65 protein-coding genes and 5 pseudogenes are annotated in these 55,775 nt (G+C 45.7%); 22 read left to right on the top strand and 48 right to left on the bottom strand.

The annotated features are described in order from the left end of the window. Nucleotides 1–279: 279 nt before the first annotated feature. The 11 genes and pseudogenes from CDZ78_RS21610 to CDZ78_RS01530 all read left to right on the top strand — a co-directional run bounded on the left by CDZ78_RS21610 (nucleotide 280) and on the right by CDZ78_RS01530 (nucleotide 14,547). Nucleotides 280–441, top strand: coding sequence for a hypothetical protein (locus CDZ78_RS21610; protein WP_167374139.1), 162 nt, complete (start codon nucleotides 280–282; stop codon nucleotides 439–441). 54 nt (nucleotides 442–495) lie between these two features. Beyond that, a complete protein-coding gene (locus CDZ78_RS01575) occupies nucleotides 496–711 on the top strand; it encodes a helix-turn-helix transcriptional regulator (RefSeq protein ID WP_087868384.1) in 216 nt (71 codons plus the stop codon). Nucleotides 712–872: 161 nt separating this feature from the next. Then, nucleotides 873–1,064 (top strand): type II toxin-antitoxin system antitoxin, encoded by a 192-nt coding sequence (locus CDZ78_RS01570; protein WP_087868383.1) that lies wholly within the window; start codon nucleotides 873–875, stop codon nucleotides 1,062–1,064. Further along, a complete protein-coding gene (locus CDZ78_RS01565; RefSeq protein WP_087868382.1) occupies nucleotides 1,061–4,186 on the top strand; it encodes an anti-phage-associated DUF499 domain-containing protein in 3,126 nt (1,041 codons plus the stop codon). Before CDZ78_RS01570 ends, CDZ78_RS01565 begins: the two co-directional genes overlap by 4 nt. 3 nt (nucleotides 4,187–4,189) lie before the next feature. Continuing rightward, complete coding sequence (locus CDZ78_RS01560; protein ID WP_087868381.1) at nucleotides 4,190–4,804, top strand: anti-phage-associated DUF3780 domain-containing protein; 615 nt, start codon at nucleotides 4,190–4,192, stop codon at nucleotides 4,802–4,804. A gap of 67 nt (nucleotides 4,805–4,871) precedes the next feature. After that, nucleotides 4,872–5,630 (top strand): IS1 family transposase, encoded by a 759-nt coding sequence (locus tag CDZ78_RS01555; RefSeq protein ID WP_087868380.1) that lies wholly within the window; start codon nucleotides 4,872–4,874, stop codon nucleotides 5,628–5,630. A gap of 39 nt (nucleotides 5,631–5,669) precedes the next feature. After that, nucleotides 5,670–8,696, top strand: coding sequence for an anti-phage-associated DUF1156 domain-containing protein (locus tag CDZ78_RS01550; RefSeq protein WP_087868379.1), 3,027 nt, complete (start codon nucleotides 5,670–5,672; stop codon nucleotides 8,694–8,696). A gap of 6 nt (nucleotides 8,697–8,702) precedes the next feature. After that, a complete protein-coding gene (locus tag CDZ78_RS01545) occupies nucleotides 8,703–11,432 on the top strand; it encodes a phospholipase D-like domain-containing anti-phage protein (RefSeq protein WP_087868378.1) in 2,730 nt (909 codons plus the stop codon). A gap of 20 nt (nucleotides 11,433–11,452) precedes the next feature. Then, nucleotides 11,453–12,307, top strand: a complete 855-nt coding sequence (locus CDZ78_RS01540) for a restriction endonuclease (protein WP_087868377.1) — start codon at nucleotides 11,453–11,455, stop codon at nucleotides 12,305–12,307. Nucleotides 12,308–12,312: 5 nt separating this feature from the next. Then, nucleotides 12,313–13,220 (top strand): annotated as a pseudogene (locus CDZ78_RS01535) (CBASS cGAMP-activated phospholipase). Further along, nucleotides 13,210–14,547, top strand: a complete 1,338-nt coding sequence (locus CDZ78_RS01530) for an SMODS domain-containing nucleotidyltransferase (RefSeq protein ID WP_087868376.1) — start codon at nucleotides 13,210–13,212, stop codon at nucleotides 14,545–14,547. Before CDZ78_RS01535 ends, CDZ78_RS01530 begins: the two are co-directional and overlap by 11 nt. Here the strand turns inward: CDZ78_RS01530 and CDZ78_RS01525 are convergent. The 7 genes from CDZ78_RS01525 to CDZ78_RS01500 are packed head-to-tail and all read right to left on the bottom strand — an operon-like array spanning nucleotide 14,529 to nucleotide 17,343. Continuing rightward, the gene (locus CDZ78_RS01525; RefSeq protein ID WP_087868375.1) at nucleotides 14,529–14,981 is read right to left on the bottom strand and encodes a lysozyme; all 453 of its coding nucleotides are present in this window, start codon (nucleotides 14,979–14,981) and stop codon (nucleotides 14,529–14,531) included. The genes CDZ78_RS01530 and CDZ78_RS01525 overlap by 19 nt on opposite strands. A 1-nt stretch (nucleotide 14,982) precedes the next feature. After that, complete coding sequence (locus CDZ78_RS01520; RefSeq protein ID WP_230990551.1) at nucleotides 14,983–15,441, bottom strand: hypothetical protein; 459 nt, start codon at nucleotides 15,439–15,441, stop codon at nucleotides 14,983–14,985. Nucleotides 15,442–15,443: 2 nt separating this feature from the next. Then, on the bottom strand, nucleotides 15,444–15,731 hold the full coding sequence (locus CDZ78_RS01515) for a DUF6127 family protein (protein ID WP_087868374.1): 288 nt from the start codon (nucleotides 15,729–15,731) through the stop codon (nucleotides 15,444–15,446). Nucleotides 15,732–15,789: 58 nt separating this feature from the next. Continuing rightward, nucleotides 15,790–16,758, bottom strand: a complete 969-nt coding sequence (locus tag CDZ78_RS01510; RefSeq protein WP_087868373.1) for a phage late control D family protein — start codon at nucleotides 16,756–16,758, stop codon at nucleotides 15,790–15,792. A 3-nt stretch (nucleotides 16,759–16,761) separates the two neighbouring features. After that, nucleotides 16,762–16,971, bottom strand: a complete 210-nt coding sequence (locus CDZ78_RS01505; protein ID WP_087868372.1) for a tail protein X — start codon at nucleotides 16,969–16,971, stop codon at nucleotides 16,762–16,764. After that, a complete protein-coding gene (locus CDZ78_RS23530) occupies nucleotides 16,971–17,105 on the bottom strand; it encodes a phage tail protein (RefSeq protein WP_230990558.1) in 135 nt (44 codons plus the stop codon). The genes CDZ78_RS01505 and CDZ78_RS23530 overlap by 1 nt, the downstream gene beginning before the upstream one ends. Next, entirely contained in the window at nucleotides 17,056–17,343 is a 288-nt protein-coding gene (locus tag CDZ78_RS01500; protein WP_230990552.1) for a phage tail protein, read from the bottom strand. The genes CDZ78_RS23530 and CDZ78_RS01500 overlap by 50 nt, the downstream gene beginning before the upstream one ends. Nucleotides 17,344–17,431: 88 nt before the next feature. Between CDZ78_RS01500 and CDZ78_RS01495 the strand changes: the two genes are divergently transcribed. Further along, nucleotides 17,432–17,677, top strand: a complete 246-nt coding sequence (locus tag CDZ78_RS01495; protein WP_087868371.1) for a hypothetical protein — start codon at nucleotides 17,432–17,434, stop codon at nucleotides 17,675–17,677. A gap of 44 nt (nucleotides 17,678–17,721) precedes the next feature. Here the strand turns inward: CDZ78_RS01495 and CDZ78_RS01490 are convergent, their stop codons facing one another. From CDZ78_RS01490 to CDZ78_RS01365, 26 genes and pseudogenes are all read right to left on the bottom strand, one after another. Next, a complete protein-coding gene (locus CDZ78_RS01490) occupies nucleotides 17,722–20,007 on the bottom strand; it encodes a phage tail tape measure protein (protein WP_087868370.1) in 2,286 nt (761 codons plus the stop codon). Between the two features lie 134 nt (nucleotides 20,008–20,141). After that, a complete protein-coding gene (locus CDZ78_RS01485; protein WP_087868369.1) occupies nucleotides 20,142–20,390 on the bottom strand; it encodes a phage tail assembly protein in 249 nt (82 codons plus the stop codon). After that, on the bottom strand, nucleotides 20,387–20,635 hold the full coding sequence (locus tag CDZ78_RS01480) for a hypothetical protein (protein ID WP_087868368.1): 249 nt from the start codon (nucleotides 20,633–20,635) through the stop codon (nucleotides 20,387–20,389). Before CDZ78_RS01480 ends, CDZ78_RS01485 begins: the two co-directional genes overlap by 4 nt. Before the next feature lie 18 nt (nucleotides 20,636–20,653). Next, on the bottom strand, nucleotides 20,654–21,157 hold the full coding sequence (locus CDZ78_RS01475) for a phage major tail tube protein (protein ID WP_087868367.1): 504 nt from the start codon (nucleotides 21,155–21,157) through the stop codon (nucleotides 20,654–20,656). Between the two features lie 10 nt (nucleotides 21,158–21,167). Further along, nucleotides 21,168–22,342, bottom strand: a pseudogene (locus tag CDZ78_RS01470) (phage tail sheath subtilisin-like domain-containing protein). Beyond that, on the bottom strand, nucleotides 22,335–22,838 hold the full coding sequence (locus tag CDZ78_RS01465; protein WP_087868366.1) for a hypothetical protein: 504 nt from the start codon (nucleotides 22,836–22,838) through the stop codon (nucleotides 22,335–22,337). The pseudogene CDZ78_RS01470 and the gene CDZ78_RS01465 overlap by 8 nt, the downstream one beginning before the upstream one ends. A gap of 7 nt (nucleotides 22,839–22,845) precedes the next feature. Further along, nucleotides 22,846–23,214 carry a hypothetical protein gene (locus CDZ78_RS01460; RefSeq protein ID WP_140413840.1) on the bottom strand — a complete coding sequence of 123 codons (369 nt, stop codon included), beginning with the start codon at nucleotides 23,212–23,214 and terminating at the stop codon, nucleotides 22,846–22,848. Nucleotides 23,215–23,327: 113 nt separating this feature from the next. Continuing rightward, entirely contained in the window at nucleotides 23,328–23,528 is a 201-nt protein-coding gene (locus CDZ78_RS01455; protein ID WP_140413839.1) for a hypothetical protein, read from the bottom strand. A gap of 82 nt (nucleotides 23,529–23,610) precedes the next feature. Beyond that, a complete protein-coding gene (locus tag CDZ78_RS01450; RefSeq protein ID WP_087868363.1) occupies nucleotides 23,611–24,030 on the bottom strand; it encodes a hypothetical protein in 420 nt (139 codons plus the stop codon). A gap of 3 nt (nucleotides 24,031–24,033) precedes the next feature. Next, nucleotides 24,034–24,978 carry a phage tail-collar fiber domain-containing protein gene (locus CDZ78_RS01445; protein WP_087868362.1) on the bottom strand — a complete coding sequence of 315 codons (945 nt, stop codon included), beginning with the start codon at nucleotides 24,976–24,978 and terminating at the stop codon, nucleotides 24,034–24,036. Then, a complete protein-coding gene (locus CDZ78_RS01440) occupies nucleotides 24,978–25,700 on the bottom strand; it encodes a phage tail protein I (protein WP_167374138.1) in 723 nt (240 codons plus the stop codon). Before CDZ78_RS01440 ends, CDZ78_RS01445 begins: the two co-directional genes overlap by 1 nt. After that, entirely contained in the window at nucleotides 25,693–26,589 is an 897-nt protein-coding gene (locus tag CDZ78_RS01435; RefSeq protein WP_087868360.1) for a baseplate assembly protein, read from the bottom strand. Before CDZ78_RS01435 ends, CDZ78_RS01440 begins: the two co-directional genes overlap by 8 nt. Continuing rightward, a complete protein-coding gene (locus CDZ78_RS01430; RefSeq protein ID WP_087868359.1) occupies nucleotides 26,586–26,921 on the bottom strand; it encodes a GPW/gp25 family protein in 336 nt (111 codons plus the stop codon). Before CDZ78_RS01430 ends, CDZ78_RS01435 begins: the two co-directional genes overlap by 4 nt. 2 nt (nucleotides 26,922–26,923) lie before the next feature. After that, nucleotides 26,924–27,361: a phage baseplate assembly protein V gene (locus CDZ78_RS01425; protein ID WP_230990553.1), complete on the bottom strand. Its 438-nt coding sequence runs from the start codon at nucleotides 27,359–27,361 to the stop codon at nucleotides 26,924–26,926. A 151-nt stretch (nucleotides 27,362–27,512) separates the two neighbouring features. Then, entirely contained in the window at nucleotides 27,513–27,992 is a 480-nt protein-coding gene (locus CDZ78_RS01420; RefSeq protein ID WP_087868358.1) for a hypothetical protein, read from the bottom strand. Next, entirely contained in the window at nucleotides 27,989–28,504 is a 516-nt protein-coding gene (locus CDZ78_RS01415; RefSeq protein ID WP_167374137.1) for a phage tail protein, read from the bottom strand. Before CDZ78_RS01415 ends, CDZ78_RS01420 begins: the two co-directional genes overlap by 4 nt. 22 nt (nucleotides 28,505–28,526) lie before the next feature. Beyond that, entirely contained in the window at nucleotides 28,527–28,850 is a 324-nt protein-coding gene (locus CDZ78_RS01410) for a head-tail joining protein (protein ID WP_087868356.1), read from the bottom strand. Further along, nucleotides 28,837–29,157: a hypothetical protein gene (locus CDZ78_RS01405; protein ID WP_140413838.1), complete on the bottom strand. Its 321-nt coding sequence runs from the start codon at nucleotides 29,155–29,157 to the stop codon at nucleotides 28,837–28,839. Before CDZ78_RS01405 ends, CDZ78_RS01410 begins: the two co-directional genes overlap by 14 nt. A 25-nt stretch (nucleotides 29,158–29,182) precedes the next feature. Further along, complete coding sequence (locus tag CDZ78_RS01400) at nucleotides 29,183–30,193, bottom strand: major capsid protein (RefSeq protein ID WP_244559140.1); 1,011 nt, start codon at nucleotides 30,191–30,193, stop codon at nucleotides 29,183–29,185. A 34-nt stretch (nucleotides 30,194–30,227) separates the two neighbouring features. Further along, entirely contained in the window at nucleotides 30,228–30,614 is a 387-nt protein-coding gene (locus CDZ78_RS01395) for a head decoration protein (RefSeq protein ID WP_087868354.1), read from the bottom strand. Between the two features lie 15 nt (nucleotides 30,615–30,629). After that, on the bottom strand, nucleotides 30,630–31,724 hold the full coding sequence (locus CDZ78_RS01390) for a S49 family peptidase (protein WP_140413837.1): 1,095 nt from the start codon (nucleotides 31,722–31,724) through the stop codon (nucleotides 30,630–30,632). 335 nt (nucleotides 31,725–32,059) lie between these two features. Beyond that, the gene (locus tag CDZ78_RS22815; protein WP_087868352.1) at nucleotides 32,060–32,431 is read right to left on the bottom strand and encodes a hypothetical protein; all 372 of its coding nucleotides are present in this window, start codon (nucleotides 32,429–32,431) and stop codon (nucleotides 32,060–32,062) included. Between the two features lie 206 nt (nucleotides 32,432–32,637). Continuing rightward, complete coding sequence (locus CDZ78_RS01380; RefSeq protein ID WP_087868351.1) at nucleotides 32,638–34,020, bottom strand: phage portal protein; 1,383 nt, start codon at nucleotides 34,018–34,020, stop codon at nucleotides 32,638–32,640. Between the two features lie 5 nt (nucleotides 34,021–34,025). Beyond that, nucleotides 34,026–34,253, bottom strand: coding sequence for a gpW family head-tail joining protein (gpW, locus tag CDZ78_RS01375; protein WP_087868350.1), 228 nt, complete (start codon nucleotides 34,251–34,253; stop codon nucleotides 34,026–34,028). Between the two features lie 9 nt (nucleotides 34,254–34,262). Then, nucleotides 34,263–36,251: a phage terminase large subunit family protein gene (locus tag CDZ78_RS01370; RefSeq protein ID WP_244559139.1), complete on the bottom strand. Its 1,989-nt coding sequence runs from the start codon at nucleotides 36,249–36,251 to the stop codon at nucleotides 34,263–34,265. Beyond that, nucleotides 36,241–36,783, bottom strand: coding sequence for an elements of external origin (locus CDZ78_RS01365; RefSeq protein WP_087868348.1), 543 nt, complete (start codon nucleotides 36,781–36,783; stop codon nucleotides 36,241–36,243). The genes CDZ78_RS01370 and CDZ78_RS01365 overlap by 11 nt, the downstream gene beginning before the upstream one ends. Nucleotides 36,784–36,900: 117 nt before the next feature. On the opposite strand from CDZ78_RS01365, the gene CDZ78_RS01360 reads away from it, so the two are divergent. After that, nucleotides 36,901–37,113 (top strand): hypothetical protein, encoded by a 213-nt coding sequence (locus CDZ78_RS01360; RefSeq protein WP_087868347.1) that lies wholly within the window; start codon nucleotides 36,901–36,903, stop codon nucleotides 37,111–37,113. 23 nt (nucleotides 37,114–37,136) lie between these two features. Then, on the top strand, nucleotides 37,137–37,562 hold the full coding sequence (locus CDZ78_RS01355) for a DUF3489 domain-containing protein (RefSeq protein ID WP_087868346.1): 426 nt from the start codon (nucleotides 37,137–37,139) through the stop codon (nucleotides 37,560–37,562). 14 nt (nucleotides 37,563–37,576) lie between these two features. Here the strand turns inward: CDZ78_RS01355 and CDZ78_RS24620 are convergent, their stop codons facing one another. The 12 genes and pseudogenes from CDZ78_RS24620 to CDZ78_RS01295 all read right to left on the bottom strand — a co-directional run bounded on the left by CDZ78_RS24620 (nucleotide 37,577) and on the right by CDZ78_RS01295 (nucleotide 48,022). After that, a complete protein-coding gene (locus CDZ78_RS24620; protein WP_087868345.1) occupies nucleotides 37,577–38,869 on the bottom strand; it encodes a site-specific DNA-methyltransferase in 1,293 nt (430 codons plus the stop codon). A gap of 289 nt (nucleotides 38,870–39,158) precedes the next feature. Then, nucleotides 39,159–39,542, bottom strand: coding sequence for a DUF6362 family protein (locus CDZ78_RS01345; protein ID WP_087868344.1), 384 nt, complete (start codon nucleotides 39,540–39,542; stop codon nucleotides 39,159–39,161). After that, nucleotides 39,539–40,023 (bottom strand): annotated as a pseudogene (locus tag CDZ78_RS01340) (crossover junction endodeoxyribonuclease RuvC). Before CDZ78_RS01340 ends, CDZ78_RS01345 begins: the two are co-directional and overlap by 4 nt. 281 nt (nucleotides 40,024–40,304) lie before the next feature. Beyond that, nucleotides 40,305–42,476, bottom strand: coding sequence for an AAA family ATPase (locus tag CDZ78_RS01335; RefSeq protein WP_307190445.1), 2,172 nt, complete (start codon nucleotides 42,474–42,476; stop codon nucleotides 40,305–40,307). A gap of 240 nt (nucleotides 42,477–42,716) precedes the next feature. Beyond that, nucleotides 42,717–43,046, bottom strand: a complete 330-nt coding sequence (locus CDZ78_RS01330) for a hypothetical protein (protein ID WP_087868342.1) — start codon at nucleotides 43,044–43,046, stop codon at nucleotides 42,717–42,719. Further along, on the bottom strand, nucleotides 43,043–43,801 hold the full coding sequence (locus CDZ78_RS01325; RefSeq protein ID WP_087868341.1) for a hypothetical protein: 759 nt from the start codon (nucleotides 43,799–43,801) through the stop codon (nucleotides 43,043–43,045). Before CDZ78_RS01325 ends, CDZ78_RS01330 begins: the two co-directional genes overlap by 4 nt. A 10-nt stretch (nucleotides 43,802–43,811) precedes the next feature. Then, nucleotides 43,812–44,009 (bottom strand): DUF6511 domain-containing protein, encoded by a 198-nt coding sequence (locus tag CDZ78_RS20970; protein ID WP_140413836.1) that lies wholly within the window; start codon nucleotides 44,007–44,009, stop codon nucleotides 43,812–43,814. A gap of 155 nt (nucleotides 44,010–44,164) precedes the next feature. Next, a complete protein-coding gene (locus tag CDZ78_RS01315) occupies nucleotides 44,165–45,838 on the bottom strand; it encodes a DEAD/DEAH box helicase (protein ID WP_087868339.1) in 1,674 nt (557 codons plus the stop codon). 12 nt (nucleotides 45,839–45,850) lie between these two features. Continuing rightward, entirely contained in the window at nucleotides 45,851–46,444 is a 594-nt protein-coding gene (locus tag CDZ78_RS01310) for a hypothetical protein (protein WP_087868338.1), read from the bottom strand. 2 nt (nucleotides 46,445–46,446) lie between these two features. Beyond that, entirely contained in the window at nucleotides 46,447–47,331 is an 885-nt protein-coding gene (locus tag CDZ78_RS01305) for an ATP-binding protein (RefSeq protein ID WP_087868337.1), read from the bottom strand. Continuing rightward, the gene (locus tag CDZ78_RS01300; protein WP_087868336.1) at nucleotides 47,328–47,804 is read right to left on the bottom strand and encodes a hypothetical protein; all 477 of its coding nucleotides are present in this window, start codon (nucleotides 47,802–47,804) and stop codon (nucleotides 47,328–47,330) included. The genes CDZ78_RS01305 and CDZ78_RS01300 overlap by 4 nt, the downstream gene beginning before the upstream one ends. Next, nucleotides 47,801–48,022 carry a helix-turn-helix transcriptional regulator gene (locus tag CDZ78_RS01295; protein WP_087868335.1) on the bottom strand — a complete coding sequence of 74 codons (222 nt, stop codon included), beginning with the start codon at nucleotides 48,020–48,022 and terminating at the stop codon, nucleotides 47,801–47,803. Before CDZ78_RS01295 ends, CDZ78_RS01300 begins: the two co-directional genes overlap by 4 nt. Nucleotides 48,023–48,214: 192 nt before the next feature. Here CDZ78_RS01295 and CDZ78_RS01290 point away from each other — a divergent pair. Further along, a pseudogene (locus tag CDZ78_RS01290) lies at nucleotides 48,215–48,823 on the top strand (DUF6088 family protein). Between the two features lie 7 nt (nucleotides 48,824–48,830). On the opposite strand, the gene CDZ78_RS01285 reads toward CDZ78_RS01290, so the two are convergent. The 3 genes from CDZ78_RS01285 to CDZ78_RS22805 are packed head-to-tail and all read right to left on the bottom strand — an operon-like array spanning nucleotide 48,831 to nucleotide 50,994. After that, nucleotides 48,831–49,829, bottom strand: coding sequence for a hypothetical protein (locus tag CDZ78_RS01285; RefSeq protein ID WP_140413835.1), 999 nt, complete (start codon nucleotides 49,827–49,829; stop codon nucleotides 48,831–48,833). After that, nucleotides 49,826–50,326: a hypothetical protein gene (locus CDZ78_RS22810; RefSeq protein ID WP_244559138.1), complete on the bottom strand. Its 501-nt coding sequence runs from the start codon at nucleotides 50,324–50,326 to the stop codon at nucleotides 49,826–49,828. The genes CDZ78_RS01285 and CDZ78_RS22810 overlap by 4 nt, the downstream gene beginning before the upstream one ends. After that, entirely contained in the window at nucleotides 50,323–50,994 is a 672-nt protein-coding gene (locus CDZ78_RS22805) for a hypothetical protein (protein ID WP_221899694.1), read from the bottom strand. The genes CDZ78_RS22810 and CDZ78_RS22805 overlap by 4 nt, the downstream gene beginning before the upstream one ends. A 136-nt stretch (nucleotides 50,995–51,130) precedes the next feature. Between CDZ78_RS22805 and CDZ78_RS01275 the strand changes: the two genes are divergently transcribed. From CDZ78_RS01275 to CDZ78_RS01245, 7 genes and pseudogenes are all read left to right on the top strand, one after another. Then, on the top strand, nucleotides 51,131–51,451 hold the full coding sequence (locus CDZ78_RS01275) for a helix-turn-helix domain-containing protein (protein WP_087868333.1): 321 nt from the start codon (nucleotides 51,131–51,133) through the stop codon (nucleotides 51,449–51,451). 59 nt (nucleotides 51,452–51,510) lie between these two features. Then, complete coding sequence (locus CDZ78_RS01270; RefSeq protein WP_244559137.1) at nucleotides 51,511–52,335, top strand: ImmA/IrrE family metallo-endopeptidase; 825 nt, start codon at nucleotides 51,511–51,513, stop codon at nucleotides 52,333–52,335. A 111-nt stretch (nucleotides 52,336–52,446) separates the two neighbouring features. Continuing rightward, on the top strand, nucleotides 52,447–52,629 hold the full coding sequence (locus CDZ78_RS01265) for a hypothetical protein (RefSeq protein WP_087868331.1): 183 nt from the start codon (nucleotides 52,447–52,449) through the stop codon (nucleotides 52,627–52,629). Next, nucleotides 52,626–53,057 carry a DUF2924 domain-containing protein gene (locus tag CDZ78_RS01260; RefSeq protein WP_087868330.1) on the top strand — a complete coding sequence of 144 codons (432 nt, stop codon included), beginning with the start codon at nucleotides 52,626–52,628 and terminating at the stop codon, nucleotides 53,055–53,057. Before CDZ78_RS01265 ends, CDZ78_RS01260 begins: the two co-directional genes overlap by 4 nt. Beyond that, a pseudogene (locus tag CDZ78_RS01255) lies at nucleotides 53,054–53,530 on the top strand (recombinase family protein); the annotation flags it as partial. The gene CDZ78_RS01260 and the pseudogene CDZ78_RS01255, both read left to right, overlap by 4 nt. Before the next feature lie 551 nt (nucleotides 53,531–54,081). Continuing rightward, complete coding sequence (locus CDZ78_RS01250) at nucleotides 54,082–54,999, top strand: recombinase family protein (RefSeq protein WP_140413834.1); 918 nt, start codon at nucleotides 54,082–54,084, stop codon at nucleotides 54,997–54,999. Next, nucleotides 54,996–55,406: a hypothetical protein gene (locus tag CDZ78_RS01245; RefSeq protein WP_087868327.1), complete on the top strand. Its 411-nt coding sequence runs from the start codon at nucleotides 54,996–54,998 to the stop codon at nucleotides 55,404–55,406. The genes CDZ78_RS01250 and CDZ78_RS01245 overlap by 4 nt, the downstream gene beginning before the upstream one ends. Nucleotides 55,407–55,775: the final 369 nt, after the last annotated feature.

The following is a 55,775-nucleotide window of genomic DNA, read 5'->3' as shown; positions in this document are numbered from 1 at the left end:
TGAATTAATAAAGGATGTGTTTCAACTGATGCCATCAGGAAAACATATGATTGGCAGAGATTTAGGGCGCTTAGAGCCAACAGCATCATTAAAGTATTGTTCTGCTGGGTGAAGGTAAGAGTTTGATGGCAATGGGATGGAAAAACTTGAACATCGAGTAAAAGTCAACGTCATTAAATTGCCGTTAACATAATCGAGTCACTGGCAAAAAGTGGCTTTGAGACGCTAGGCTATTTCGGGTATATCATCAGCGATAAGTGCGCGTCTCTAAATAAGACAATGCAACCAAAGTCCGCACGGCGTGGGCTTTGTGAATCTTTTCGCAAGTCACTGGGCATTGAGAATAAAACAATGGCGGTGGAAAGACACCGCAAACCAAATAATGCTGACTATACACTACTGACCGGTATCAATCAGCCGCCAACAGCACTATTAACTTGATAACTGCGCAACAGGAAGCGTTCATGGCTAAACCAACGCAACGGAGCGAGCGCCATGACACAATCGAAATTATCCACTAACCGCATCAATCAGAAACAACTTGCCAACTACTGGGGAATCTCAGAACGTACATTAGAACGATGGCGAGGAATTGGGTATGGCCCCGTGTTCATCAAAATTGGAGGCCGAGTGATATATCGGCAAGAAGACATCCGAGAGTACGAAAACACACATTTAAACACCTCGACTCAATCACAAGTCTATATATAAGGTAGATAAACACTACCAACATCATGAATATTCTTCCCCACTCCGCCAGCGAGAATTATCTTGCAGATTCAATAAAATGAACGTTTTCCCATGTTTCGATTGTACTGCAAACAGTAGTACAGTATATTGCAGTACATTTGCAGGCATTCTTGGAGAATCTAATGGCTACTACCAAAACTACGACGCTGACTTTCCGAGTCGATCCGACTTTGAAAGAAGCGTTGCGTGCTGCAGCTCAAGCGGAACATCGATCCATCTCAAATATGATCGAAGTGCTAATACGCGAGCATTGCGAAAAGAATGGTATAGCCATAGAACAATCAAAAGAATCAAATGGGGAGCATTCACAATGATCAAAACGGTAAATCAGGCGTGCCGATTTAATCCTGTTATTCAGGATTATCGAATGAGCCAAGGAATAGAGAACTTAGCTGATCTCATTGAGGATGCTGGGGACGGCCAAGACTTCTTCACTCGAAACTTTGTTACTCACGGCATGGAACAATTATTCCGTGAAGGCATGTTGCGATTATCTGGGAAATCGGATCAGGCCGTCTTTGAACTGACTCAAGCCATGGGCGGCGGTAAAACCCACATGATGATCGCGCTTGGTCTCCTTGCTCGTCATGCTGAACTCAGGCCAGGTGTCTTGCCGGAAGATTTAAATAGCCGTCTTGATTTTGAAGGAGCTCGAATTGCAGCCTTCAATGGTAGAAATAATCCTGACAATCACATATGGGGAGAGATCGCGACTCAACTGGGTGCGGAAGAAGAGATTAAACCTTATTGGATTAATGGACCAAAAGCAGTCGACCAACAAAAATGGAAAGACATCATTGGCGACACCCCAACGCTAATAATGCTAGATGAACTCCCTCCCTATTTAGACAATGCAAGCACACAGGTACTTGGCCAAGGTACCTTGGCAAATATGGTGGTATATAGCCTAGCCGCACTAATGAGTGCAGCTCTTGAATTACCTAACTGCTGTATTGTTATAGCTAACCTGTCTGGAAGTTATAACGCACAGACCAAAGCATTAACTGAAGCGATTTCCAATCTTCAGCAAGAAACACGTCGTCAAGCGATGACAATAACCCCTGTTTCGTTAGCTGGTAATGAGATTTATGAAATTCTCAAAAAGCGTCTAATAGATGAACTACCCGATGAGCATGTCATCAATGAGATTGCTGAAGAATATGCACAGCAAATTAAAAAGGCAGAAGATGGCGGTTACATTATCGCCTCAAGCATTGAACAAATAGCAGAACAAATTCGGGAAACATATCCATTCCATCCATCCTTTAAGCATCTTGTTGCACTCTTCAAAGAAAATGAAGGTTTCCGGCAAACACGGGGATTGATGCAGTTTACAGCTCGTCTGCTGAAAAGTGTGGCCCAACGAGAAGTGGATGACGTATTTCTAATCGGCACACAGCATCTTGATCTAAACGATGAACAGGTCAAAGATGAAATTGAACGTATCGCACCTAAGTTAGTGCCTGCGGTTACTCGCGACATTGCAGATAAAGGTAGTGCCATTGCCGAAACACTTGATGATGAAATTGATAGTGATGCATCCAGACAGGTCATGACACTACTACTTGCCTCTTCATTATCACGCGCTGTTGGTGGACGAATCGGTCTTTCTGAAAGCGAAGTCATTGAGTTCTTGGCAGCACCAAACCGAAAAGCGGATGAATTCCTTGATGCGATACAGAAATTACGGGAGCAAGCCTGGTACTTGCACCGAGAAGAACAACGCCTCTTTATAAAAGAGACCGAAAATTTATCACGGCAAATTGAACGCAATGCTAAAGAAGTGCCACAGCCAAAAATTGATCAGGCGCTAATTAATCGTCTGACAGGTATTTTACAACCAGTACGTCGGAACACATATCAAGAGGTGCAAATTCTACCTCGAATGGATGAACTAAGGTTGACTGGACCACGAGTTCTCATCGTTATCAAACCAGATGGCAAAGTTCCACCGAGTGAATTAACTAACTTCTTCGAGTTCCAGCAAGAGAAAAATAATTTACTGGTGCTGACTGGCCAAGATAGCCTTATGGCTGATGCGGTTGAAGACCGTCTGCGTGATCTCTATGCCATTGAGCAAATTGACAAACGCTTAAAACCTGGCGATACACTTTTTGAAGAAGCCAGAGATAGGCTTGAAGAATCTGAGGAACGTTTCACCAAAGCTTTATCTGCTGCATATAACAGCATCTATTTTCCCGGTTTGGATGACATTGATAACACTCAGAAACTGGTTCGTGTAACTATCGACAATGGCCTCAAAGTTGGTGAAGGTGATCAATCAGCTGAAGTACAAATCGAAAACTTGCTTGCTAGTCCACGCGCTAATTACAAACTGGCTTCAGACTTGAAAGATAAATTCATCCAATATTTTGCAATGGCTGAAGCAGAGCTTTGGCCTTCAGGTAAAGACAATCGTCGTACTCCATGGAAAGATGTTGTAAGTAGAGCTAAGTGCAACTCAATTTGGCCATGGATGCCCGGTAATGGCGGTATGGATACATTGAAAACCGAAGCATTAAAACAAGGTCGTTGGCGTTTAGGCGAAGATGGCTATATAGAAAAAGGACCATTCCCTCAGGAAAAAACCAGTGTCAATATATCACTACTGAGTTCACATTCTGATACCGGCGAATCCATTGTCAGCTTAACACCAAGAAATTCTGGCGAAAGCCCTGTTATCTATTACTCGACTACGCCTGAAGTTTTAGAAACTGATTCACAAGTGGAAGACCTTGAAAACTTTAGCACTTCAGAAGGTACACTTTATTTTATGGTGAAGGATCCAAGTGGAAAATATGAGAGTGGATCACCCACCCGCTGGATTGCAGAATTAAAAATTCGTCATCAAGTCGAACCTGCCGCAGATAAACGTAAAGTGACTTTGCAATGTACGCCTCAGGCAGAAATGCTATACACATTGGATGGTTCAAATCCAAAAGACGGAACAACCTATGAACAACCATTTGAAATAGGTTCGGATGCAACTAGGCTGCTGGTCTACGCAAAAGCGGGTGAGGCAACAAAAACGGCTGATTTCCAAATCCCACACAGTGGCGATAAAACGATTCAAATTGATGAAGCCAAACCCGCTCGCCTTAACAGTGGGAAACGTGTTGCTCTGGATACCACCGATAGAGTTTACGGTGTGATAAATCATTTCCGTGAACAAGTAGCAACAAAATTTAAAGGTGTTCGAATTGAGATTGGAGAAGGTGAGAAAACCGTAACAGTGCGTTTTCAAGAACGTCAAATTACTGCGGCCATGATTGAAGGAACGGTCAATAGCCTTCGTGAGGTATTACAAGAAGATGATGCACAAGTCGCCATTATGATTGCTGATGGTATTGATTTTGAAAATGGTTTTGAGGCAAAGGAATTTGCCAAATTAGTCGGTATGGAATTACAACCCGGCGATATTGCACAAGAGGAATAAATAATGGCTGAGGTTACACCAACCAAACAAAGAAAAGCGTCTACACAACCAACGTTGGGCTTTGGTGTACCTGCAACGAGTGATCCGCATCATTTTAAGGTCACTATTCCAAAGGGTAATGGCGGCAAAGTTCAAATCAGTGAGTATTTAGGCTTACAAGCCCAAAGTGATGAATTTGCTGTTATTGATCGCGTGCTCCTAGCACGCCCACGCTGGACAAAAATTCGTAGCGAAGTACAACGCACTTTTAACGCTCGCTTGAAGGCACACAGCGTTAAGCCCTCTTCCTGGAAAGTTGGAGACAACATGGTAGATCGGCTTTTAGGCAAAGAACTATGTGTATTGGCATGGGCTGTTGAAGATATGGATATGGATAAAACACCAGTCGCTGTGCGTAATTGGCTAGCACTACGCCCCGAAGAACGCTGGTGGCTATTTGGCATGACTGCTATGAATACCGGTGGAATGAAAGATGGTGAGAAAGGTTGGCGTTTAGCACTCAGGCATGCCTTGGGCGATGTTGCTCAAAGCGACTTATTAAAACCACGCAGCCGAAAAATTGTAGCTAATAAATATCAAGATCCCCGCTTACCTATGCTGGACTTATTTGGTGGGTAGTGGGTTAAATCTGTTATTTCACTTAAATAATTAGGAGAAGTAAAAGGTTTACATCATAATTCCTCGAATGAAATGTTATCAAGAAGTAAGTTGCCCAAATTGTCGCTGTAGCACTATCATGAAATCAGGAAAGAATGCTCAAAATATACAGCGGTATCGCTGCAAAAATAGTGCCTGCCAAACTCAAACATTTATGCTGTACTATCGCTATAATGCATGTGTGCCTGGAGTCCAAGAAAAAGTCGTCGAAATGGCTATTAATAGCAGTGGTATTAGAGACACCGCACGGGTTCTGAAAATCAATAAAAATACAGTCATCAGCATCCTGAAAAGCAAAGAAGATAGCCTTGTACAGGTAAATCCTATTTTTCTATCTCAAAAATCAGAAACACCTTTAGACGTTCGGCTGGAGCTTGTTTGCGAAGAAGTTGAGATTGATGAACAATGGTCATTTGTAGGTAAAAAGTCGAATCAGCGATGGTTATGGCATGCTGTTGATCATGCGACTAATACAGTCATTGCTTATGTATTTGGCAAGCGTAAAGATGATGTTTTCAAAGAGCTAAAAGCCTTACTGACTCCTTTTGAAATAAGCAGATATTATACAGATGACTGGGGGGCTTATGAGCGAAACTTAGATGTAAATGAACATGAAATAGGCAAACAAAACACTCAAAAAATTGAACGAAAAAACCTAAATTTTAGAACATGGATTAAACGCTTAACGCGTCGAACAATCTGTTTTTCCAAAATAGAACAAATGCATGATATTGTCATTGGACTATTAATTAATAAAGTCGAATTTGGACGAGATATTCATGCCTAATAACAGATTTAACCCACCACCATTTGGTGATGAGACCTTATGACAGAATTAAAACCACTAGCCCTGCAGAATGCCCCTGCGCTGATTGAGGCTGTATTTCCAGCAAAGAAAGTTTCTTGCGAGGCGCAAAGAGAAAGAAAAGCAGGGCCTGCGCAAACATTGCCTTCGGTAGGTTCCTACTGGAAAGGACGTAAACCACTTATTCTTGTTAGAGCTATTGTGCTTGGTACTCTGTTACCACAAACAGAAGATACTGAAAAAGATTTAGAGATATTTGAAAAGTTAATGGCATTCGATAGTGAAAGTTTATCTAAACGTGCGCTGATCCAAAACTCCATAAAGCCTAAAGATATCGCATGTAAAATTGAACTACATAATCCATGGGATTATTTCACGCACAATATTAAGATTGATGATCCTGTTTTCGTTGAGGTTTCATCACTGACATTCCCTCTCGACAGTGATGCTCAAGGGATTAATATTCGGTGGCGTAGAGATATATCTCAGACAGACAAACTGAAGTTATTTGAAGCAACACTTCAAACAGTTGAAAGCTATGAAGAGCGCTCATTACTTTGCAAACGTCCTGAAGAAGTCGATCAAGACTGGCTATATGAACATATTTGGATTGACGTTAATTCGCACCTATCTGATTTTGGCGTTAAGGCCGAATCCATTAGTGAATTAACCCAACAGCTAGGTGTTTTAAGATACGGGCACACTCCAGTTGTTGGTGATACTTTTAGTGGTGGTGGCTCAATACCATTTGAAGCAGCAAGAATTGGTTGTGATGTAAATGCCTCTGATCTTAACCCTATTGCATGCATGCTTACTTGGGGAGCAGTCAATATTGTTGGTGCTAGTAAAGAGCACCGCACTCAGATAGCAGAAGAGCAACGGAGTATTCTTCAAAAACTTGATGATGAAATAACTCAATTAAAAATTGAGCACGATGAATATGGCAACCGAGCAAAAGCATATCTTTACTGTATAGAAACTAAATGTCCAGAAACAGGTTGGCTAGTGCCTCTATCTTCTAATTGGGCAATATCAAAGATGAGAAATATTATCGCGAAGCTTATACCCAATCATAATGAAAAGCGATTTGATATTGAGGTTGTCATCGGTGTATCTAAGGAAGAAATGAAACTAGCTGAACAGGGAACTGTTCAAGATGGTCATCTTGTTTATGAGCTTGGCAATAAAACGTACCGTACTCCGATTAAAACACTAAGAGGTGACTATACAGATTCAGAGGGAAACAATGCTAATAGACTACGAAAATGGAATAAAACAGATTTTAAACCTCAATTAGATGATATTTTTCAAGAAAGGTTATATGCCGTCCAGTGGATCACAAAAGAAAGTATAGGAAAATCCCGAGAGGAAACTTTTTTTTCAACTGTTACAGAAAAAGATTTAGAGCGGGAAGCCATAGTCAACAATCTAGTGTTTAAAAACATTGACCAATGGCAGAAAGATGGCTTAGTACCAGATATGGCTATTGAATCAGGGTATAACACTGACCAACCGACTAGAGAACGTGGATGGACGTACTGGCATCACCTTTTTAATGCTCGTCAAATATATTTCTTTGCAGCTTTAGGCAGCTTAAGTAATAGTGCGGAAACATTATTAGGAATCGCAAATTGCTTGGATTTCAACTCTAAACTGTGTGGTTGGGGTACTAGTATAAAATGGGACGGCGGTCCAGTCCATGTCTTCACAAATCAAGCTTTAAATACTAATTTAAACTATGGGCAATACTCGAACTATATATTAACTGAAAACATTTTCTTTAAAACCTTTCCTGAAAAAGAAAGAAGTTTTCAATCAAAAGTTAATGTCCTAATTGAGACTTCTAGCGCAGAATCAATAACACGCATTTCTGATATTTGGGTAACTGATCCGCCTTATGCTGATGCAGTCCATTACCATGAGATAACAGAGTTTTTTATTGCCTGGCTTAGAAAAAAACCTGCAAAAGAGTTTGCAGATTGGACTTGGGATTCAAGAAGAGCCCTTGCCGTTAAAGGATCTGGTGATGATTTCCGCAAAGGCATGGTTAATGCCTACTCTGCCATGGCAGAGCACATGCCAGACAATGGTATGCAGAGTGTCATGTTCACCCATCAAGACACTGGTGTTTGGTCGGACATGATCGGCATATTCTGGGCTGCAGGCCTACAAGTCGTGGCTGCCTGGTATATCGCCACTGAGACAACATCTGAACTTAAAAAAGGTGGTTATGTTCAAGGTACCGTTATTCTCATGCTACGCAAACGCCCTGCTGGTGAAAACGCAGGATTCAAACAGCGTTTACTACCAGCGGTTCGTGCAGAGGTTAAACACCAAATTGAAACCATGATGCACCTTAATGACGAGGTTAAAGATAAAATGGGCGAGCCTGTATTTAATGACTCCGATTTGCAAATGGCAGGTTATGCTGCGGCGTTAAAAGTGTTGACTGCCTACACACAAATTGGTGGTGAAGATGTGACGGCTTTCGCGCTAAAGCCTCGCGCTAGCGGTGAAGTTACCGTTGTTGATGAGATCGTGCAGCAAGCAGCAGAGGCGGCAAACAGTCTATTGGTCCCCGAAGGACTGAAAGCCGATACCTGGCAAAAATTAAATGGTATTCAACGCTTTTATTTACGCATGATGGATATGGAAACCACTGGAGCTACAAAACTGGATAACTACCAAAACTTTGCCAAGGCGTTTCGTGTTGAAGACTATGGTCGAGTGATGGGAAGCATGGCGGCCAATAAGGCACACCTGAAACAGATTACAAAATTTGAATCTCGTGACCTGACTGAAAGTACCGAGTTGGGGGCAAGCTGGTTAGGTCACATCATTATTGGTTTGCAGCAACTTATCGCTGAAACAGACCCTCAGGTGATTATTAGCCAACTACAGGCCGAGTTACCCGACTTTATGGAAACCCGCCATCTACTTATCGACATGCTTAGCTTTATTGAAAGAAAAGCAATGGATGAAACGGTACGAGAAGTTGCCGAGGTGCTGAGCGCACGTCTACGCAATATGCGAGCTTTAGGGGAATAATCAGTAATGACGATAAGGAGGTTCTCATCACGCACACACCGTTTGGATAACAGTTTTTTGCTCGAACATCTTAAAGGTGCTCGTAGTTACAAACGCATTGCTGGCTATTTCACCAGCTCGTTATTTGAAGTGGCCAATGAGTTACTAGAGTCTATCCCTGATGTAAAAATTGTCTGCAACGTAGATATACATCCTGCTGACCTCAAAATTGCCCAACTACGTGAATCCAAAATGATAGGCCGTTGGAATGAGCATGATCTGGAAACAGAGGCGCTCCTCAATAGAGACCGATATCGTCGTCTTGATAGTTTTTTGGCAAAACATGGTCAGGTAATTCGTGTTGCGCCAGATAGTATCTGTGGCTTCCTTCATGGCAAGGCCGGTGTGATAGAACTTGAGGATGGTCGTAAGCTTGGATTCATCGGTTCAATGAATGAAACCAGTAGCGGTTGGCAACGTCACTATGAAATTTTGTGGGAAGATGAATCAGCTGAAGGTGTCGCATGGATTGAAGAGGAATTTGAATTCTTATGGAATGCCGCTCGCTCGTTACCCGATGCCGTTATTCGCGAGGTAAAACGTCGTGGTTACCGGCGTGAAATTATCTTTGATGAAATTGATGAAGACGATGATCTAGCACCTGCCGCATTGATCGAGTCACCGTTGTATCGCCAAGGTTTTGCATTGAGACCCTGGCAGCAAGGCTTTGTCAGTGAATGTGTTCGTCACTACCATAATCACGGCATTGTCCGTTTGCTACTCGCTGATGAGGTAGGTTTAGGAAAAACTTTATCCATGGGTACTGCCGCTCTAACGCTTTGTTTATTAAGTGACAAAGAAAAGAAAAAACGCAAACCGGTTATTATCTTTGCCCCAGCAACATTGTGTGAACAATGGCAGACAGAAATGATAGACAAACTGGGTATCCCTTGTGCACGTTGGCATACCCAGAAGAAGGCTTGGCTAGACCCAGATAACCGAATTATCTCCCCCACCGGACATGAACACATTGCTAAATGCCCATTGCGTATTGGCATTGTTTCTACCGGTTTAATGATGCGTGACTCACTCGAAAAACAGCACCTCCTTGGTTTGCGCTATGGCCTCACCATTTTGGATGAAGCCCATAAAGCTCGAAGTCGTCAGGGTTTTGGAAAAGATGCAGGCACACACAATGAACTACTATCATTTATGCGAGAAGTCGCCGCTCGTTCTGATCATGTCATATTAGGGACGGCTACGCCCATCCAAACCAAGCCAGAAGACCTTTGGGATTTAGTCGGCATTTTGCATCAAGGCGTTGGTAACTTTGTACTGGGAAACGATTTAGCCAAATGGCATCGTCCCCAAGAAGTTCTCCCCATACTCTCAGGTGAACAGGAAGTGAATGAACCATCATTTGCCTGGGAATTATTAAGGTCACCATTGCCTATGGTTGATTCGACGCAAGAGCCTTTTGCTCGACGCTTGTTCAGTGCTATTCGTCAAGACTTAGAGGCCAATGCCGAATGGGAAATAACACGCCCACTAACCGATTTAACTGATGATTCACGCGAATACCTTGAGGATGAATTAGATCGTGAAATTTCAGGTGCCAGTTTCTTCCAGCGTGAAAACCCATTCGTCAGGCACATTGTTTTACGCAAGCGAGCTTCATTAGAAGACGCCGATTTATTGCCTCGCATTGGTGTTGATCTCCACCCTGACCGACAGCTTGCTAAAGAGGTACATAAATTTAATAGCCTATTTGAAGGGAATGCACTCAGAACCAGCGAAGATTTTCGTCAAGCCTACGCTGAAGCTCGTAACTTCGGTAAAGCACTTGCCAAAAGCGGTAAAGGTAGTGGCTTTATGAAAAATCTAATGGAACAGAGAATTTGCTCCAGTATTGCAGCAGGATTAAGTACCGCAAGAAAGTTACTTGAGGGCCGTACACTTCAAGAAGAAAACGATGAACAAGAAGTTGTATTAGCAGTTGATAATCAGGAAGAAAAAGCTGTTCTTGAACGTATGATTTCTCGACTGGAAAAAATTACTGAAGACCCAAAATTACAGGCAGTTGTTCACTACCTCGAACAAGAGAAATGGCTTAGTTATGGCATCATAATATTCAGTCAATATTACGATACGGCTAAATGGTTGGCAGACTCGCTTGCTGAACGCTACCCAGATCAAGCAGTTGGTTTATATGCTGGTGCTGGTCGAAGCCGTTTATATCAAAAAGGTGATAGCGTTAACATTGAACGTGAAACACTTAAAAACATGGTGGCAGAACATGAACTCACTATCATGGTTGCCACCGACGCAGCCTGTGAAGGCTTAAACTTACAAACACTCGGCACGTTAATAAACATTGATCTACCGTGGAATCCAACAAAGCTGGAACAGCGTATTGGTCGAATTAAACGCTTTGGTCAGGTGCGTGAAAAAGTGGACATGCTTAATCTTGTCAATGAGCAAACGGTTGATGAAAAAGTCTATGAGCGATTATCGGAACGAATGCGTGACCGCTACAGTTTATTTGGCTCACTCCCCGACACAATCAAAGATGAATGGATTGAAGATATTGAAACCTTAGGTGAAAAAATGGATGACTACATCGACGCTCAGAAAGAAGCCAATGGCTTTGACCTACGTTACAACACCAGCATGAGTCCATCTGAAAAAGACTGGAGAGATTGTTCAGATGTTCTTTCTCGTCGAGATTTTACGGAGTTGATGACTAATGGATGGTGATATTGAAACAGGTAATAAATATGATAACTTTTGACCAACTTATGCTTCCGTTAATGAAAGCACTGGTGAACCTCGGTGGTTCAGGCAGTATCGATGAAATATATGAAGAAGTTGTCAAACTCGAAAAGTTTGATGAAGAAATACTTGCTACCCTGCATAACCCTGAGAAAAGTAGCCAGACTGAAATTGGCTATCGACTGGCATGGGCTCGCACTTATTTAAAAAAGGCTGGGTATCTTGAAAACTCGTCGCGTGGTGTTTGGGCACTAACTGACAAAGCCAAACAGGTTGAAGATATTGATAGTAGAGAGATAGTGTCGAATGTCCGCTCAATGGACAGAGCTTCAACTCAGGGTAATCAAGATCTATCCGATCCCGCCACCGCTATTGAAGAATCGCCGGAAGAAATGCTGGCGTGGCGTGAACGTCTTCACCATATCCTAATCGAAGAGATGAGCCCTGATGCCTTTGAACGTCTTACTCAGCGTTTATTGCGTGAATCTGGCTTCGTTCATGTTGAGGTCACCGGAAGAACTGGTGATGGTGGAATTGATGGAAAAGGTATTGCTAGACTAAATGGCTTAATGAGTTTCCATATCGCTTTTCAATGCAAAAAATATAAAGGCTCAGTCGGCTCACCTGAAATCCGCGATTTCCGTGGTGCAACTGTTGGTCGTGCTGATCGAGGTATGTTTATTACCACAGGTAGTTTTACGAAAGCAGCCATCGAAGAAGCAAATCGCGATGGTGCATCACCTATAGATCTTGTAGATGGTGATCAACTGGCAGATAAGTTAAAGGAATTGTCACTCGGAATAAAAACTGAACTCGTTGAAAAAGTTACCGTTCAACCTGATTGGTTCTTGAGCCTATAGTTTTCATGAAGATACTTGCCATTGATGGGGGTGGGATAAGAGGATATTACGCTGCCCATATCATCAAAAGAATTCAAGAATCCTTCGGCATTAACTTCTCTGAAGAATTTGATCTAATCACTGGAACAAGCACGGGCTCCATATTGCTGCAGCTCTTGCGTTAGACATACCCATTGCAAGAATATGTACCCTATACGAGAAGCATAGTCGTAAAATATTTAAGCCCACGTCATTTTCATTTGGTGGATTACTTCGCGCACATTATAGCCAGAAATCACTCCATTCTTTATTGCATAAAGAATTTGGTGACAATACATTATCAGACACGAAAACACGTTTGCTAATCCCTTCAACAGATATAGGGAACGGCCAGGTTCATGTGTTCAAATCGTCCTATTCAGATGAATTCACCCGTGACAGCAATATCAGAATTGCTGATGCTGTACTAGCATCATGCGCAGCACCAAAGTATTTTGACCCTGCATTTGTAGACCCCTATTTACTGGCTGACGGCGGACTCTGGGCAAATAACCCAAGTCTTGTTGCTGTCACTGAAGCAATGACACGCCTTTCCAGTTCCCTTGATTCAATTCAACTCCTATCCATCGGAACAGGCATTGGAAATAACTATTATCCGGTAAATAAAAGAAATAACATGTGGGGATTTTTAACTGGCTGGGGCATTAAGTCCTTTATTGAAATGCTGCTCAATCTGCAATCTGCAAATGCACATAATACTGTAGGGCTGCTATTGAATGAAGATCAATTAATCCGCATAAACTTTGAGTCTGACCGAGCTTTACCACTTGACGATCCGAGCATGCTAGCCGATCTAAAATCACGAGCTGATTGTGATTTCACAAAAGCGTCAGACAGAATCAAACAACTGCTAAGGAACAGCGATGAAGCTTGACCACTATTTAACAAACTTTCTAAAAGATACTGTCAATCTCAATCAAAGTAGAATCGACACATTAAAACAACGTGTCGATACGATCTCCGAATTTGTTAAACAGCTAGATGAATTTGAAGATTTATTCATTGAAACTACTCCTCAAGGATCATGGGCTCATAAAACAATAATTAGACCCGTAGGAAACGATGACTTTGATGCCGATCTAGTGTTCTTCCTCAATGAAAATGAAGATTGGCAACCCAAAGATTATATTGATACCTTGTACCACTGCTTTATGGCCAGTAATACATATAAGGATATGGTTAGTCGGAATACAAGATGTGTCACTCTGGATTATGCTGGAGATTTTCACCTTGATGTTATTCCTTGCATTAGGCGAGATAGTGTTTGGGATGGAGAAACAGAATGGATATTAAATCGCCAGGATAACTCTGAAGAGCAAACTAACCCTGATGGCTATTCTGAATGGTTTGCTGATAAAACCAGGGAAACTGATGGATACTTGATAAAGGTTGTCAGACTATTTAAATATTTAAGAGACCATAAAAAGACATTTTCAGCCAAATCTGTACTGCTCACTACTCTTCTAGGTAATCGTATTCATCTATTTGACAACCTATCAAATAATTTCAGTGATACATCAACGTCATTACAAACCATATTTAATCGGTTAAATGACTATCTTCAAGAAAATCCAATTATGCCTACCGTTCAGAATCCCAGCATGCCGTCTGAAAACTTTAATCGACACTGGGATCAGAATAAATATGACAACTTTAGAAATTGTATTCAGCGATATAGGGAATGGATTGAGGATGCGATAGCAGAACAGGATAGAGAAGAATGTATATTGAAATGGCGTAAAGTCTTTGGTGGTGATTTTGCTAAAAGTGTAATAATCGAATCTAGGTCATCTGGATCAACTATTATTGCCTCTGAAGATACGAGTCATGTGATAGTGCCACCATGGCCAATTCAAAGAGTTGGCAGCTTAAATATTAATGCTTCTCTACATTCTTCAAAAGAAGGTGGTTTTTTAGGGAATTACACATCTGATGGGCCAAGATTGAAACCTGATACATGGATACATTTTTCTGCAAATCATACGTTTTCTCAACATATTAGAATTAAATGGCAAGTAGTGAATACTGGTTTGGTTGCCCGCCTTGCTCGTTCTTTACGTGGTGATATTAATCAGGTTGGATCTGATATTTGGGAACATACCGAATACAAAGGCACGCATTGGGTAGAGTGTTTTGCTGTGGATATAAAAAAAGGTGTATGTCTTGGAAAAAGTGGCCGGTTTTATGTGAATGTTTCCTGACTATATATATTAGCTTCAGCATTACGCCTCATCTTAAGTCCCTTTAACTTCCGTCCACCAGCCCAAACCCATCGTTTCAATTGAACAGGCACATCACCATGTTCTTCTCGATTTACTTTACGACGCAAGGTGGATCGCTGCAACGCGCCAGACCCCAGGTTAAAGGTAAAAGATACCAATGAATCAAACTGGCCCTCTGTCAGTGGCACATCAATCAACTTGAGAACACCGCGCTCGGCCCAATGAACATCTTGCCGGAGTAATTCTTCGCATTCTTCCTTATTAATACCTTCAGCAAACAGATGATTTTCATCATCACGAACTACATGTCCATAACCAATCGTAGGGTATCCTGCCGGGCAGATATAAACAGATGACGAGAATCCTTCAAATCGTTTGATCAGATTGATGCCTTCCTCTGTAACGTGGCGCATGTTATTTTCCTCGCATTTTGTTTAGCGCACGCTGACCAAACCAGAAGCTCATTACAGCTGCAAACAATGCTTGGGTTTCTGGGTCCCAAATTTGTGGCATAGCCTGTACGACGGATAGTCCCTCTTCGCTCACCAGCACATACAAAGCACTGACTTTTACCACAGTGAAAAGCGTAAAAAATGCATAGGTGATCACCGGGCGAACGGATGCACGCAAACCATCGACCCATGTCACGCCAGATGGCTGGCTGTCGTGTTTGTACAGCGCCTGACTTTCAGAGATATCTGCCTCTACAGAGATTTCTTCTAAGCGTTGGTTGTGGCCCAGTTTCATCTGTTCCATTTGTCGATCCAGAATTGCCAGCTCGTGCTTTCGATCTTGACCATCTCGCCATAGACCGAGTAAATCCGGAAATGCACTGGATACAAATCCCAGTAGGCTACCTAATAATGTCAGCATGATTAATGCCCTCCAAAAAGTTTTAGTTTGATGACCAACCCAGCCATTAGGGCTAACAGTACGCCGGTTGTTGTAATACGAATAACGGTCTGCCATGCCGTATGTCTGGCGACATGAACCGCTTTTAGAAGTGAACGAAGATCACGTATATCTTCTGCTGCGTCTGCGCCATCTAGGCCAACATCATGTAGTGCTCTTAATGCACCACGCTCGGCCGCACAGTTGAGCATTTCTTCAAACTCCTCCCGTCGGAGGTTAACCATAGGTTTATTATTTTGTGTGTCGTTCATTGGTCCTCCAATAAATTGTCCGCCAGGTGACGGAAAGGTTTTCTAAAATCAATGTTCTTTACTTGGGTATTTCCGCTTCTATGCTAGTCACTAATCCCTGACTATCTAATTGGTGTTCCACGCGCTGGATTAACCATTCGCCGTCGACCTGATTGCGTATGCCGTTTAATGCCAGTTTTCCTTCTGCCATCAACTCACTGTTTCCAAGCAGTGTCAGGCTTAAGGTGCCAGTACCTCGCTCTAGCGCCTCCAGCTTTGCCTGTGCGGCACGTGTTGCCTGTTCGGCATCTGAATAGTTGTGGCGCAAGGTGTATACGGGTTTTCCTTTACCAACCCGGACAGGCACACGCTCTGCCTTCATTGGGTCATGCCAGTGGGTTATTACTGCGACGTATTTACCACGGTCGGCTTGGGTGATACGGTGGCGAATCACCTGTGATGCAACAACCTCAATGGTAGGTAGGGTTTTTCCAGAGATGCTTTTGGATTCACCGCGAGTGGCAAAGATCAGGTTGCCTGAAACAGGCTTGGTTACGGCACTATTTTCTCTGGCTAACCGAGTAAGCAGATGCAAATCTGACTCTTCAGTTTGATCCAAATGCGTATAACTGATTGAGGCTAGCGAATTACTTATCTTTGGAATCAGGCCATGTTCATTAGCGATACTGGAAACTAAATCATCCAATGTGACATTGTCCCAGACCCGCGTTTGTGGAGCCTTGAAGCTCTGACGCATGTCTGATGCTTTTGCTCTGATCGTTAACGTATCAGGTGGGCCACTGTGTTCAACTTCATCAACGATATAGAGCCCAAGTCTAACCAGCTCTGTCTCTCGGTAGCCCAACGATATTTCTAATTCAGCACCATGGATTGGCCAGATGATTAAACCATCCCGGTCATCCAATGTGAGCTCAACTGTATCTGATTTGATACCCGCTTCGTCGGTAACACGCAGAGATAATAATCGATCTCGAATACGTTCGGTAATATCCTGACTGTCTGCGTGAATTCGAAAATCCGGTGTCATAGTTTAGTCCCACAATCTGATTGCTCCCGGCTTAACGGATAAATCTGAAAAGTCAGGTAGTTCAATGATCACACCCGATGGTAATACAGCGCCTAGTTCTGCAAGATCAGGATTATTTTCAAATACTGCCTCGGTGTATCGTGATGATTCGCCATACCATGCCTTGCAAATAGCATCGAGCATGTCGCCATCACGAGTACGATATTGCGCCATTAGCGATCTTCTCCATATCGGGTTAGCCGAAGCTGAAATTCCAGTTTTCTAGGTTGTCCATTCGTAAGCATGACCGACTGTGTTTCATCGACCTGTAAAACAACCCATCGACCCCCAAATAAACCCAAGACCATCAACCAGTAATAACGGTTCACCTTTGCCTGCTCGCGCACGCATTATGTCGAGTTGTTTAATGCCGCCCTGATAATGGGGATAGATAGTTCCTTTGATATCCAGTGTTTCAGCGCCCAGACCAATAAACTGTTGTGCCGGTAATCGTTGCAATCGTTCCTGTGCTTTCCAGCGATAGGCATTGCTGCGGCGTAATTCTTGATAGGCAGCTGTCGTTAATGAAAAATGGTATTCACTCATATCAAAAAACCCAGCACTGGTTGAAAATCATAAGTGACACCCCATGTAAAGTATGTATAACTAACCAAATAGCAAATGGAGCTTGATCATGGCTAACAAGAAGCAAACATCAAAACAAGTAGCGTCACATGCAGCGAAAATTTTGACTGACAAAAACTCATCTAAAACCGCGAAAAAGTTGGCAGCATCAGCTTTATCGCAAAGTGGTAACAAAAAACAGACTGGAGCAGAACTTGAAGATCTAGCCTCTACTGTTTTAAGTAGTCCTAAGTACAATGATGAAACAAAAGAACTCGCTGGGTCTGTGCTTTCTCAGTCAAACAAGAAGCGATAGCCGATGTCGAGCAGTTGAACAACACAGTTAGAGGACAGGTGTTATCAATCTCTGTCGTAAAGCGCTGAGCGCTGAGCCTGTTGCCGGTTAAGTGCATTTTGAACCTCTAACGCAATCGCACGCTCATCCATTCCGGGCTGCGCATTGATAGTGATTGGCGCGTCAATTTGGACAACCTGTTCAACTGGGGATCGGCTCTGTTGCATCACTGCAGGTAATTCTGGCGATTGTGTCGCTGCCATTACGGGTGTTGATGCCACCAGTGCTCTTCCAACCGTAGCGCGAGCTAGTTTTCCGAGGTTATTTTTAGGTTTGGATTTTGGTTCATCGTCATCACCAAAAAATCCTGTCACTGAATCCCAGGCACTGCCCAACATTTCCATTGGCTTGCCGAGAAAATCCAGCTTGCCAACGATCCAGTCAACGGCCGCTGAGGTCATGTCTTTCACCCCTTGCCAGAGACTACTAAAAAACTCCCCGATAGGTTCCCAGTGCTGAATGAGCATATAGGCGGCACCAGCCAGTGCGGCAATACCTACCACGATCAATCCGATAGGATTAGATGTCATGGCAATATTGAGTGCCCACTGCGCTGCAGTAATGACGCCCATTCTTATCGCACTCAATCCCGCGAGCACATTCATTCGAGCCATGCCTAACTGTGCCAACGCAATACCTGCACTCAAGGTTCGATATGCCGTCACCAGTGTCAACACGCCACCTTTAAGAAAGGTAAATGCATAAGCACCGGCAATGGCCGTAACCTTTAATACAATCAAACCAGCTGTGGCACCGACAACCACTTTTGTTAGAAATGGATATTCTTGCGATGCAGACGATATCCCGCTGGCAAATGAGGCAAAGATACCTGCACCCGCAGCAACGGTAGGTAGCAATACATTCCCTAAACTAATGGCCATGCTTTCCATGGCGCTGCCTAATCGTTTTAATGCACCACTGGTGGTATCGCCCATCTTTTGGGCCATTTCATTAGCGGTGCCTTTTGCTTTTTGCAGCTGAGCAATATAATCATCCAAGGCACCAGAGCCTGCTTGCTTGAGCAGTTCGGTCATACCCGCTGCGGCTTCACTACCGAATAATTTTTTGATAATCGCAGCTTGTTCAGCTGTGCCAATAGACTGTGTTGCCATACCGATTTCTTTCAGAAGCACCGGCATAGAGCGTAAGTTACCTTCAGTATCTTTGACGCTCAGACCGAGTTGCTCAATGGCATCGGCTGCCATTTTAGGTGGTGCTGATAATCGTAAAAATGCAGCACGTAATGCAGTACCTGCCATACCGCCCTGAATACCGACATTACCCAGCAACCCAGCCATGGCGGCCACTTCTTCTAATGATGCACCCGTTGCACTTGCAACCGGTGCTGCATATTTCAGCGTATCGCCAAGCATCTGCAAAGTGGTATTCGAGCTAGTGAAAGTGGCTGACAAGATATCACCCACACGACCCATCTGCTCAGCCTCAAGTGAAAAACCACTGAGGATATTCGAGGCTATGTCTGCCGTCACAGCTAAGTCGCTCCCAGCTGCTTGGGCCAGATTCAACATACCCGGTGTTGCGGCCATTATCTGATTAGTTTTAAACCCAGCCATACCTAAAAAGGTCATGGCCTTAGCACTTTGGCTGGCGGTGAACAACGTTGTCTCACCTAATTTACGCGCCGTTGTTTCTAACGATTGTAATGATTTCTCATCCGCACGCGTAATAGCGCCCAGCTTGGCTATCGACTGCTCAAAATCCACAGCGATCTTAACTGGCGCGGCAATAACGGCACCTAAAGCCACTGCATCAAATAGCTGACCACGCAATCCTGCACGCCGGGCCTTAACGGCCTCCTGGGCACGCATAGACTGGGTCAGCTTTTTGTATTTGGTATTTAATCGATCAAGCGTCGAACCGAGTCGCTTGTTTTCACTGGCAAGTTTCCGGGCATTGATCCCTGCACCGTCCAGTTCACGGCGCACCTGTCGTAACTTGTCTTTTTGGCTGCCTAGCTTTATCGACAGGCTGGCCGCTTTCTGTTTTGCTAGCTCAAACGACTGGCTCAGTTTTTTGCTCGGCTGATCTGTCGCCGCCATTTCTTTGCGTAACCGCATCACTTCTTTAGCTGCCGCATTGTAAGCCACACGTGCCTTGCCTAGATTCGCCTCAGCTATCTCGAATTTACCAATGGCTTGTTGCTGAGAACGTAGTTTCTTTAACGCACCACCCAATTGATTGAGCTGTACTTGCGAGCCACGTATTGCCGTTTTGAAACTACCACTGACTGCTGCACCAATCTGGATTGCTAGTTTGAAAGAACTCTTCACTTACTTCACTCCATTTTTGGGGCACGCCTCAAGCCATGCTATTAATTCAAAGCCATTAAGTTCGAGTAGTTCTGAAAGCGGCCACCCTGTATGAGAGGCCAAGGCGATACAAGCGCGGCGCGCATCAACAGCGCTTAAGACAAAAAATCCTGGTACACCTTTTGAAGTTTGGCGTAGTCAGCCATATCTAAACTCATCAAGGTTTCAGGTGTCACTTCACAAAGGTTTGCAAACAGATTTATTTCCTTTTCAGCATCAGAAACCTTAGTCGATTCGACACCCAGCATATCCCGCACCTTAGGTCGGCGGACCTTGAGTTGGTTTACACTGACACCATCGACTTCAACGGAATATTTTAGTTTTACAGTCGTCGCGTCACTCATGTGTTTGCCTCTTCAGCCTTTACTTTATCTTTTTTACTTTTCAAAGCAGCCAGTTCACTTTTAAGGGTTTCATTCTCAGCAATTAATTCGCCAATGCGAACAGCGCTGGGTTGATGCGTACCGATAAAGCCTCCGTTCAATAACGGCTGCGCCTGTTTCTCTGTCAGGTCTAGTCGATCACCGAATCTGACTTTTACCTTGTCATGCAAGGTAGGTTTAATCACGTAGTAAGTTGTTTTTTCCATCTTGTTTTCCTCTATTAGTTAAAGACCAAGCGCATCACGAGTTGTTGCCAGCTGATCGACACCACCGATGATGCGTACCATGTTGGGAATATCAATTTCATGCACAACTTCGCCACCGTGGGTTAATTTGTAATAACGCAGGGCTACGGCACATTTAAGGGATGCCTTTTCACCAGCCTTCCAATTACCCCAGTCAATCTCACGCAACGTGCCCTGTAAGTTCACCGCAACCGGTGTTTGAGTGCCATCATCACTGACCAAGGCACCACGAATAGTGAGCGGAACGATATTGCCCGGTGCAAGACCAAAGACTTTCAACAAGTCTTTATCAATGCGTGTGAGCATAAAATCGCATTCGAGTTTTTCCATACCCATTTCCACTTCAACTGGCGCATCCATCCCGCCTGCACGAAACTCCTCTGTCTTCATGGCAAGTTTTGGCAGGTTCAGTTCTTCAACATTTCCGGCATAACCTCGTCCGTCTACGAACAAGGACATATTCTTTAAAATATCATTCAGCATGGTTTACTCCTTAAGTAGTGCTCGTCAGCACTTCGGTCAGATAGTCATTCACCAGATGGCTGCGGAAGGTGATGTGTTCTGCCGGGTACGGCGGCGTAAAATCAAAATCGATATAGACTTTCCCCTGGGAGAGTTGGTCGATAGTATTGAGTTCAGGATCTGCCCATGCTTGGCCATTGATGATGGCGCCGACGGTTCGCAGGTGCCGCAAATAGGCATTCACACCTTCAAGGACATCTTCCAGATACGTCTTGGTGATATTGCGATCCACCGCCCACAATGTGTGCTCTTAGCAAACTTTCATTGATCATGTCTGCTGTACGGCGCACTGATAAAAAGGCCCACTTGGGATCGGCACTGCAACTGCGATTACCCCAGAGGCGGAAGCCATCTTTGCGAATAATGGTTGCCACCTCATTTTCATTAAGATAATTAGCCCGCGCATTGGTATCACCCAAGGAAAAATCGATAGAACGCGCCGTGCCGGTAATACCGTTAATCTCTCGATTACTGGGCGACCACCAGAATCCGCGTTCGTTATCACTTTTTGCAATTAACCCAGCAATGCGTGCGCTGGCTGGTCGAATAACTTCACCATCCGATTGCGTGTCCCAGACACGCACCCATGGGTCAACAAGAAAGACTCTGGGACTACCGAAATTTCCACGATATGTAATGGCATCGGTATCCTGCGTATTAGGACCATCAGCGATAATCACAGCTCGTAGTCGCTCGGCAATACCAAGCATTTCACTGACCAATGCGGTGTTTTGTGTGAACTCAGGTGCAATTAGTATTCTGGGTGTCAGATGAACTTCACTTTCTGCCGCAAGAAAGGCCTGTACACCTTGATATTGCCCGGTGTCAGGATCGACACCACCAATAATATTCGACAACGTGTCGGCTTCACTAACACCATCTTCGACTCGAACAACAACGATCATCGCTCCAGCTTGATCAAAAATATCATCGATGGCTGCAGGCAAGGTTCCGCTAATACCTAGAGGTGCGGCTTCACCACGCCGACCGGCAATAAGCACTGGCGTATTGATTGGGAATTTAGTGGCATCCGCCATTAGAGGCTGTACCAATCAGTCCAATCACACTGGATCGAACGGTTTGGATCGGACGTGGGCCGCTATCAATCTCAACGACTTCCACGCCATGTAAAAATTGTTCAGGCATTGTTCATTACCTCGATATGATTAAGAAACAGAAAACAGAGATACACATCATCCTGTGTAGTTGGCTGTACCTGATGATAATCAGCCAATGAAAACAGGTAGCCATCTCCGGCTATATTGGTATGAGTAACGGGCGCACCGTTTTCCCAGATAGTAAACTTCCCACCATCATTAAGTGGAATAGACAGGCAATTAAACAACGGCTTGCTCGCGCAGTATTGATCCAGAAAACCACCGATGGGAAAACGCAGTAGCCATACTTCATTACTGGTTTGTTGTAATGCAGCAGGCACCTGTTGTTCATAAACTTGCTTAAGTGCAGCCGGAAAATTCCAACGCTTCAGAAATTCATATTCCGATAAAGCATTAACGCCATTGATCCCCATGCGACGTGACACGCCATGACTGCTTTTAAAGACATTCAAAGGATCATTAGTAGCCGCCAGCAGCGCAGCAGACTGCGTCGCACTTAACAGTGCGGGTTTAAGTTGAGTCATAGTGAGGTTACCTGTAGAGAAAAATAATCACATAACGGTCCATCGTGGCAGGAGCCACAGCGTGAATCTGTGTGATGTCATCAATGTGAATAATTTGGCCTGCCTTATCGGCAATGTGTTCAGGCTTGCTGGTATCGTTATTGTGATACCAGATAAAAGAGCCACTACCTGACTGCAGGCTTAATACGGTAAATTCCAGATAGCCTTCGTTATCGATATGCGGTGGCATATAACCACCTTCAGGCGTCCAGTTAATGACCCAGTCATCAAGCTCACGACCGGTATATTCCGGCGCGATGAGACTGATCATATTTGACAGGTGCTCCGGGCAAGAAACCTTACCGCAGGAGTAATATTGGCCTGCTGTGTTATCCAAACCAAGATTCGGATTAAATCGAGAACGATCACGCCAGTAGGCTTTGTCTAATGTCTGTATATCATTGCGGAGCTTTTGCGCTAATGGTGGTGATAAGTGATGGCTCGTCCATATCACTGTGGCGTACCCGGATGGGTCGTTCTCCCCATCACTTCATGTAGGCCACCTTCAAGCTGGGCATTGAGTCGATCACGTTCTGCCTGTTTATCCAGGTACTCGTAGCCTTCTTGTAATGCGTAAGCTTCTTTATAACGTTCGTTGTTATCAACAATTTGCGGGGAGTCGCTATTTTTGCGAACGCTTGTTTTGGGCATCCCAGCCCAAGCAAGCAGCAAAAACTTAACGCGATCTAACGCTCAGACTCCGACAAAACAACGGCCCTACGGCTATCGCGGACTAAAAATCATCACTTCGCTTAGGCTCCGTTTCCCTGATTTTCAGCGGTTGAATGTAGGTACGCATTTTTCTGTAATCGGCCAATAAGGTCTCATCCAGTGCAGCGGCAGTGATCAAGTTATCTAACACGCCATAAACAACATTGAGCTGGTGGTAATAACGATACTGGCGAAAAACTTTGTCCTGACAATCCGCATCCAGTTCAGTCTCCGAAATCACTGTAGTTTGTTGTGATATCGGTTTTATTTGCCCTGTATTAAAATCGCCTTCCCAGACTTCTGTATCGGGATCAAGAACAACGGTTTTATATTTAAAGTGTGTGTCATCACAGCCTGCCTCGGTCAATGACATGGCATCAGTGCCATAGGTCATTCCAATGTAGGCATCGGTAAACTTGTTAAAAATTAAAATCACATTCATTGTCTATCCCCAGTAACCATTGTTGCTAGTAGCGATAGCGCGCCAACTACCGGCTTTAATTAATGTTGTTGTTCTGTCATCCGTCCACCAGGCACTACCGTTGCCTGTACCACGGACATAGCGATTACGATAAAGAACAATAATGTGATCATTTTCGTTAAAACCACTGTTAGGGTGAATGGCTAATGCCCAGTTCAAAGCCGTTGATGAACTCGATGTATTGCCGGTAGACCGGACATCGACATATACCGCCCGTGGCGCACCGGATAAAACAACATAACGATCATCATGGTTATGCGCCGATGGTGGGAACGAAGCAGGTTTTTCGTTAACTTCGCTCCACGTATGTTGATGTGACAAAGCGGCATAGGCCGCATCGTGCTTGTGTGCTAATTTTGAGTAACGCGCATCCCCATGAGAACGCATACCCTTGGGAGTGACTGCCTCATCAGTGACGGCTCCTGCCTTTGATTCTGTGGTTGTTGCAAAACGCATGACACCGAGTTTGGTCGTTGTCGCTGGAGGTAAACTAACGCCACCGGTTCCAACGACGGTGACACTTTCTGCGGGTAATGCCGCCAGTGCCATATCAAAAGCCAGTAGCAAATCCACACCAGCAGCTTTATAGGCTAGCGCTTGTGTTTTATGACTCCAAATAGCAAGCAGTGATCCATCGGCAAGATAAAAACCAATTTCACGCACCCAGTATTCCAACTGAGTACCATCCTCTACGGCAGTAATATGAATTTGCGTCGGCGCGATGCGTTCACCATTGCTGATCGGTACCCGACGACGTTCGTTCTTTAATGCTGTGGCAAAACTATCTGGTTCCCAAGCTTGGTCACCCAGCGCAATTTCAGTGATCTCTGCTTGCAGGCCTGAGTTGCTGGCGTTAAATACAGCCTGCAAACCTACCTGTGTAATCACGGGTATTAATGTGCTACTCATTAGATCTCCATCGATACTCTTACAAGAGTGAATGTTCTTTGTGTCACCACGGCCACGGGTGCTGATACGCTTAAATATCCCTGGACCACAGGACGGATGTTATTTCTAGCCAACATCAGTGACTTGATTAATGATGCGGATATCATTCCCATCGATGCGGTGATGGAACCTTGTTTCGCTTCAAACTCTCGTCGCAAACTTAAAGATGTTCCCATCAGTACAGCCACGCCGAGGTCCCGACAAAACCGAGCTCCGACTTTAAAACTGTAATGAGAACGTACCGGCTTTACGGCGTTGACTGATCGCTGTAATGCTGCGTAATAGTGCGGCGTTAAAAGTGGCTCACCATCAGCGCGATAATTTTCACCAGCCCAAGCCGTCAATGAAAAAGTATGTGGTTCGCCTTTTTGTTCGAACCATTCACGAAGTTCAACCTGTACACCAAGAATTTCTAACGCTCGTCTTACCGAATGAACTGTTCCTTTTTTTCTGTGAATAGCAACACTTTGCTCAATGACTGAGCGTTTAATTAAGTCAGGCCAATCACTATCCCATTCATCAACTGAAAGCGCCCATGCTAGCCAAGGCAACAATTCTGCTGGGCAGGATTCTGGTTTCCAAAGATCGCGGATGGGAATCGGTAAATCAGTCCCTTGACCCACTACCTCTTCAAGTATTCTTTCTTGAGCAATAGCATTAGGCGGTAATAAAGATTCACTCATCACGCCCACCATCGGTAATGCTTATGTTTGTGCACCAAGCTGCCTGATGGGGTGCAACCACAAAATCACTTAGCGGTGAGATGAGATCTACACGCTGGACACCTTCTTGATGTAATGCCGCATAAAGGCCAGATAATGTAATGTCATTGCCTAATAGATGATGACGGATCACATAATCAGTGACAGCTTGCCTTGCAACTCTTCTAACTATTTCTGAATCTGGCCCGGTATACAGCACTAATGATGCTTCTACTTGATAGGTCAGTACATCTGCTGCCTGGACGGTTAAATGATCCGTCAATGGGCGCACATCTTCAGCATTGAGTGTTGTCTCAACTGCGGCCAACAATTCATTGGACGGCACACCTTGACCATCATCTGAAAGAACGGTGATGACAACTTCACCCGGTGATGGACTCGAAACATCAACGTCTTTCACCTGAGCGCTTGCCGCCAATGAATGAAAAACATAACTGCCAATCGGACCTGCTGTACTGTGACCTTCAAGACTCAACTGCACACGTTTACGAAAACGATTATCGTCTTCATAGGTCGGCGGCACCGGTGGTATGGCTTCACTGTCACCCGCATCAACTAATTGGCGTTCGACACCAAAAAAGGCCGCTAAATTATCCAGATCAGTTTTGCGTGCATAAGCAAGCATGACTGCTTTGCTAGCATCATTAATACGTGCACGAAGTAACGTTTCACGGTACGCCGCAACTTCTAATATTTTATAAGCTGGATCACTTTCAACAATGGCGGTGAACTGATTGTCACGGCTGCGTAGATCGAACAGCATGGTCGCGAGTATCTGTTCATAATCCAGTTGCTCTACCACCTCCGGTGAAGGTAGTTTGGCAAGATCAATTGCTGTGAACCCACTCATAATATAATGCCTTCTAGCTCAATTTTCTTCCCATCTGGTAAATAGGTTCCTTCCAGAAGCAACTCCACCTGCCCAGGCTCTGCGGTTGTCACGCGCACTCTTGTCAACTCCAGCCTTGCTTCCCATTTAAGGAGTGCCTCAGCAGTTGCTGCATAAATTTCTACCAAGGTTGTTCGGTTAATAGGCGCATCCACTAATTCAAATAATCGTGAACCGTAATCCCGACGCATCACACGTGTACCAATGGGAGTCGTCAAAATATCAATAATCGACTGACGCAAATGCGCCTCACCAGCCAGATGTTGGCCGGTGACACTATTCATACCTTGCATGTTTACTGACTCTCGTTAGGAGATGCTGTGCTGGAGCCACCTGATTTCACGCCACTATGAGTGTGACTGTTATAGATATTGCGATCAGCTTGCATTGATCGCGTATGGTCTGTGATATCACCACTGGCTTTGATGTGACCAGTAACAGTGACATCACCAATAATGGCTATGCCGCCATCCGACACAAGTTTTGTTGTGCCACCACTGGGTAATATGGCTTCAAGATGATGGGCAGCGCGATCATATTCAATAACAGCGCCATCGGCATACACGGTACGATGCACATCAGGCCGATCACCTTGTGCAGGAAAACGTTGCTGATTGATAGCACCCAAGACAACACCTTGTGCAGGATCACCACTGGGTGAAAGCACCATGACTTGTTCATTGACCTCAAAGGCCCACCAACAATTATCTGGACCTGAACGCAACGCCAACATGGGTAGCCAGCCTGTAAGCAAGTCTGCTATACGGGACCCGGCAAAGAGGTATCACGCCACTGTAGTTAACTTCTTCAATACGCCCCATTTTAAGTAGGTTCGCAACACGTCGATGCAATTCAGTGATTTCAAAGTCAGACTCCATCGATGGTTATTTCCTCATAGGCATTATTGCTACCGATGAATACCTGTTTTGGACGACACCTTTTCCGTCCCAAACAGAATCGCCCACACGAATTGAGTGCGTCCATTCGATCAGCCAAATAATATGTCCCTGAAGTTCTGGTGAAAAATGATCAGGAGCCGCTTGTTTAATCTGTGCACGACCAATATTTTTCTGTGGCCACGAATGGCTAAATAGCCATGTCATTATTGACAGTATTAAAGATCGAATTATCTTGTCCGTCTCTTTTTGGGATTCAGAAACGATGACGCGTGCTTCCCAATGCGTAATAAGCGCAAGCTCATCCGTACCCGGATCAGTGTCCGGTTCGAGTTCGACCAGATCGACAAATACAGCGGGTAATGTCACCTCATCCATACGCCGTGGATAATTTCCACAATGCTGAACACCTGTTAACTGTGATATGCCTTCCAGTATTTCCTGATGTAATAATTCAAGATTTGTCATGCGGCTTTCATTGCATATTTGAGTTCATGTTCAAACAACGTTTCAAAACGTGACATGGCCTGCTTATCTGCCAAGGCCTCCATGACCGAGGCAATACGACCGGTTGTCACCAGCTGGACCTCTCGAATGGGTAAGCGTGATTTTCTTTTACGCCGAAAAACACCCCGGTGACCGCTCGGCATTGTGGAAATAAATGCCCCATCATATTGACGTTTGCCAACACGGGTACCTCGCTTGTTCTGACGAGGCGATCCTAGTTCACTCGCCTTGATCACACCTGCTGTTTTACCGATAGCCACTCCCGCATAGGGATTACTTCCCTTGGCTCGCAATAGGATCAATTCTTTACGAATAGCGCCCACACGCACGTTGAGCGACTGCGCAGCTTGTCTTGCGATATGAGTTCTCATCCAACGCGCCGTTTTATTCAATGCACGAACAGCCGCCGTTTTAATCTGACGTTCACTCGCACCCAGTGCAATATTCCACTCACTAAATTGAGGCTGTGGCATCACTGTAATATTCAACATGGCATTATCCTGATTCTGGCAAAGATTCTACGGACCAAATTAAATGATGCTGGTCCAATTGTGGCTCACGCTCTATTCGGTAGTATTGTTCCTGTAGACATATTTGATCGCCTATGTGCGGCTGGGCAATCTCACTGACCCGAAACTCAAGTAGCGGATTTTCTGCATGTATCCTGCCTTCGCCTAATTGATAAAGATCTTCTGGCCGCCTGGCTATGACGCGAATGGTTTGAGTTGAACCTGACAATGATCGGTATTCGGCATCTGTTCCCAGATGCCGAAATTGACTATCGATAGATCTTGAAAAACGCGCTTTACTGCCGATCATCTTGCATCAGATTTTGATAAGCATCCCATGCCTTATCTCGATCTGCTGCGGTGATATCATGCTCCAACACTGACTCAATAGCCTTCACATTTGGTTTGCCGTCTTTACCGAACAGATCAGGTGATAAATCACCAATGGCGTCAATAATGGCATCGTTAAGATCGGCAGGATTAACTACCGAACTTTCATCCGCTTTAGCCAAGCCACGGCCAATCAGTCGCTGGCCTTCTTTATCAGATACATCGACAGGATGACCCGGCAATACCACCTCTAAATCTTCGCCTTTACCTAACCGTAATGCGGTCATTGGAATAATTTTCATATCAATAACCTCAACGTACAGTCGCGCAAAAAGAAGCATTCGGACGATACGGCACAATCAGTGGTGCTGATTGCATCAGTAACCAACGAACAGCAGGGTCTTCTTCTAACCATGATTTAGTGAAATAACGCGTGGCTTTATAACCTGCCTTTTCATCCTGAATCACGCCATAGCAACGGGTGCCTTCAAGCAGACCCCGGCTCGCCATAATGACGGTATTCTCTGGCAGTAAGCTTTTCGCACTACCATCGTCATCAACATAGACGTCGTTGTAGACATAGAAATCAAAGTCACCAATTGAACCAACATATCGGGCCTTCTCATTACCTTGACCACGCACCATCGGATCAACATTGATGTCAATGCCGGTACCACGTCGAATATCTAAAAGGCGTTCAACCTTTGTATTATTCTTGAAGAGTCGCCATGCCTTTGGGTCCATGATGACCGTTCTAGCTGCAACGCCAGACTTAGACTGTATCAAACCAGCCCAGTCCTCAATATCATCCAGCACATTGGCTGTTGGCATATCCCAGGTATTGCCTTCACTCAGGGTCATCGTCAGCATCGGATCACGCTTAAAATCAACAACCACTGTTGGATAATTATCACCTGCAACCGTCACTTTACCCGTACGCAATGTCTCTGATGCCATCACTTCTTCACGCCGTGTTAGGTTTTCTAGCTGATTGACCAAGGCACGATTAACCGCTGCCTCACGCCGATACTGGGGTGATAATGCACCGCCGATCTGTTCACCAACCATGCGTTTTAGTGGTGCGTTAGGATCAAAGCGTCGCTTATCTTTTACATAAGCTGGTTTGAAACTCATGGTCTCAAAACCTTCAGCATCTACAACCTTGCCTGCAACCAATGGGGATACAAAAGGTGCAATGCGAGGACGTGATTTATCAATATCAAAATGGATCTCCTCAGACTCTTCTGTCTGAATAGAACCAAAAAAACTGTCCAGCAAAAAAGAGGACGAACGCTCTAGATGCTCAACCGTTCGATTGAGCACATGGGTAGAAAAAATATCAATCATAATTGTCTCCTTATACGGGTTGATTCTGACGCAGGAATAATCCACGCGTGCGAAATACGCTGCGTATGGATTCCAACGTGTGACCAGCGCCTACGTTAAGCGCTAGCTCGTTAAATTCTCCAGTGAAATAACCAACCGCTTGTTTGTCTCCATTGGTAGTGTCCACGGTTTCGCCCAAAATAATATCGGGGACTTGCGAGCCATCCACTGCATCTGCCGCGCTCAATAAATAGCGACCATCTGCATCAATGCGACCCAGCACACTACCAATCGGTAAAATTGCGCCGCCGGTTACAGTGAATATGCGACTGACTCTTGGGTATTCTCCTGCGATCAAATTCTCAGGCGTAACCGATCCTTTATCGTTAAATCCTTCTGCTGTTCCGGGTATGCTCATTTTAGATTCCTCTTGTTATTGGTATGACGCTAAACGCTGCGCCACATCATCGATATTTTCTTCCTGCTCATCTGATGCAGGTTCAATATCAGGGTTATTGACTGTTGCCATTGCACGCTCAAAGCCTGATGTGTTATTGGCTTCAACGGCTTTCACAGGCTTAGATACTGGTGCAGCCTTGAGCGCTGCATTTGCAGCATCAGGTGCCATATCCGTTTCAAAGGCCAAATGTCTGGCAAGCGGACCACGCCCATCAGCACTCTCTGAATCGATGATCGCGGCAATGCGTTCACGTTCTTGTTGTTGCCCCTGAGCGATCAGACTGGCAGCCAGATCTGGGTATTTTTCATTCAGCATTTTTATGTCCATTCGTTTTTCCTCATGGTTAAATGAAGAACCCGGCTTATTGGCCGGGTTATTGTTAGGTTTACTATCAGGGATATTAGTTATCGTTTTCTCCAGTGATCCAGTGTTATCTGCCAGCCCACTGTGTACCGCCTTCTTGCCAATCAACACATCACCGGCTCCGAAGTCTTTGATCACTTTAGGTGGGTCAACACCTCGATTCCTGGCAACGTTCTCGATAAAAACCTGCGCCATGGTGTCAATACGTGATTGCAAGCGTGAACGACCCTCATCGCTTTCAGGGTCCAACCGTTTATTAGGACTTTGTGACGAGACAATCTCAGTAGCCTGAGCAGTTTGCTCATCTCTGGATTTATAAACCGCCACCACACCGATAGATCCCAGTGCCGATGTTTCAGAAACAATGATCTGATCACAGGCTGATGCAATCCAATAAGCCCCGGATGCGGCATCACCTGAAGCATATGCGATGATGGGTTTTATCCCTCGTGCCTCATAAATCATGTTGGCAAACTCAGCGCAGCCGTTGACCTCACCACCTGGAGAATCAATATCCAAAACAATGCCTTTGATATCTGGGTTCTCTAGTGCCGAAGTAAAGTCTTTCGCCAAAATTTCATAACTGGAAGCACCGCTTACTGCCGTAAACAAATTGGCATAACGAAAAAGTGGCCCGACCACAGGAAGGATGGCAACACCATCTCGCTCCTGACTCACATAGCTGTTATTGAGATCTCGTCCCAAACGGGCAGCAACGGCTTGTGGTGAATCATTTTCACGAGCGGCAACTTCAATTATCGTCTGCAGTGCGCCCTCGGTTATTGCCCACGGTTCGCCCGTTGCTCTGTTCTATCGCTGAAAATCAGGGAAACGGAGCCTAAGCGAAGTGATGATTTTTAGTCCGCGATAGCCGTAGGGCCGTTATTTTGTCGGAGTCTGAGCGTTAGCGAAGGTGGAGACAAAATAAAAGGCCATCCGACACGGCGTCAAGTCATTTGGAGCCTATGTTCCGACCCCTTGTTGGGTCGGGACGAGGTGACGAGGACGAATCGGGGCCGCCGGAGGCATAAGTGGTCGCGTTAAGTTTTTGCTGCTTGCTTGGGCTGGGATGCCCAAAACAAACTTTCGCAAAAATAGCGACTCCCCGAATTCTCATTATCTGCTTCACTCGAGTTGTTATTGGTTGATGGGTCTAAACACGGAAGCGGTAATCCCAGCTCCTGCATTTTTGTTTGTTCTCGAGCGCGTTGTTCCAGCACTTCTTCCCAGTCGAGACCCTGTATGGCGCATTCGTCTTCCAACGTGGAAAGGCCAATCTCCATTCTGATCTTGGATGCCTGTGCCTCTTTGACAGGATCGATCCATCCTCGCCCTGGACCAATCCACTTGCATCGTGTCCAGAGTGCTTTGTTGTCATAAAATCCGGGAGCTTCGATCAGATCGAATGTCATATGGCACCTGACTTTCCCACTAGTTTATCGGATGGGATGAGAAAGTTTTTCTCCTGGATGGTGTCTTACGCTGAAAATCAGGGAAACGTAGCCTAAGCGAAGTGATGATTTTTAGTCCGCGATAGCCGTAGGCCCGATGTTTTGTCGGAGTCTGAGCGTTAGCGAAGGTGGAGACAAAATAAAAGGCCATCCGACACGGCGTCAAGTCATTTGGAGCCTATGTTCCGACCCCTTGTTGGGTCGGGACGAGGTGACGAGGACGAATCGGGGCCGCCGGAGGCATAAGTGGTCGCGTTAAGTTTTTGCTGCTTGCTTGGGCTGGGATGCCCAAAACAAGCTTTCGCAAAAATAGCGACTCCCCGATCCTTATTAATTGCTTCTTCTAGCCACAATTCATAAACCGGTCTGGCCCAGTAGGTTGCAAGCCATTGACGACGTCCCATAAAGAAACGCCAAGCTTCCATCAAGGCCGCGCGCGCCGATGAATAATTGGTTTTAGAAAAATCCTTCATCAGCAGTTCGAACGGTAAATTCAAACCGGTGCCGATATGGCGTAATATATTTTCAACGAATGTACCGTAAGCAGCGTTTGGTCGGCTCGGCGTAAAGGGTGCTAGCTTGTCTCCCGGAAAGATTGGGATCACAGCACCACCTTGCAGCTTGACCTGCCATTCATTTCTTGCAGCCATATAATCTTCTGACGAGCCACCAAAGAGTTCACTGATTGACTCACCATCGAGAGGTGTTTCAATAAAAGCTGCGATCATCGCGTTAACAACGGATGCCTGCAGCTCCGAGCGTTCATAGTGATCGAGCATCTTGAACAGTGGCATGATCGCAGAGAGAATAGGCTTGCCTCGGTTCTGACCGGTGCGTTCCTTATCGTGGATATGAATAACTCGCTGACGACCAAATTGAGTGCGGATAGAAACCCGTTGCCATTTTTCCATTTCCATTGAAATAGAAAGAAATCGATCACCTGGATGCCGCTTACTGATCCAATAAGCCTGCGGCGCACCATATCGATCAACCTCAATGCCACCACGAAGTGTTTTACTATCAATTTTTCCCGATGGGTTGCTCAGGCGATCAGTTTCAACCAGTTGAATTGCTGTTGAAAACTGACCAGGACGGTCTTTGATCCAAAGTGGTAAGGCCAGTGCCTCACCATTGATCAATCCCGAACGAAAAACCTGTGCTGTTAAACCTGCAAAGGTGAGACCTTGTGCTGCATCACAGTCAGTTGTTTCCGTCCAGCTACGCCATAGCGCCTCTGTTTTTCTGGACCACTCATCTGCCCACTCTTTGTCCCGACCCAATGCCTTGTAATCAGGTAAGGCGGATAATCGCAAACCTGTTCCAACAACGTTATCCACCAGGGTCTGAATAGCACCTGCTGCAATACCGTTATTGCGAACCAGATCCCGTGAACGGGCTACCAAGGTTGGCAGTTCATCCAGAAGATCCGTATCAGCTGAACCCAATGATGGTAACCAGCTGGATAATTCACGTGCCGAAAGTGAGGCTCCGCGATGCGCGGTATCCTGCGCCAGTGGTTGACCATTGGCCCCAAGAATTTGTATCGACATAACGTTTAAAACCTCATTAATATCGGTCCTCGCCTTAATCCACCTTCACGCTTAGCGATATCATTTTTTAATTTCGCTACATAGGCGGATAACTTGTCAGCGCTGGCTTGGTTATAAGTTGTCGCACCAAATCCGCCGACAGAAACGGTCACTTCCAATTCGCCAGTCATCAGGCGATGCAATGCCGCCTCGGCTTCAAAAAGCCGCTGCTTTAATAGGATTAAATCAGCCATTATTGTTCTCTATAGATAAGGATCATCGACAAGCGCCGATGGCCGCTGCATTAACTTGGGTCGACTCTTTTCTTCTCGTTGAATAGATTGAGATTGCTTGATCTCATTGTTTTGTTTTAACGACGGAGTAATGACACCCATCGCTTTCTCTAATCGCTTCCAATGTATTTCCTTGAAACGATCAAGACCGTAAATACTGGCTGCTGAACGTGCATAAACGCGGCAATCCAATGCCTCGTTATTGCGCGCTGGATCTTTTTCCCAAGTCGCCTTGGGAAAGCCTTTGTGCAATCGAATCACGCGGCGCTCAGCGGTAAGCTGTTTAAAATATTCCTCGCCATATTCTGGGTAATGACAGGTGCCGGGTGGATAATCTTCACCAGCGTCCAATTCCTCATCAGTAAGTCGCGGTAGTTTTAACCAGCGATACAGTTCCACCTTGGCAACCGGACCACTGACATTCCAAACACGTAAGCCTTTACGCTTACCGCCGGTATCAGCTTTGGAAACACTCAATATGAGTGCTGTATCTTGATCACGACCCTTAATTGCAACCGCCGTTCTTGGCTGAGATGCTCTGGCACCAGCTCCACCCCAAACCGCTTGCGGATAGTTTCTCACCCAACCATAAACGTCTTGAGTGGCGTAGCCTGAATCAACACACATCACACGAATAGGCAGTGTTCCACCTGCTGCGTGTGACCAATCATTAGCCAGTAAGGCATCCAGTTTTTTCCAAACACCTTGCTGGGCAGTGTCACCATCGAGGACTTGGTAATCTATTGACCATGAAATCTTGTTACGACCCCATGCAACCACTTCACATTCAATCCGGTCACGTTGAATATCGACGCCTGCTGTTAGGAATAATCCATCGGCAGGGACAACGCCGATCGGATATTTTTCCCGACGTTCATAAATCCGCTCCCATTCAGGTGCTTCAAATTCTTCTTCATAAGGTTCACCTAAAACTGTGTTAACAAAACCCTTCATTAAATCAGGACTGCTCTTTGCAACCTCAAATAATCGTGCGGCATCAGCCCATGAAAACCAACCTACAGGACTGTAAAGTGATGACAGGTGATAGCCTTGAGTTCGTCCATCACCTTCAGCAGTGGGTACCCAACGACCCTTTGCCAACATCTTTGTTTTATGGTGTTCATCAATCAGAACACCACAGGATTCACAACAATATTTCGTCTCATCTGGCTTGCCTTCAGGCCAACGCATTTGAGTGAATCGTAGTGCTTGTTCAAAGCCACATTCAGGACAAGGTACTTGATAGTAACGCTGGTCTGACGCCTCAAACTCACGTTGAATCCGTGATAGCCCTTTGATCGTTGGCGTACTCACCAACAACACCTTGCGGCGGCGTTGAAAAGTAGCACTACGACGCTCTGCAAGCAGGATCGGATCACCTTCACCCTCCACATCACCCGGATAGCCATCTACCTCATCCATAAACAGATAACGTGCAGGCATTGAACGAAGGCCAACCGCGCTATTCGCTCCAGTCATAACCAGAACACCACCGGGGAATTCTTTAGAGAGCACCGTATTGCCTGAGTCTCGACTGCGGGCCGGGGCAACCCGTTCACGCAGTTCAGGAACATCTTCAATCTGTGGATCAATACGCTGGCGCGAGTTACGTTTGGCCATTTCCACCGTGGGTGAAACAGCCATCATTGGACCCGGTGCAATATGGATCACATAGCCAACCCAATTATTACCTGCTTCGGTACCACCAACCTGTGCACCTTTCATAAAGACAACACGTTGTATCGGTGATGATACGGACAAGCAATCCATAATCTCTTTCAGATAAGGTGTGCGTTTTGTACGCCAGCGTCCAGGTTCTGCAGCAGACTTGGAGGAAAGAAACCGATATTTATCAGACCATTCGGAAACCGCCATAAATGGATCAGGTTTCAGCCCTTCATACCAGTTTTTTTCAATCTCAAGTGCGCCATCATAATGTTCTATTTCATTAGTCCACACGCGGCTGGACGTCGGCGAGTTCTGAGAGGTGTTGTCTGACATAAGCTTCCAGCATTACATGCATTTTATGCGCATCAACGTCCAGTTCAGCCGCCATTTGACTTGAAATACGCGCAGGCCAACTCACCCAGGCATCACGCTCTGATCGTGCCAGTTTGAATACATGTGCCAATGCACTGGATCGATCAACGAGCTCATTTTTAATTTGTTGCAGGCGAATACGGTTAGTTTGTGCCTTAAGCACTTCGTTGGCGGTTCTGGCCTGCATATAGGTGGTTCCACCACCTGATCCGCCTTGTTCTTGCAGCGTATCGTTTACCGCATCGATTGCAGCGGTCGAAACCGCCTTACGTTTTTGCTTTGACTTTCGCTGTTGCCCAACATCGGTATTTCTCACCCATTGCGCATCGGCTTTTACTGGATCAATCGTGCTATCTGACGCCTTTGAAATACGCCCAGATTTGATTGCTTTACGTACCGAAGCTTCAGATACACCTCGATGGCGGCCATAAGCACGGTTGGAAATCCCCATACCTTTGCCTCATTTTTTTAATTGCAGCTTTATCCGAAAGATAAGCAGATATCAGTTGATTAGATGCCTATATGAAGCGTTCATGTGTACAACGAAACAACACATGGAGCCAAGATAATGAGCCAACAAAGCAACGCATTAGATACATTTTTAGCCCGAAAAGCAGAAATCGACAACGCACTCGAACGCTTAAAAGCACTAAGTGATAACCATTTCAATGCACATCCCGATGAAATCAACTGGGGACATGTTGGCGACCTTGGCCACTATGCCGAATTACTCAAACAAATTACCGACGCCGCCTTTCAAGAAGGCGAGCACGCCGAATAATTTTTAACAGGAGAACAAAAATCATGAAATTGACCACTACCCAAGAAAACATTCTCAATGCAGCATCGAATCGATCAAGCGGAAACATTGAACCATTGCCAGACAATATCAACGCAGGCATTAAACCTCGCGTCATTAATGGTCTATTAACTCGCCAACTGATTGAACAGTCTGGCGACACTTACATTATTAGCCCAGCCGGATACACCGCTATTGGCAAACAACCAATAGCCAAAAAATCACCGCATCGAAAAGGCACAAAACAGGCCGCCATGATTGAGATGATGCGCCGTCCAGATGGAGCCAGCATTGAAGAAATTTGTGCTCAAACCGGTTGGCAGAAACATACCGTGAGGGGCGTGTTTTCAAACACACTTAAAAAACGGCTCGGGTTAACCATTACATCTCACAAAGATGAAGATGCTCCAAGGCGTTATCAAATCGTTTAGAAGACAACACCTTATTACTCCGGTACTTCTACAAATGCCTGATCATTTTTCGCCTCATTTAAGACTGATCGTTCCTCAGATATTTCATCAAAACTCCTATCAGTAGCCGCCAGAACTGCCTTGTTACCAGAGTAATCTTGCCAACGTCGAATAATGACATCGACATATTTAGGATCGAGCTCCATCAAACGCGCCTGACGACCACTTTTTTCACAGGCGATCAGAGTACTTCCTGAACCACCAAATGGGTCCAACACTATATCTCGACTCTTACTTGAATTGCGCACCGCACGTTCAACCAGTTCGACTGGTTTCATAGTTGGGTGTAAATCATTTTTTACAGGCTTATTGAAAAACCAAACATCACCTTGATTACGTGCACCACACCAAAAATGATCATTACCTTCACCCCATCCGTACAGGATCGGTTCGTACTGACGTTGATAATCTGAGCGCCCTAATGTGAATGTATTTTTAGCCCAGATGATAAACGTAGACCACTTACCGCCAGCATCACGAAAGGCTTGTTGCAATGTATCCAGCTCACTGGATGACATACAAATATAGCAAGCACCCTTTGAAACTTTTAGTAAGTTGCCTAAGACTGCTTGCAAAAAACCGTAAAAACTTTCACCCAGATTGTCGTTAAGAATGCGTCGGTCTTTGCCGCGCATTTTATCTTTGGCCGTGTTGCCATAGTCCACGTTGTACGGTGGATCGGTGAAGACCATGTCGGCCAAGTCACCATCCATCAATTGTTCCATATCATCCTGATTGGTGGCATCACCACAAAGCAGACGATGTTCACCAAGTTGCCAAACCTCACCGGGTTGTCTAATTGCCTGATCTTCAGGTTCAGGAATTTCATCGTCATCAGTAAGACCAGCATCCTCGTCCTCGAGTAATTCGTTCAGCTCATCATCCGAGAAACCAATCACATCCAGATCAAAACCAAGCTCCTCAATTTCACTCAATTCGAGTTTCAGAAGATCTTCATTCCATCCTGCGTTCTCGGCGATTTTATTATCGGCAATAACCAATGCCTTGCGCTGCGCTTCGGTCAAGTGAGCCAATACAATGACAGGCACTTTTTCCAAACCCAGCTGCTGTGCTGCCATCAAACGACCATGGCCAGCAACGATGACATTGTCATAACCGACCAAAATAGGATTAACAAATCCAAACTCGGCAATCGATCCTGCGATCTGTGAAACCTGCCCATCATCATGGGTACGCGCATTACGCGCATACGGGATCAACTGCTGGAGCGGCCATTGCTCCACCGTTTCAACAAAAGTTGTTTGCATTCGTTTACCTTGAAAGTTGGGTGCGTACCGCGAACCTGCGAACCCGTTTTTATAATTTATCGCTAGCGAAACAAGGCGGCCTTGCGCCCCGCACCGCGTTAAAGCGCAGGAAGGACCCGTAGACGACATGTCTACGCAATTGCCTGCTTGACAGAGTGCTTGGTGTTTTCATGGGCAATAAAAAAGGCCACGATTATGATGTCATGGCCTTGGCTTGAGTTCGTTCGCGATGTTAGCAAGTATTAAAACAAATAACGGGTCTTTTGTCCCATCACTGATTTCGCCACGCTTACGCAGCGTTACGCTCTGCCTCTAAACATCGCGCTATTTTGCGCAAAGCCTCCTCCCAATAACGCTGGGCAGAGGTCCGAGGGACGCCTGTTTTTCTGGCAACGACCCGCCATGGGACACGATAGGCACGTAACCAGATGAGGTGACGCTCAGCTTCATTCACCCAATGAATCCAGGTTAACGTCTCTTCCATGCGAGTGATCTCATCGGGTAATGCAGTGAAGCGAATAGGCTTGGGCTCTTGCCGGTTGATCTCCTTTGGCGTGTAAACAATGTCAGGCCATGCCGACACATAGCCGCCCATCCGAACTGCGGGTAATTTACGCAAGGTCTTCACGCAGGCTTCAAAACGTTCGGCCACCATCTTCTCAGTCCAGCTCATGATGCACCGCCCAGACGGGTATCAATCACCCAGTGCAACAAAGCCAGTGCATCGGCCTCGTTATCGTCCGTTGGGTAATAACCCAACTGCCGTACTGCCTGAATCACTTTGGCCTTATTGGCATTGCCCTTGCCGGTGACGTGACGTTTGATCGTGCCAACCGGCACGCCTTCGTAAGCAATCCGTGTTGCTCACACCATGCAGTCAGGTGCGCTAGAAAGCCACCGTAGGCATGCGCTGCATCAACGCCTAAATGACGTCGAACTTCCTCGAAATAGATCGCGTCAATTTGATCAACTGCCGCCAACATCTGATTCAGCCATTGCTTGAACTTGAGAAAGCGCATTCCACCGCCTTGATAACGGTCGTGCTTGAACTCAGCTGTTCCGCTGCTAACAACCCTGTCGGATGAACGTAGTGCCCAGCCACTCTTTGTCCCGAGATCCAAACAAAGCACAGTGATGTCATCTGAATCTGACATATCCTTCTCCTCGGGATGGAGAGCTACCCCTTGGGGCTCTCCTCTCCCGTAGGGAGAGGGTATCTGTGTGCAAACTGGGAATACCGCTGAAACCCTTGGTACAACTGGGTTTGTGGGCAGTTTGTAGGTGCTCTTTGCAAACTGGTCTCTGCAATCTGCAAACTGGCGTAAGTCGTTGTTTTTAGTCGGTTCCAGTTTGCAAGCAGATTGCAGTTTGCAGCAAACTACCCCAGATTGCAGACTGCTGACACGGGTATGGGTGACGGTGTTTGTCGCTTGATTCATTCTTGGTCCTCCTCTTGATAGATCCAGATATTGGGGTTTTCGACGGGCAGTACCGCGCCGGTTTGTGGGCATTTGTAATGAGTGGGTTTGATGGCAACACAGCTTGATGTAACTTCACCGGTATCGATATCAACCTGCTCTTTGCCGGGCAGCACCATCTGTTCTACGCAGACATGTCCAAACTTGCTGCGCGTCAATGGCGGCAGCCCGTAGTCCTCGGGATTGCGGAAAAACTTGATATAGCCCTTGGTGGCCAACACCGACAATCGTTCGTTGATGGTGCGATTGGCTCCAAGCCCGGCCTTGCCTTCAAATGCTTCAGCAAACTGATTGGCGGTATAGACTTTGTTTGCGGATGCTTCATCAAATATCAACTGTAAGATCACATCACGTTTTCGACGACGCTCTGCATCCAAACGCTCACCATGATCCTGGTTAACTAATCGATCACTGTTTGCATCCAGCTCCACCCAGCGGCCAGCAGATTTGTCGACGCGCTTGGTTGTAATGCTTGGCCCATTGCGTAATTCAAACACCAATAGACGATCAGTACGATTTTCATCATGGCGGTAGAGCAACATCCCTGCGGTGTAATATCCACGCAGACTGCCTGCACCAGACAACGCCATAAAAGGATCTTCCTCGACTTGTTTCTTACTGATCTTCTTGGTGTGGTGCGCCAAAATCACACCTGCATCAGGGTTGACTGCATCACGGAGCTTCTCTACACGGTCACGCAGAAAGAACAACATGGCGTTGTTATCATTCTCGCTAGCACCATCGGGTCCACCATCAAAAACGTTACGAATAGGATCGATAACTAGCACATCTAAGGGAGGGTCAGTGAAAGCCTCACGTATTGCGTCCAGCACACAAGGCATGCCTTCATCGTTTAATACCAACTTCAACTGCGGTGTGATTTTGAGATTATTAGCGGCTTTCTCAATGATATCTTCTGGCAAGTTCATCAACTTAAAACGCTCACGCAAATAGTGATATTGCACCTCGGCTTGCAGATAAAATACTCGCAGAGGTCTGGGTGGTTTCAATTCCAGAAAAGGCTCACCGGCGGCCATATGCGTCAGCATGGTGAGCAGGAAATCACTCTTACCGACTTTAGGCGCGCCACCAAAAACAATCATGCCACCTGGCGTGAGTAGCCGTGGCGCAATCAGGTCATCCGGCATTGATGATGTGTCTGCTAGCATTTGTGCCAGACTAAATACAGGGATTTGTGAATGGCTGGATGTCTCCTGACTAACTGCTGATTTAAGATATGCGGCAATATCCATTTGCTCGGCGACAGCATCAGCGGCATCCCATTTGTCTGGCTTATCCTCTGGTGGCTGTAGAATCGCTACCGTCGCAACACCGGCATTGGATAATGCATGACTGGCACGTTTCGCATATTGCAGTCCAGATTCATCTTTATCTGGCCAGATCAACACATGCTTACCGCTAAGCGGTGACCAGTCGGTTTTGTCCACCGGTGCATTGGCACCGTTCATTGCCGTGGTTGCAGTGATGCCAATACTGACGAGGGCATCAGCTGCTTTCTCACCTTCAACCAAAACCACTTCATTAACGGGTTTCAATTGTGGTTGGTTATAAAGTGGACGTGGATTGGGCGCACACATTTTTCGGGTCGACACATCCCATGGCCGATACTCTTTACCATCCGGTGTATCGTAACGATAGATACAGGCAATGAGTTTCCCTTGCCCGTCGTGGTAGTCCCACTTGGCAGACCACGGTCCCAGCTCATCAACCGGTTCTTTTTTTATCATCGGTTGAGATGTTGTTCTGGGCGTTTCGCCTAACCAATGCGCTACGGACTCAATGACCTGTGGAAAATTACGCTGGCTATCCAAGCCATTAACCTCTGCCCACAAATCGATAACATCGCCACCTTCATTGGTTGCGAAATCGATCCACATGCCAGCCTTTTGTCCTTGCAGATCCACCACCAGGCTTTTACCTGTATTGCCTTGAAGATCACCAATGAAAAATTGATTGCTGCGTGTTTTTCCATTAGGGAACAAACAAGCAAGTGCTTCCGGTAAACGTCCAATGAGTTGTGTTTTTAGATCCTGCGCATCAAATGATTCTCGCACAGCGATGCCTTGTTCTGGCGCATCATTGAAGTCCATCCAGACGATGTTGTCCAATCTTTACCCTCATACGCTGAAAATCAGGGAAACGTAGCCTAAGCGAAGTGATGATTTTTAGTCCGCGATAGCCGTAGGGCCGTTGTTTTGTCGGAGTCTGAGCGTTAGCGAAGGTGGAGACAAAATAAAAGGCCATCCGACACGGCGTCAAGTCATTTGGAGCCTATGTTCCGACCCCTTGTTGGGTCGGGACGAGGTGACGAGGACGAATCGGGGCCGCCGGAGGCATAAGTGGTCGCGTTAAGTTTTTGCTGCTTGCTTGGGCTGGGATGCCCAAAACAAGCTTTCGCAAAAATAGCGACTCCCCGAATTGGTTGCGAAATCGATCCACATGCCAGCCTTTTGTCCTTGCAGATCCACCACCAGGCTTTTACCTGTATTGCCTTGAAGATCACCAATGAAAAATTGATTGCTGCGTGTTTTTCCATTAGGGAACAAACAAGCAAGTGCTTCCGGTAAACGTCCAATGAGTTGTGTTTTTAGATCCTGCGCATCAAATGATTCTCGCACAGCGATGCCTTGTTCTGGCGCATCATTGAAGTCCATCCAGACGATGTTGTCTGTCATCATGAATGTCCTCCCCAACATCGGTCCTGCCATGAGCAGAACTTGCACTCATAGTAGCTGGCGTCATTAACCATGCGAGGTAATAACTCATGCGCATCAGATGCCTGCAAAATACGTACACCACGATCCGATGAACGTTGCGCCAACTCACCATTAAAAGGGATCTGCTCAAAATAAAGTTCAGCTGTGTCTTTATTAATTGCCGTGAAGATAGCCGGGTTCTGACTGATGCCAGGGATCACCGGTTCCATATACGCCTGATAGAGTGCAATCTGTGCCGCATACACCGGCTTGGAAAGTATCAGACCTCGCTTGACCGTATCTTTCCATGATTTATTGTTGAGCGATTTACACTCCCAAAGCGCTGGATAGGACAGTTTTAATGCATCAGGACCTGCGGATAAAATACCGTCAACATGGCCCTGAATCCGTCCATCAGGCGCACTGAAACCGTACTGTTCGCCTTGTGATGTTTCGGTATGAATCTCAAACCCAACCATCCGAAGCCATCGGATAGCAAGGTCCTCGAACACATGACCTGCCTCAAAAATACGCAAGATGGTGCCTGAAAACTCACGCCCCAGATCAACCGGTGTCTGCAAGTATTCGTACTGCAGCGCCCGGTCACAACTGACGCCTAAACGTGATCCACCTAGATAAGTTCTCGGTGTTTGTTGATCACGTTCAGATGCCAATGCATTATCAATAAGAGTTGTAACCCGCTCACTTAGGGAAGCGGATGAATTGTAATCCAGCATGATTGCTCCTCTAGAACGGCACGTCGTCAGGCGTTATGTCTCGCAAGTTATCGAAATAGGCCGTCAACACCACATCAACCATCTGCAGAATTTCTTCACGGTTGTACAGTGATAGTGGTTTTTCCATACCCACAGATGCCACGTATTCACCAAGGCGCGGCAATACCATTTCCATTGCTGCCTTTTCGTTATGGGTAGGATCAATCACAACACCACCTCCAGACTTGATGCGCCTGGCATGCAACGATTGGCATTGCATTGAACAAAAGCGTTTGAATAGTCGTTTGCCATCGGACGTACGCTGCCCGAGCTTCGGTGATAGCCAACAAAAGCCGCGTCCTTCTCGTCCACAAATTACACATATCACGCAGCCTCCTTGTTTTTTTCTGCGCCAAAGATACAAGACTGGATATCGCGCTTGTTAAACTGGAAGGCCAATAAGCAAGATGCCTGATAACGGGTTAGGCCAAAGTCCTGACGATAAGCGAGTGGTAAATAACGTAGTTGTTGTTGCGTCGCCGCTTGGCTTAACCAACGACGTGACTTGAGTGCAGTGTCCTCAGACTCATGTGCATTAAGCCAATCGTCAGCGGCTGCAATACACACGGTACGTTCACCTAGCGCCTGCAGATGTGTATCCAGGCTTTTACCGCCGCCAATACTGAACCAGCGCCCATTTAAAAAAAACACGCCAGCCCATGCATCAAATCCGGTCGCCATCAACGCGCCATCATCACCAAACAGGTCGCACCAACGGAATGATGAGCGTTTAAGAAGGTCCAGTTCTGACATGACAAAGTCCGTCAGTTCGATCTTTTCATCGGTCTCTTTTCGCTCCCACTGATGACCACATAGCGGACATTCCAGTGAGGCTGCCGGAACTTGAGCGCCACACTCAGGACATTCTTTCTGTGGTGCTTCACCGTTCAGGTCCCGCCCATCCAGATTGACATCCTGTTCAAGCGATCCATGCAGCAAAGTGCTGGTGCCAAAATCAAGGACAATACAATCTGTCTTGGTCACGCCGGGATGCTCAACAGGATCAACAGTGCGAAGACCACGACCTATCATTTGGATCAATGTCGATTTGTAAGAGCTGGGTCGAAGCAGTATGACGCAGTCAGTTGGCGGGTGATCCCAACCCTCGGTCAACACCGCAACATTGACTATCACCTGAGCATCCTCTTGCTCATATTGATAAAGTGCAGAATCACGGGCACTTTTTGAAAGGTCGCCATAGACCAAAACGGTTTTGATCCCTGACGCGATAAAAGCATCAGATACATTGCGTGCATGGTCGACAGTCGAACAAAAAATCACGGTTTTACGGTTTCCTGCTTTTTCCTTCCACTGCTTAATAACCGCTTCAGTGATGGGAGCCTTGTTCATAATGGCATCGACTTCTGTCATATCGAATTCATCAGCTGTACGCTTTACACTTGATAACGCGCTTTGCGTACCGACATCAACAACAAAGGTACGAGGTGATACCAGGTGACCCGACTGGATCAACTCACCCAACCCAATCTGGTCGGATACATTACTGAACACTGGACGTAGTGCCTTGCAATCGCCACGATTAGGTGTGGCTGTCACACCAAAAATGGCAACGTCCGGATTATTTTCTCGTACATGATCGATGATGCGCATGTAACTGGGCGCAGCAACGTGATGCGCTTCATCTATGACGAGTAGATCCAGATTTGGTATTTGACTGAGATTCTTGTCTCGTGACAAGGTCTGAACCATGGCAAAGGTTGCCTGCCCAGACCATGACTTATTATGTGCATCGAACACGGATGTTTTGATACCAGGATTAACCTTGTTGAACTTGGTTTCATTCTGGCAAGTTAGCTCATCTCTATGTGCTAACACACAAGCTTTGGCGTCGGTATCAGCCAACAACTCTCCGGCAACGCCGGAGAGCATGATGGTTTTACCGGCACCGGTTGGCGCAACACCCAGCGTGTTGCCATGCTCATTGAGCGCATGAATACTGCGCTCAACAAACATCTTCTGGCGGAGCCTTAAGATCATCGCAACAACTCCTTATTGTGCCCAGCTTGGTCGGCCCGAAGGTGACGCAGCTGGTGCCTGTTGGGGAGTCGGTGCTGATTGCACAACTTGAGTTGCTACGCTACCCATCACACCTGCGTATTCTTTTTTGTCTGGTGTGATCGCCATCTTGATGACATTTTTATCATCACCATACTGGTCCTTATCCATTTCAACCTTGGCAACAAACTCGATACCATCGAGATCAGAAAAGCCATTAATGCGACAAGACTGTTGCGCCTGTTCAGAATTGTCTTGTGGGTGCAGACCATTGGCAGAATTCAGGATGCCTTTGACAAATGCACGTCCCATATTGGCCCACTCAGGCCCCTTGTTACTGTGCAAACCAATCAAGCTCCACATTTTGCGTCGGGCATGAGAGCCTTCGAGCACCACAAATTCACAGTTAAGATAAACCGATCCTGTTGTGTGACTTTGCGTGGCATAACCGCCTATCCAACCTTGAGATGGGTCATCGTGACCACCTGGTTTAATGGTCATGCGCACCTTTACCAAGGTGCCTTTAGGGATTAAATCAAAGTTGTTTTGATCGTCGGCTGAATTGAAATCATTCCAAGTAGATGTCATGGTTAAACTCCTTCACTTTCATTAGAGGGTTGAGGGTCGGCGGTGGGTGCGGATGGGCGAGCAAACTCAAGTCGCTCCACGGCCGGTTTTACAGGGGTATGTATTTTTGCCATCAGGCGACCAAGGTGGGGTTCCTCAATCATTTCTAGACGACCACTACGATCCTTGGCGGGATAACCATTGGGATTGAGTGTGTGATTGACAAAGGCACGCCAGGACTGACCATCATCGTCAGTCATCTCCACCATGGAGATCACCTGATCGACAATTCCTGGCAGTTCAAGACCGGTTTTAGAGCCGTCTATCTGAGGTGAAAACACCTTACGATTAAAGTCGTCAATGCGCTCATCAAGAATCCCAACAAACCAGATATTTTTATTACGGGTGTGTTGTAGATGAGTAAGCCAAGCAATCATTTCCTGACCATGTAGGTCATAAGCGCCACGGTTGTCAGGCTTGCCGGTACGCTCACTGAACGACTGTGGTTGGCCCTTACACCATTGAAAACAGAGGCGGCCTGCGACGGTTATTGAATCAATAAATATGGTGTCGTATTTTTTCAATACTTCAGGATCTCCGAAGCGTTCACACACTGCATCGTAGTGGGCCTGACTGTAAGGCTGTTCTTCACGCAATGCGGGATTAGGCCCACCAATGAACACAGCAAAGTCGCGGCATTCCTGCCATGTTTTTGGACGGATGCTGTCGCCTGACCAACCTTCAATAGCAAGGTCACCAGCTTCCAGATCAAAGAATAAAGTGTTCTCTGTGTCCAAGGTCCACAGTAGGCTAGTCTTGCCAATACCTGACTTGCCAAAGATGCAGCCTTTTATGCCGCGCTTCTCTGTCATACGCTGGTCAGCACTGATAATAGGAAGTGCACTCATTGCTCACCTCCATCAGCTATCGCCAATTTGAAGGTGGGCTTCCCCATTTTTAGCGTGCGTGCCGGAGTGAACGCCTGCCTTAATGTTTCAGGCCATGCGGTGTACTTACGCTCTGCGACTTTGTAGGTGATATCCAGATATTCAGCAGGATCATCACCATCCACAGCGATGCGTTTAGCAATATCGGCTAGTTTCTTTTGGTCCCATGAAGGTCGTTTAGGCAGATCACAGGTGATCCTAATACCGTCATCATCGAAATTAACGGTTCCTGTATCCTTACCCAACTGAGTGCGTAGCGCTTTAGCTTGTGACTCATACTTCAGCGCAATGGAACCGTCGATCCAGTCTTTTAAATCTTTGGTTTTTTGCAGTGCTTTCTTGGCAGCCAATTGCAGCTGCATCAGATCCTGTGCGGGCAGTCCTGTCATCTCTGCAACAGAAAAGACCTTTGCATCTTCTAGAGTGGTATTCATGCGACACCTCCAATCTGAGCCTGAGTTGCAGCTTCAGATGTTGATGCGCGCATGTGGCGAATTTCATAGGCCTCGATATCTTCAAGACGGTAGACAACGCGCCCACCCATCTTCAGAAAACAGGGTCCCCATCCAATGGCACGCCAGCGTTCCAGCGTCCGTTGAGAGACACCCCAGCGGTCGGCCAACTCGGCCTGATTTAAGTGTTTTACGTTCATTTGTTTTTACCTCGTGATTGTTGTTAACACGGGGTAATAATGGCGGTGGAGTGGTGGGAAATTAGGTGGTCTGAAAGGTGGGAAAACCGGTGGTATTTTCGTTAAGACGGTTACTCAGTTAATTTGTTACGCATACTCGATATAAATTATCTTCTCTTGGATAATGTCAGAAAGAATGCTAGTTTTTATGACATGAATAAGACTAATACTATGCCTACGGCTCAAATAATCCGTAAGCACATAGTGCGTATCCGCCGAGGAGAGCCATTTACCAATACACGGTTCCTCAAATTAGGGTCACGCGCCTCTGTGGATAAGACGTTGTCCCGCCTAGTCGATGAAGGAGTTACTCAGAGAATTGTTCGAGGAGTATTTGTGCGGCCAAAAGAAAGTCGCTTTGTTGGCAAGGTCACGCCAGACGTATCCAAAATTATTGAGGTAATAGCCAAAGACCATGGTGAAATTATTCAGGTACATGGCGCAGAAGCAGCGAGGCGATTTAAGTTGGTTACCTAGGTACCAACGACGCCTGTTTTTGACACCAGTGGGCCAACACGAGAACTTAAAATCGGCAATCTGAAAGTAAGCCTTCGGCATGTCAGCCATAGGAAACTCCTCTTGGCTGGAAAACGATCGGGATTGGCACTTTCTGCCTTATGGTATCTGGGTAAAAATAGCGTCAATTCCAAAGTCATTCGCACTATTAAAGCTGCCCTCAGTGTAAAGGAGTTTGAAATTCTGATAAAAACAGATATGCCTGGCTGGATGGAAAATGCATTTAAAGTACACCAAAAGGAATAAAACAAACTTAGGCATTCAGGCGATAGTAACCATTGCCTTCACTTTTAATTAAAGTTTTCCACAAAGGATGAACCACCCAATTACCATCAACTTTATTTCGCATAATTCGATGCATTTGTTCATTGGTGCGAGCCTCTGCGAGAAGTAAATCTTTGTGTGCGCGACCACCCTCTGCGAGAAGTAAATCTTTGTGTGCGCGACCACCCTCGGTGTATAGACACTCCATGATTGCCGATTGTTTTTTCGTTAACTTGTATTCTTCTCCATTCCAATAGACAGTTCGGTAATCCGTAGTAAATCGCAGACTAATACCACCAGTGGATTCAGTTGCAGCAGGCTTACCGCTTAAAATTTCATGCACTGCATTTTCATCAATAGAAAAATGAACACTATCTCTGACCAATAACTGGTGGAATGGAATCAATGCTTGGTCAATTGGCAAGTCCAGTTCAATAGGATCATTTCTTCCGGCATATAAAATAATCGCCGGTGTTTTTCCAACTTCACGTTTTATTGCTCGTAAAAAGTCCATGCGGACATTGGGCTCACTTAATCGGCGTACAAAGTAGATATGTACCCGGTGGCCAGAAAAACGAGCCGCACCCAGATGCCATAACGTAGTATCGTTCAAGCAGATTACTCTTTGGCTAGCAGGAATCCCTAAGCTGTGCTGAAAAAACTTCATTGTCTTATCGTCATCAATCACATGACGTTTCATGGTTTCAGTATCGACAAATATCCAACCAGCACCCGCTGTAAAATATTTATGCTGCATTCGATCAGAATCCCAGATCAACTCGTAAAATGAAGCATCTTCCTCATTTGGTATGCTACTTGATGACTGATTAGCATCAGGAACCAAGCAACGACTTTCCATTAACTCTTCTGCTAGCAAGGGAAAATTATCCTGCAACAATCCAGCGCTCACTGTCATGCGTGGATGTTCGAAAATGCGCAGCAACAGTTCAAAGGAGTCTCGACTGAGATTGGTTGTTTCTCGCATCAATCAATCACCTCTAGCAAGCCCCAACGCGTAAGATATTTTTCTCCAATCAATCGTTCTTTCTCAGTTCGGCTTCGCAAATCACAACCATTAGGCATGGTAATTTTTACCGGTAAGACTTTACAACGATTGGAATTATTTTCAGGATGAAATCGAATTGATATTCTCGCCTGCGTTGGCACAAAACTCCCTGATAACAACGGATTGTGTTCACCAAAATACTCTTGCGCATAATCATGAAAATCCATCTGATTTTTTGCAGGCACTTCCAATTGAATACGTCCATCGCCCGCTAGATCTTTAAGCTTCAACATGACGATCTGTACTGATTCAATGCCATCACTTGCATCCCAATCCAGAGCTTGATTTTGCATTAATGGTGCAAGATCATATCGTCTCAGAGGTACATCTTCAGACTCAGTTTGCTTCAACAGGTCTTCGGTAAATGCTTTTGCAATAGTATTTCTGCGCTCGCTGCGTGCGGCCACCACTTCAATCACACCTGAGCCAGAATCATAAGTAATTGCATCCTCTGAGACAGAACGCCTGATCCTGGAGACAACGTCGTCTCCTTGGAATTCCAAATAGGCATCGGGCAAAAGCCTTCCTGATAAATCATCACCTGCACGATATTGATGTCATTACCGTCATCATCGACTGTGGTGCGTTCAAACAACTCTAGCTTTACCTTGTCGCCGAGACCAAAAAGCGATTTGAGTTTTGCCGTAAATGTAGCCAGCGACGCGGAATCAGTAGCTAAATCAATTCCTGCATCAACCTTAAAACCACTCCAGTTTTTACCATGGCGATATTGATCCGCATAACGGATATCCTCAGCATGCCGAAACGAGTCAGGATCATTAAGGTAAACCCAATGACTACGCTCAATGCCATTCGATAAACTGGTAAATGTTGATTGATCTTTCACCACACTCAGTAACGCTGCCTGCCCAATGTCATCAGCCATATGACATACACGTTCGGCATCAACACGCAGACGTGCCTTATCAGAGTCGCTAAGATGATCAACAAGCTGGATCACATTTTTGGCGACTATGCTCTGATCTTGACTCCAATCAACATCATTAACAGCAATTTTTGCTTGGGTGAAATACTCTTTCAGCCTTTCTGGAGAGGCGTGGCGGATAAAATTACGAACAATTGGCATAAATAAGGCCCTCTTTCTCTACAGTTACTATAAGTTCAATTTAGTGAACTATAAGAATATAATCAGTACTACCCGTTGTCAATGACTATTTGTATGTCTATACTGAACTTCTTATTCAAATACGAGGAGGTTTAATGTGGCCAACCAGCTTGGACCCAAGATAAAGGAGCTGCGCAAAGACAAGGGATTTACTCTTGAGCAGCTTGCCGAAAAAATAGGCTCTGGTAAAAGTTATATCTGGGAAATTGAGAACCGTGGTGTTAAGCGACCATCAGCCGAAAAGTTAACTGCTATCGCACAGGCACTAGAAACCAGTACTGAATTTCTGATCAATAATGACATGACAGAACCGACGGATGAAATGAAAAAGGCAGTGTTCTTTCGCAAATTTGAAAGCCTGGGTGAAGATGAGCAGAAAAAAATCGAAGACATCATCAATGCCTGGAGTAAAACGTAAGTGGCAGAAAAAATCGGCCGCATAAGGAAGCCAACCGGATCACTCGAATTTTAGATACATTGCCGCCAGAAGAAAGATTTCCCGTTGATGTCAAAAAGGTCGCTTTGGAACTGACACCATCATTTAATGATGATCCGATCACCGATGTTCAGGGTCACCACTTAAATAAGTTTGAAGGAGCACTTGCCAAAGATCCGGCGGAGCCGCGTTGGGCCATTTTCTATAACAAAAATATTCAGCATGTTGGACGAATCAATTTTACGCTGGCTCATGAACTGGGACACTATATGCTCCATCGTAAAGAAGCCGGTATTAATGGTTTCGAATGCGGAATGAAGGATACAATCAGTCCTGACTCGTCTTATAGGCAATTTGAAGATGAAGCCAATATTTTTGCAGCCAGTTTATTGATGCCCGCAAACGACTTTCGTCTGCAAACTGAAAAAGAAAAATTCAGCTTTGATCTTCTTGGTCACTGTGCAGATCGTTATGAGGTGTCACTGACTTCAGCTGTGCTTCGCTGGATTGAATTTACATCCAAACGTGCCATTGCTGTTTTTTCAGAAGACGGTTATATGCACTGGGCCAAATCCAGTACCAAAGCATTCAAGTCAGGCAGATATTTTGCTACTCGTTCTGGTCCCATTGAGATTCCTGCCGGATCGCAAGCCCTTGAGCAATCCTTTTCATTCATGGCGCGTGATGGTGTTCGACATGGCCCAGGTATCTGGTTCAAAGATGAAGAAGTCACTGAGCACACTATCTATTCAGAAGATTACGAAAAGACACTAACCGTACTGCTGCTTGATGACATCAGTCGATACAATCAACTTGATGAAGAGCCGGAAGAAGATGTAGCAGATCGTTTTGCCAAAGGGTTTTAACCGACATTATTACGCGCTATTGCGCTCCTTCGAGATGCACACTGCATCCTCATCCCAGACAATATTGCTTATCAATTAATTTGAATTTTCAAATGGTAACCAAGATAAGCAATGCAAACATTTATATCTGCGCAAAACCTCTCCGATGACGAAAGGATAACGGAAGCTTCAGAAATTCTAGCAACCGCCATCATTCGTCTTAAATCATCACCAGAAGATAACAATTTTCCACTGGACTTATTGCCCACCGGAAGCGTTCATGACCGTTATAACAACGGAGAAAATAAATCATGAGCGAAGATGTCATCGGCAAAGTAGCCGCACTACCAACGCTGGAAAACGATGCCTTGAAAAGTCTATGGCGTGAGTTATTCGGCGAACCTGCACCACGAAAAAAGAGAGACTATCTGATCCCACGACTGGCGTGGAGAATTCAGGAGCTTGCTTATGGTGGGCTTACGGGCAAGGCACAGGATCGTATCAATCGATTGGTACGTAGTAAGGAGAAAATGAAACCCAGCAGCAGCCGAATGAAACGTCCTGCCGTTGGTACCAAACTAATACGCGAATATCAGGGTGTTGAGCACCATGTCACTGTGGTGCGCAACGGCTTCGAATACCAAGATCGAACATACCGCAGCCTATCCCACGTTGCCAGAGAGATCACTGGCACTCGTTGGTCCGGGCCGTTGTTTTTTGGCCTTAGCCGGAGTAGCAAATGACTGACAATACAAAAATAAAACGCTGCGCCGTATACACACGAAAATCATCCGAAGAAGGATTAGAGCAAGAGTTCAATTCATTGCATGCACAACGCGAATCAGGCGAAGCATTTATCAATTCCCAAAAGCATGAAGGCTGGGTGCTTTTACCTGATCAGTATGATGATGGCGGTATATCTGGGGGCACGATGGATCGCCCAGGACTTCAACAACTATTGAACGATGTTGAAACAAATAAAATTGATGTCATCGTTGTCTATAAGGTTGATCGACTAAGTCGCTCATTGGGAGACTTTGCACAAATTGTCGATTTATTTGATAAGCATGATGTTTCGTTTGTTTCGGTTACCCAGCAATTTAACACCACCAGTTCCATGGGAAGGCTAACGCTCAACATTCTACTTTCCTTTGCACAGTTTGAGCGTGAGGTAACCGGTGAGCGCATACGGGACAAGATCGCACTATCGCTGAAAATCAGGGAAACGGAGCTTTAGCGAAGTGAAGATTTTCAGTCCGCGATAGCCGTAGGGCCGGTTGTTTTGTCGGAGTCTGAGCGATAGCGAAGGTGGAGACAAAATAAAAGGCCATCCGACACGGCGTCAAGTCATTTGGAGCCAATGTTCCGACCCCTTGTTGGGTTATTGTAAGCCTAAAGCCATACTAAATAAAGATTCACTATTCATGGTATTATTATCGCACTACCCACTAGGATTCACATAGAGCCCCGGGTACTCTTGTGTTTCTATTATTTTATTTCATTAGTTTCTTACGCTGAAAATCAGGGAAACGTAGCCTAAGCGAAGTGATGATTTTTAGTCCGCGATAGCCGTAGGGCCGTTATTTTGTCGGAGTCTGAGCGTTAGCGAAGGTGGAGACAAAATAAAAGGCCATCCGACACGGCGTCAAGTCATTTGGAGCCTATGTTCCGACCCCTTGTTGGGTCGGGACGAGGTGACGAGGACGAATCGGGGCCGCCGGAGGCATAAGTGGTCGCGTTAAGTTTTTGCTGCTTGCTTGGGCTGGGATGCCCAAAACAAGCTTTCGCAAAAATAGCGACTCCCCGCCCAAACAAAAAGGCATGTGGATGGGTGGTCATGTACCGCTTGGCTACGACGTTGCCAGTCGTAAGCTGATCCCTAATGAACAGGAAACCGATCTGGTACGCCGCATATTCAATCGATTCATTCGATTAGGGTCAACAACATTACTCTGTAAAGAACTTAATGAATTAGGCTTTCGCACCAAGCCTCGGCGTAATCGAGATGGCAGGATGAACAATGGCTACCCATTTAACAAAACCACCATCTACAAAATACTGAACAACCAACTCTATCTTGGCAAAATTAGGCATGTTGATAAATGGTACCCCGGTCAACACGAAGCCATTGTCGACCAAGATATGTGGGATAAAGTGCATGCCATTATGGCCACTAACAGAGTCGAACGTGCTGCCGATGTAAGGCGTCAAACACCTGCGCCGCTCAAGGGTCTACTCTTTGGTCCTGATGGCAAAGCAATGACACCAACCCACACCAAACGAGGCGACAAAAAGTATCGCTATTATGTGACTCATACTGCCCAAAAACGTAGTCATGAAGAATGTCCGATACGCATGGTACGCGCCGGTGATATTGAAGGCATCGTCTTTGATCAGATAAAAAGCATCTTCAAAAATCCGAGTCTAATCATCAGCACATGGTCTGTCGCCAAGACTATGGATGATGGTATTACCGAAAACGATGTTCGAGATGGCCTACAAAATATCGAGACTATTTGGGATCACCTTTACCACAAAGAACAGACCAGACTGTTACAGCTCTTCATTGAGAAGATCAGGGTTGAACCTGAAGGTATCCATATCGACATTCGAACCAACGGCATCAACAGCCTGGTGCTGGATTTAAAAACTGCAGCATTAGAAACTAAGAAGGTGAGCGCATGAAACCAACCATTAACCTGAACCGTAAAGGCGATCTGATCCAAATTTTCATACCGGCACATTTAGGACGACATGCTGGTCGAAAAACTATCTTGTCACCCTCAGGGCAGCCGGTTAATCCAGACCGTAACGAGGAGGCAGATGTCACCTTGCTCAATGCGCTGATCAAAGCTCATCGATGGAATCGCTGGCTAAACAAAGGCAAATACAACAGCGTGAATAAGATCGCTGCCGATGAAGGAATCCGAAGCCCAAGCTATGCATCCCGTATCCTACGCCTCACATTACTGGCTCCGGACATACAGGAAACGATTCTTAATAGCACTCATCCCGCGACTTTAACACTCGCTGATTTCATGAGCCCATTTCCACAAGTTTGGGAGTTGCAGCGGAAACAGTTTGGTTTTTGAATTCACCGACATAAATACCCGTGAGTAAGCATTTTAAATTTACTGCGTATCAGATTGGTAGAAATAACCCAATATAATCACTCCGATACCTCTGACTTTAACCCTTTGATATATTAAGATTAACCAAGCGTACCAACGGCACTTGATGGGTATGCTTCCAAAGGCCAGTCACAGAGAAGATTGGCCGTAGAGAGAGCCAGCGAGGGGAAATGTCGGGATTGAATGAGAATAGCCTAGTGCGCTTGTATGGGCTGGGAGGCTTGTAGCCATGGGCATCAGGCATAAAAAAACCGGCTACAGAGAACCGGTTTTTTCGTTTAATGGCGGAGAGCAAGGGATTCGAACCCTTGATACGTTGCCGTATACACA

Source organism: Bathymodiolus platifrons methanotrophic gill symbiont (assembly GCF_002189065.1).
In the GTDB taxonomy this organism is placed as follows: Bacteria; Pseudomonadota; Gammaproteobacteria; order Methylococcales; family Methylomonadaceae; genus Methyloprofundus.
Note: the sequence above shows the minus strand (reverse complement) of the source record. Positions and strands in the feature narration are given on the sequence as shown.

Excerpts from the sequence above, each read along its gene's own strand:
- CDZ78_RS01360 (WP_087868347.1), top strand. The coding sequence starts at position 36,901 with ATGAGCCAACAAAGCAACGCATTAGATACATTTTTAGCCCGAAAAGCA.
- CDZ78_RS01545 (WP_087868378.1), top strand. The coding sequence starts at position 8,703 with ATGACGATAAGGAGGTTCTCATCACGCACACACCGTTTGGATAACAGT.
- CDZ78_RS01345 (WP_087868344.1), bottom strand. The coding sequence starts at position 39,542 with ATGAGCTGGACTGAGAAGATGGTGGCCGAACGTTTTGAAGCCTGCGTG.
- CDZ78_RS01405 (WP_140413838.1), bottom strand. The coding sequence starts at position 29,157 with ATGACCGCATTACGGTTAGGTAAAGGCGAAGATTTAGAGGTGGTATTG.
- CDZ78_RS01305 (WP_087868337.1), bottom strand. The coding sequence starts at position 47,331 with ATGAGTGCACTTCCTATTATCAGTGCTGACCAGCGTATGACAGAGAAG.
- CDZ78_RS01555 (WP_087868380.1), top strand. The coding sequence starts at position 4,872 with ATGAAATGTTATCAAGAAGTAAGTTGCCCAAATTGTCGCTGTAGCACT.
- CDZ78_RS01520 (WP_230990551.1), bottom strand. The coding sequence starts at position 15,441 with ATGCTGACATTATTAGGTAGCCTACTGGGATTTGTATCCAGTGCATTT.
- CDZ78_RS01510 (WP_087868373.1), bottom strand. The coding sequence starts at position 16,758 with ATGACACCGGATTTTCGAATTCACGCAGACAGTCAGGATATTACCGAA.
- CDZ78_RS01525 (WP_087868375.1), bottom strand. The coding sequence starts at position 14,981 with ATGCGCCACGTTACAGAGGAAGGCATCAATCTGATCAAACGATTTGAA.
- CDZ78_RS01245 (WP_087868327.1), top strand. The coding sequence starts at position 54,996 with ATGAAACCAACCATTAACCTGAACCGTAAAGGCGATCTGATCCAAATT.
- CDZ78_RS01455 (WP_140413839.1), bottom strand. The coding sequence starts at position 23,528 with ATGCCCAAAACAAGCGTTCGCAAAAATAGCGACTCCCCGCAAATTGTT.
- CDZ78_RS01505 (WP_087868372.1), bottom strand. The coding sequence starts at position 16,971 with ATGGCGCAATATCGTACTCGTGATGGCGACATGCTCGATGCTATTTGC.
- CDZ78_RS23530 (WP_230990558.1), bottom strand. The coding sequence starts at position 17,105 with ATGGTCTTGGGTTTATTTGGGGGTCGATGGGTTGTTTTACAGGTCGAT.
- CDZ78_RS01495 (WP_087868371.1), top strand. The coding sequence starts at position 17,432 with ATGGCTAACAAGAAGCAAACATCAAAACAAGTAGCGTCACATGCAGCG.
- CDZ78_RS01395 (WP_087868354.1), bottom strand. The coding sequence starts at position 30,614 with ATGAGCATACCCGGAACAGCAGAAGGATTTAACGATAAAGGATCGGTT.
- CDZ78_RS01330 (WP_087868342.1), bottom strand. The coding sequence starts at position 43,046 with ATGATGACAGACAACATCGTCTGGATGGACTTCAATGATGCGCCAGAA.
- CDZ78_RS01530 (WP_087868376.1), top strand. The coding sequence starts at position 13,210 with ATGAAGCTTGACCACTATTTAACAAACTTTCTAAAAGATACTGTCAAT.
- CDZ78_RS01355 (WP_087868346.1), top strand. The coding sequence starts at position 37,137 with ATGAAATTGACCACTACCCAAGAAAACATTCTCAATGCAGCATCGAAT.
- CDZ78_RS01540 (WP_087868377.1), top strand. The coding sequence starts at position 11,453 with ATGATAACTTTTGACCAACTTATGCTTCCGTTAATGAAAGCACTGGTG.
- CDZ78_RS01485 (WP_087868369.1), bottom strand. The coding sequence starts at position 20,390 with ATGAGTGACGCGACGACTGTAAAACTAAAATATTCCGTTGAAGTCGAT.
- CDZ78_RS01420 (WP_087868358.1), bottom strand. The coding sequence starts at position 27,992 with ATGACAAATCTTGAATTATTACATCAGGAAATACTGGAAGGCATATCA.
- CDZ78_RS01300 (WP_087868336.1), bottom strand. The coding sequence starts at position 47,804 with ATGAATACCACTCTAGAAGATGCAAAGGTCTTTTCTGTTGCAGAGATG.
- CDZ78_RS01440 (WP_167374138.1), bottom strand. The coding sequence starts at position 25,700 with ATGAGTGAATCTTTATTACCGCCTAATGCTATTGCTCAAGAAAGAATA.
- CDZ78_RS01515 (WP_087868374.1), bottom strand. The coding sequence starts at position 15,731 with ATGAACGACACACAAAATAATAAACCTATGGTTAACCTCCGACGGGAG.
- CDZ78_RS01550 (WP_087868379.1), top strand. The coding sequence starts at position 5,670 with ATGACAGAATTAAAACCACTAGCCCTGCAGAATGCCCCTGCGCTGATT.
- gpW (WP_087868350.1), bottom strand. The coding sequence starts at position 34,253 with ATGGCTGATTTAATCCTATTAAAGCAGCGGCTTTTTGAAGCCGAGGCG.
- CDZ78_RS01435 (WP_087868360.1), bottom strand. The coding sequence starts at position 26,589 with ATGAGTGGGTTCACAGCAATTGATCTTGCCAAACTACCTTCACCGGAG.
- CDZ78_RS01425 (WP_230990553.1), bottom strand. The coding sequence starts at position 27,361 with ATGTTGGCGTTGCGTTCAGGTCCAGATAATTGTTGGTGGGCCTTTGAG.
- CDZ78_RS01315 (WP_087868339.1), bottom strand. The coding sequence starts at position 45,838 with ATGATCTTAAGGCTCCGCCAGAAGATGTTTGTTGAGCGCAGTATTCAT.
- CDZ78_RS01365 (WP_087868348.1), bottom strand. The coding sequence starts at position 36,783 with ATGGGGATTTCCAACCGTGCTTATGGCCGCCATCGAGGTGTATCTGAA.
- CDZ78_RS01480 (WP_087868368.1), bottom strand. The coding sequence starts at position 20,635 with ATGGAAAAAACAACTTACTACGTGATTAAACCTACCTTGCATGACAAG.
- CDZ78_RS01465 (WP_087868366.1), bottom strand. The coding sequence starts at position 22,838 with ATGACTCAACTTAAACCCGCACTGTTAAGTGCGACGCAGTCTGCTGCG.
- CDZ78_RS01295 (WP_087868335.1), bottom strand. The coding sequence starts at position 48,022 with ATGAACGTAAAACACTTAAATCAGGCCGAGTTGGCCGACCGCTGGGGT.
- CDZ78_RS01575 (WP_087868384.1), top strand. The coding sequence starts at position 496 with ATGACACAATCGAAATTATCCACTAACCGCATCAATCAGAAACAACTT.
- CDZ78_RS01560 (WP_087868381.1), top strand. The coding sequence starts at position 4,190 with ATGGCTGAGGTTACACCAACCAAACAAAGAAAAGCGTCTACACAACCA.
- CDZ78_RS22815 (WP_087868352.1), bottom strand. The coding sequence starts at position 32,431 with ATGACATTCGATCTGATCGAAGCTCCCGGATTTTATGACAACAAAGCA.
- CDZ78_RS01570 (WP_087868383.1), top strand. The coding sequence starts at position 873 with ATGGCTACTACCAAAACTACGACGCTGACTTTCCGAGTCGATCCGACT.
- CDZ78_RS01565 (WP_087868382.1), top strand. The coding sequence starts at position 1,061 with ATGATCAAAACGGTAAATCAGGCGTGCCGATTTAATCCTGTTATTCAG.
- CDZ78_RS21610 (WP_167374139.1), top strand. The coding sequence starts at position 280 with ATGCAACCAAAGTCCGCACGGCGTGGGCTTTGTGAATCTTTTCGCAAG.
- CDZ78_RS24620 (WP_087868345.1), bottom strand. The coding sequence starts at position 38,869 with ATGCAAACAACTTTTGTTGAAACGGTGGAGCAATGGCCGCTCCAGCAG.
- CDZ78_RS01380 (WP_087868351.1), bottom strand. The coding sequence starts at position 34,020 with ATGTCGATACAAATTCTTGGGGCCAATGGTCAACCACTGGCGCAGGAT.
- CDZ78_RS01430 (WP_087868359.1), bottom strand. The coding sequence starts at position 26,921 with ATGCAAGGTATGAATAGTGTCACCGGCCAACATCTGGCTGGTGAGGCG.
- CDZ78_RS01310 (WP_087868338.1), bottom strand. The coding sequence starts at position 46,444 with ATGACATCTACTTGGAATGATTTCAATTCAGCCGACGATCAAAACAAC.
- CDZ78_RS01260 (WP_087868330.1), top strand. The coding sequence starts at position 52,626 with ATGAGCGAAGATGTCATCGGCAAAGTAGCCGCACTACCAACGCTGGAA.
- CDZ78_RS01445 (WP_087868362.1), bottom strand. The coding sequence starts at position 24,978 with ATGAGTAGCACATTAATACCCGTGATTACACAGGTAGGTTTGCAGGCT.
- CDZ78_RS01325 (WP_087868341.1), bottom strand. The coding sequence starts at position 43,801 with ATGCTGGATTACAATTCATCCGCTTCCCTAAGTGAGCGGGTTACAACT.
- CDZ78_RS01450 (WP_087868363.1), bottom strand. The coding sequence starts at position 24,030 with ATGAATGTGATTTTAATTTTTAACAAGTTTACCGATGCCTACATTGGA.
- CDZ78_RS22805 (WP_221899694.1), bottom strand. The coding sequence starts at position 50,994 with ATGCCAATTGTTCGTAATTTTATCCGCCACGCCTCTCCAGAAAGGCTG.
- CDZ78_RS01410 (WP_087868356.1), bottom strand. The coding sequence starts at position 28,850 with ATGATCGGCAGTAAAGCGCGTTTTTCAAGATCTATCGATAGTCAATTT.
- CDZ78_RS01415 (WP_167374137.1), bottom strand. The coding sequence starts at position 28,504 with ATGCCACAGCCTCAATTTAGTGAGTGGAATATTGCACTGGGTGCGAGT.
- CDZ78_RS01500 (WP_230990552.1), bottom strand. The coding sequence starts at position 17,343 with ATGAGTGAATACCATTTTTCATTAACGACAGCTGCCTATCAAGAATTA.
- CDZ78_RS01265 (WP_087868331.1), top strand. The coding sequence starts at position 52,447 with ATGCAAACATTTATATCTGCGCAAAACCTCTCCGATGACGAAAGGATA.
- CDZ78_RS01475 (WP_087868367.1), bottom strand. The coding sequence starts at position 21,157 with ATGCTGAATGATATTTTAAAGAATATGTCCTTGTTCGTAGACGGACGA.
- CDZ78_RS01250 (WP_140413834.1), top strand. The coding sequence starts at position 54,082 with ATGCCCAAAACAAGCTTTCGCAAAAATAGCGACTCCCCGCCCAAACAA.